The organism is Methylobacterium sp. DB0501, from assembly GCF_011043735.1.
GTDB lineage: Bacteria > Pseudomonadota > Alphaproteobacteria > Rhizobiales > Beijerinckiaceae > Methylobacterium > Methylobacterium alsaeris.
Genome location: NZ_JAAKGV010000010.1, coordinates 1 through 56,487 on the forward strand (window position 1 = coordinate 1; position 56,487 = coordinate 56,487).

The following is a 56,487-nucleotide window of genomic DNA, read 5'->3' on the forward strand; positions in this document are numbered from 1 at the left end:
CCCACATCTTCCGGCGCACGCTGGAGACGACCGGCGCCGAGCTCGACGCCCGCAGCCAGGCCGCGGCCGAGCTGCTCCGCCGGGCCACGACCGCGACGACCGGCGAGTTCGGCGCGCGGGCGGAGGAGGCCGCGGAGGTGCTGCGCCGCGCCGCCGAGACGGTGACGGGTGCGGTGGGGATCCGCACCGCCGAGAGCGTGGAAGCGTTCCGGCAGGGGGCCGAGGAGGCGTCGGGGGCGCTGCAGGCGCGTCTCTCCGAGGCGGCCCTGTCCTTCGCCCGGGTGGCGGAGGAGGCGGCGGGCGTGATCGGCGTGCGGGCCGGCGAGGCCGATGCGGCGCTGCACGGAGCCGTTGTGGGTCTGGCGGGCCGGGCCGAGGAGGCGGCGATCGCCATCGGCCGCGCCGCCGAGACCGCGACCGGCGCCCTCGATGCCCGCACGCTGGCGGCGGCTTCGGCCTTCGCCAAGGCGGCCGACGAGGCCGGACGCCTCGTTGCCGCCCGCACGGACGCAACCGACGCAACCTTGCGCGGCGCGGTCGAGCATCTGACGCGCCAGGCGGAGGACGTGTCGGCGGCCCTCGCGCTCGCCGCCGAGAGCGCCGCCGGCGCCCTCGACACCCGTCTCGCCGAGGTCGGGGCCGCCTTCGACGGCCATGGCCGCGCGCTGACCGACCTGATCGGCCGGCACGCCGACGAGACCCATACCCGCCTCGCCGCTGTCGGCCGCGACATCGTCGTGGCGGTGGCGAGCCAGAGCGCGCGGGTCAACGACGCCCTGGAGAAGACCGGTACGGCGCTGGCCGGGGCGGCCGAAACCGGCGGTCGCGCCATCGACGAGGCCGTGACGACCCGCCTCGCGGCGCTCCAGGAGACGATCGCCCGCGGCGACATCCTGGCCGACCGGATCTCGCGCGACACCCATCACCTCACCGAGACCGTCTCCGGCCGGCTGGAGGAGATGGACCGCCTCATCACGGTCCAGGGCCGTGCCGTCGCCGAGACCATCGCCGAGCGCACCCGCGAGGCCCGCGAGGCCGTCGAGGCGCAGCTGGGCGCGCTCGAGGACCGCTCGGCCAAGCGCACCGCCGAGATCGGCGCCACCTTCAACACCATGGTGGCCCATGTCGACCAGCATATCGGTGCCCGCGCCACGGCGCTGAACGAAGCCCTGATCGTGCGGGCCGGCGAGATGGCCCGGGTGATGGCCGAGGGCGGCCGCGAGGTCGCCCAGGCCCTCGACGGGCGCGCCGACGAGCTCGCCCGCGCGATCACGGCCCGCAGCCAGGCGATGAGCGATGCGCTCACCGCGCGGGTCGGCGAGATCGGCGACGAGCTCGGCCGCCGCACCGAGGAGCTGACCCGCAGCCTCGATGCCGGCGCCGCCCGCTTCGACGAACGGGTCATCGCCCGCCTCGAGGGCCTGGCCCAGGCCCTCGACGAGCGCGGCCGCATCGTCGACGAGACCTTCGGCGTCAAGGCCGAGGAGGCCCTGCGCCTGATCGAGACCCGCACCCGCGGCCTCGACGAGGAGCTGGGCGCCCGCACCCGCGAGCTGGTCGCCTTCGTGGAGACCCATAGCGGAGAGGCCGGCCGCGACCTCGCCGCCCAGGCCGACGCGATCCGCGCCGCCTTCGACGGCCGCAGCGAGGCCCTGGCGCGTCTCGTCGACGAGCGCGTCAGCGCCATGGCCCAGGAGATCGACGAGCGCGGCCGGGCGATGTTCGGCACGCTCGCCGGCCGCATGACCGAGCTGGCGCGCCTGTTCGATCGCGGCGGCACGGCGCTGACCGAACTCCTCGGCAAGCGCGGCGACGCGGTGCTCGGCGCTCTTCGCGCCACGATCGAGGAGGCCGACCGGGTCCTCGCCGAAGGCTCGGGCCGCCTCGAGGCGGTGGTCGGCGACCGCGCGACGGCGCTCGCCACCCTCTTCGACGAGCGCGAGGCCCATGCCGAGCGCCTGCTCGGCGAACGTCAGGCCCATGCCGAGTTCCTGCTCGGCGAGCGCCAGAACGAAGTCGAGCGCCTGCTCGGCGAACGTCAGAGCGAGGTCGAGCGCCTGCTCGGTGAGCGCCGGGTCCAGGTCGAGCGCCTGCTCGGCGAGCGTCAGGCGGAGGCCGAGCGCCTGTTCGCCGAGCGCCTGCAGGCCTTCGGCCGCCGGCTCGACGAGCAGGTCACGACCCTGCGCGACCTGCTCGACGACCGGACCGGCGCCATCGGCGACGCGCTGGAGGAGCGCACCGGCACCCTGCGCGGCGTGCTGGCCGAAGGCGGCGATAGCCTCGACGCCACCCTGGACGAGCGCGTCGGCCGCGCGATCGTCACCCTCGATGCCCGCACCCGCGTCCTCTCGGAGCTGTTCGACGACCGCCTCGCCGCCCTCGACCATCTGGTCGAGAGCCGCGGCGCCGCCTTCGCCGAGGCCGTCGAGGCCCGGGCCCAGGCGATCGCCGGGCTCATCGACGCCCGCGCCGACGGCTTCGTCCGGGCGGCCGAGGCCGGGGGCCAGGGTCTGGCCGGCCGCCTCGACGCGGCCCTGCGCGATCTCGACGGCCTGATCGCCGACCGCGCCCGGTCGCTGGAGACCAGTCTCGATCGGCGCGGCGAGGCGATGGCGGGCCTGATCGCGGCCCGGGGCGAGGAGGCCGCGGGCCTGCTCGAAACCCGAGTCGCGACCCTCGGCGACGCCGTGTCGCGCAGCGCCGAGGCGGTGTCCGGCCTCCTCTCCGAGCGCCAGGCCGGCCTCGGCGAGGCCCTCGACGGGCACCGGACGGCGCTCGCCCAGACCCTCACCGAGCGCGTCGAGGTCCTGGCGTCCCTGCTGCGCGAGCGCGAGGAGGCGATCGCCGGCACGATCGAGCAGGGCGGCGGCAACCTGGTGCGCCTGATCGACGGCCGCCAGCGGGCGCTCGCCGAGCTGACCGGCGCCGGCGATACCCTGGCCCGCCGGGTCCAGGAGCGCATCGACGTGCTCGCCGCCACCATCCGCAGCGGCGGCGACGCGCTGGCGGGCCTGCTCGACTCGCGCAACAGCGACCTCGCCGAGACCTTCGACGGCCGCGGCACGGCGCTCGCCGCTCTCCTCGACGCCCGGGTGGCCGAGCTGTCGACCGCGCTCGAGCGCAGCCGCGCCGCCCTCGACGCGGTGCTCGGTGGGCAGGTCGAGGCCTTCGGCGAGCGGCTCGATGCCGGCGGCGCGGCGGTGGCCGAGCGCCTGCGGGAGAGCGTCCAGATCCTCGACGGCACCGTCGAGGAGCGCGCCGCGTCCTTCGGCGCCCTGGTCGACGCCAAGGCGGCGGAGCTGGCCGCCCTGATGCAGGCCCGCACCGAGGCCCTGTCCGGCAGCGTCGACGAGCGCAGCGCCGCCTTCACCGCCCGGATCGACGGCCGCATGCGCGCCTTCGCGGCCCTGGTGGCGGCCCGCGGCGAGGCCCTGGCCGACGCCTTCGACGACCGCAGCGACGCCTACGCGGCCCTCGTCGATGCCCGCACGGCGGCCCTCACCGCGGCGCTCGACGAGCGGGTGGCGAGCCTGCACGGCGCCATGGACGAGCGCTCGGCGGCTCTCGCCGCCGCGGTGGACGAGCGCAGCGCCCAGCTCAGCTCGGGCTTCGACCGCCGCGCGGCGGCCTTCGCGGCGCTGATCGACCAGCGCAGCGCGACCCTGACCCGGGCGCTCGCCGAGACCGCCCGCGACCTGACCCAGACCATCGACGGGCGCGGCAACGAGCTGAATCGCGGCCTCGCCGAGCGGGTCGAGACCCTGCGCCAGATCGTCGACCAGCGCGGCGGGGCCTTGGGCGAGCGGCTCGAGGCGACCACCGCCTCGCTGCAGCGGACCCTGGAACAGCGCGGCGGCGCCCTGGTGGCGGCGCTGGCGGCCAGCGGCGAGACGGTCGAGGGCCTCGACCGCCAGGTGGCGCAGCTGCGCGGCCTGGTCGAGGGCCCCGGCAGCGAGCTGGTGGCGGTGCTCGCCCAGCGCAGCGAGGCGCTGGAGCGGGCGGTGACCGAGGGGATGGGCGGCGCCGTCGCGGCTCTGGGCGAACGCGCCGAGACGCTGGCGGCCCTGTCCTCCGAGGCGGCCGAGACCCTGCGCCGCGCGGCAGACCAGGGCACGGCCCGGGCCGTCGAGGCCCTGGCCCAGGTCAACCAGCGCCTCGGCGGCGAACTCGGCGGCCTGATCGGCCGCATCGAGGAGGCGTGCGGCGCCCTTCAGGACCTCATCGGCAAGTCCGGCGAGAACCTGTCGGCGATCGAGGGCGGGCTCTCCGGCCGGGTGCAGGACATCCAGGCGGCGCTCGCCGAGATCGCCGCCGAGACGGGCAAGGCCTCGGACCGGGTCGCCGAGCAGGTCGGCGCGCTCCAGGGCGCGGCGACCGGGGCGCTCCGCCAGGCGGCGGGGCTCGCCGCGACGCTCGACGCCCGCGGCAAGGCGCTCACCGAGACCGCGCGCCAGCATATCGGCGACCTGACGGCGGCTGCCGGCGCGCTGGAGGGCGCCGAGGGCCGGGTCACCGCCTCGCTCGGCGAGCGCCAGGCCGAGATCGACGCCCTGCTCGGCAGCATCGACGCCCGCTCGGCGGCGCTTGCCGCCGCGACGGAGGGCGTCGGCGCCCGGGTCGAGGCGACGCTCAAGACCATCGAGGCCCGCACCCAGGCGCTAGGCCGCGAGATCGAGACCAGCGCCCGCCAGGCCGGCAGCGCCGTGACGGAGGCGTTCGAGCGCCTGCGCTCCGGCACCGGCCAGGAGGGCGAGCGGGCGGCCGAATCGGTCCGCCAGGCGGTGGCCGGCGCCTCGGGCGAGCTGCGCGACGCCTTCGGCGATGCCGCCGAGCGCTTCCAGGGCACGGTGGACGCCATGCGCGGCATGGCAACCGAGATTCGCCGGACCCTGGAGGAGATCCGCGGCGATCTGCAGCGCGGCGTGGTCAGCATCCCGCAGGAGGCGCAGGACGCCACCGGCGAGATGCGCCGGGTGGTGGCCGAGCAGATCAAGGCGCTGAACGAGCTCTCGTCCTTGGTCCAGCGCTCACCCCGCTCGGTCGATGTCGCGCAACCCTCGGCGCAGCCCCGCGTTGCGGAAGCCGGGCGGCCTGCCGCGGCGGTCTCCGGCCCCGTCGCCTCGAAGCCGCAGGCTCCGGCTCCGGCTCCGGTCGCGCCTGCGCCGGCGACACCGGCTGCGGCGGTGAAGCCGGCGGCTCAAGCTCCCAAGCCGGCGGGCCAAGGCCCCAAGCCGGCGGGCCAAGGCCCCAAGCCGGCGATCCAGGCCCCGAAGCCCGCGGCCCAGCCCGCGACGCATGCCGCAACGCAGGCCGCCGAGGGAGCAGCCCCGGCTCGCCCGGCCCAGGGCCCGTCCCGTCCGGCGACGCCGCAGGCGGCGGCCCGTGCGGCCGCCCCCACCGGCGGGAACAGGTCGGCCGGGTCCGGCGGCTGGCTCTCCGACCTCCTCACCCGCGCCTCGCAGGAGGACGAGGACGAGGGGCCGGTGAGCGGTCAGGCCAAGGCCGGTCAGGGGAACGCCGGCGACGGGAAGGCCGGCGAAGGGAAGGGCGGCTCTGCCGAGCCGGCCTCCGACCGGGCCGGTGCGGCGGCGATCGACACGATCTCGAGCAACATCGCCCGGATGATCGAGCACGCCGCCGCCGTGGACCTGTGGGAGCGCTACCGTCGCGGCGAGGCGAACCTGTTCACCCGCCGCCTCTATACGGCGGAAGGGCAGCAGACCTTCGACGAGATCCGCCGCCGCTACCGCGCCGAGCCGGATTTCCGCCGGACCGTCGACCACTACGTGCGGGAATTCGAGCGCCTGCTCGGTGAGGTATCCCGCGCCGACAAGGACCCGCGCCGGGCCAACGCCTACCTCACCTCGGAGAGCGGCAAGGTCTACACGATGCTGGCCCATGCCAGCGGGCGGTTCGAGGGCGCGTAAGCCCCCCGCACCCGCACCGGCCGAAAGAAGGCCCCCTCCGGATCAGGGAGGGGGCCTTTTTCGTCGAGACGGGCCGTCCGGTTCGACGATTCCAGCGTGTGACGCAGAGTTAACGTCGATCTTGCGTTGCATTACAGGCTTTTCATGGTCCCGATGCGCAACGTCGCGGGGGCAGCCACGTTCTTCGACCATCAGATGACCGGATCGCGGGCCCGGCACCATCGCCCGCCGGGAGATCCTGCCTGCACGGCGATCCTTCCCATCGAGCGAGGACATGTCATGAGCGTCCCATCCCGCCTCCCCTCCCTGGCCCTGGCCGGCCTCCTGGTCCTCGCGGCGTGGCCGGCCGCCGCGGACGGCCTTGCCTGCCCCGGCAACGGAAAGGGGGCACCGGACGGACCGCTGTTCGAGGCCATCGCCAAGCCGGGGGCGGCGGCCGGCTCGAACCAGGCGCTGCGCGGTGCGGTCCAGCGCCTGCGAGCCGAGGGCCTGTCGAACGGCGCGATCCTCGACCACGCCGTCGCGTCGTATTGCCCGCTCATCGACCGCGACCCGAGCCTGACCCTGCCGGAGAAGCGATCGGCCCTGCGCAACTTCGCGGCGCAGATCACGACCCTCGTCTACGACCCGGCCCAGGACGCGACGCGCATCCTGGTCACCGTCCCGGTCACGACAGCCCTGTCCGACCAGATCGACGCGGCGGCGGCCAAGGCCAAGGTGGGCCGCGACGCCTGGATCGTGCGGACGCTGGAGACGGGGGTCGGCGGACGCTGAGAAACGCTCTCCCCTGCCCCGGACGAGCGAAGCGAGAGGAGATTCGGGGAAACGGGAGGATTGCGCCGGAATGTCGGCTCACACGAACGTCGTGCGTGGTGGCTCGCGATCGGACACGCCTTCAGAGCAGCCCCAGCGACGCCAGCTCCCGCCGCATCGCCTCCGGCATCGCCGCGAGGTCGCCGGCGGCGGCGCGGGAGATGTCGCGGGGGGCGTCCGCGGCCGCGAGGTAGCGCCAGCCCTGGAACGGCCGGCACGGCCGGGGCTCCACCGGCGTGACCTCCGGGTCGAGGACGAGGCGGCAGCGGCCGACACCCTCGCCGTCGGTGAAGGGGCGGATCGCCAGGACCGGCTGGCGGCAGGCGATCTGGCCGCGGATGACCCAGTAGAGCGAGCCCGCGCCGGCAATCTCGTCGCCGCGCTTGGGCACCATGCGGGTGACGTGAGCCTGCTCGTGCGGGCGTCCCTGGCGCACGGCCTCGGCCCGGCGGGCGGCGATCCACTCCTCGAGATCGGCGATGGACTCGCAGCCGACGCAGAGCTTGAGGAGGTGCAGGGTCATCGCGGCCGAGTTGTGAGATCAAGGCGGGGCGCGGGTCCCTGCAGGACGAACGTGGCGCCGCGAGGGCGGATCCCGCCCGCGCGAGCCTCAGGTGAACCGGGCGAGCTTCTCGCCGAGGGCGAGTTCGTCGATCTCCGCGAAGGCGTCCTCCAGCGCCACCGCGTCGTCGACCGGCGCCGGCGGCTCGTCGCGGACCGGCAAGAAGGCGATGTCGTCGGCGAGGTTGCCGGGCAGGCCGGGCTCGACGAGGCGCAGCCGCGGCGCCGCCGGCTCCTCGGCATCCGCCCGTCCGCCGCCCTGCCCCGTTGCCACGATCTGGTCGACGTCGTCCTGATCGAGAGCGGTCTGCGGCATGGCGGCCCGGTCGACCTCCGGTGCCGGTGGGTCGTCCTCGCTGGCCCAGATCTCGATCATCGCGGTCAGGCGCTGCTCGAGGTAGCGCAGGGTGTTGACGATGCGGCTGGTGCGCTGTGCCGTCAGGTCCTGGAACGAGCAGGCGGTGTAGATCTGGGTCGCGTTCTGGTCGAGGCGGTCGCAGACCTGGCTGTCGGCGCCGGTCTCGCGCAGGGTCCAGGCCACCTCCTGCACCTCCTCGGCGGCCTGCAGGATGTCGGAGGTGGCGCGCTCCGTGGTGCGGACGATGCCGTCCAGGGCCTCCGAGGCGGCGCAGAGGCGGCTCTGGTCCTGGTCGGGCGCGTGGATCGCCGCGATCTCGGACTTGGTCCGGCTGATCGCCTTGGCCATCTCGATCAGGTCGAAGCGCAGGCGTTCCATCCCGACCGGCGTGCGGTCGCCGACGACGGCATTCTCGAGCCGGCCGATCGCCTGCAGCAGCACGTCGGTATCCGCGGTGCGGTTGCGCTTGGCATACTCACCGAGGAACCAGCGCCCCCGCGCCGTCTCCAGCATCGCGCCCTCGATGACGTCGTATTCTTCCCGCGGCATGGGGAGCGAAGGGGTCCCGGCCATCTCACCTGCCCTATGATGGCCGCCGACGGAACGCTTCGGCGGCACCGCCCGCGAGGGCCGATCGTGGATAAGCCTTGACATCCCGGCGTTAACGGCGGCTTACGCACGGTCCGCCGAGGGCGGCTGATTCGAGGGGCCGATTCGCTCGCGCCCGAGGCATCCCGTGTCATCCTCTCCGCCCTCCCCCCGCGACGGCCTGCGCCTCGCCCTCCTCTACGCGGCGGTCTTCGCCGGAATCGGCGTGGCGATGCCGTTCCTGCCGCTGTGGCTCGCCGGGCTGGGTCTCGGACCGGAGCTGATCGGGGCGCTGGTCGCCCTGCCGATCCTGGTCCGGATCGTGGCGACCGCACCCCTCGTCGGCCTGATCGACCGGGGCGTTCCGCCCCGCACGCTGATGGTCGCCGGCAGCCTCGGCCTCGCGGCGACCTACGCCCTGATGCCCCTGGCCGCCTCCCTCTCCTGGCCGTTGCTCGCCGGGCTGATCGCCCTCAACGCCGTCGCCGGCGCCGCGCTGGTGCCCTGCCTCGATTACCAGAGCCTCGCCGCGGTGCGGCGCCGTCCGGACCTGGATTATGCCCGGATCCGGCTGGGCGGCTCCCTCGGCTTCCTGGCCGCCACCCTGCTCGGCGGCTGGCTCCTCGGCTTCGTCGGCACCGGCGGCATCCCGGGCTTCCTCGCGGGGCTCGAGCTCGCCTCGGCCTGCGGCGCCGCCCTGCTGCTGCGCCGGGAGGCCGCGGCTGCGCCGCGCCGCCGCGAGCCCGGCCGGGTGCGCCTGCCCGCCGCCCTCTGGCTCGCCATCGCGGCCGGCGCGGCGATCCAGGCCAGCCACGCCGCCGTCTACGCCTTCGGGTCGATCCACTGGGGCAGCCTCGGCCTGTCGCCCGCCGAGACCGGAATCGCCTGGGGCGTCGGCGTCGTCGCCGAGATCGGGTTCTTCGCGGTGGCCGGGCGCATCGCCTGGTTGCGGGACGCGCCGTTCCGCCTGCTCGCGCTCGGCGCCGTCGCGGCCCTCCTGCGCTGGGCCGGGCTCCTCGCGGCGTCGGGTCTTCCGGCCCTGGTGCTGCCGCTCCAGGCGCTGCACGGCCTGACCTTCGGGGCGACGCAGCTCGGCGCCATGGCGGCCCTGTCGCGCCTCGCCCCCGAGGGCGGGCGCGGCGCCGCCCAGGGCACCTACGCGGCTTGCGCCTCCCTCGCCTCGGCCTCCGCCACCCTGGCGAGCGGCGCCGCCTACCGGGCCGGCGGCGGGCCTCTCGCCTTCGGGCTGATGCTGCCGGTGGCGGGTCTCGGCCTCGCCCTGACGCTGGCGGCCGCGAGGGCCTCCCGGACGGGGGCGGTCGCTCGACGCTGAGTTGCGGACGGCGCCGGTTGGTTTGCGAATTGTTAGCAGGCCGGGCTATAGGACCGACCCGAGGGGATCGAGTGGCGAACCAGGGAGGCCGGCCCGTGCCGACCGCACCCATCACGCGGGGGGGCGATCCGGCCCACGCCGCGGTCGAGCGCGTCCGCGACGGTCTCGCCGCGCGCCTTACCGGATTCTGGACCGCCGATCAGGCCCCCGCCGTCGAGGCCGCGGCCGCCGAGATCCTGTCGGCTGCCGGCGGTCTTCCCCTGGTCATCGACATCTCGGGGCTGGCCCGCCTCGACACGCTGGGCGCCTGGGTGCTGGAGCGCACCCGCGCCGCGCTCGGGCCCGGCACGACCTATGCGGGCGCCTCCCCCGAGCACCTGATCCTCCTGCGCGAGGTCGCCTATCGCGAGGCCGCCCCGGTCCCGCGCCGCCGGCGCTTCCATCCGCTCGATCCGGTCGCGGGCCTGGGAGCGGGAATGCGCAGCCTCGGGCGCGAGGGGCTGTCCGGCCTCGCCTTCCTGGGCGAGGTGGTGGCGGGCTGCCTGCGGGTGCTCGCACGGCCGCGCAGCTTCCGCGGCCCGGCACTCATCAACCAGATCGAGCAGATCGCCCTGCGCGGCGCGCCGATCATCATGCTTATCTCGTTCCTGGTCGGCTGCATCGTCACCCAGCAGGGCATCATCCAGCTCCAGCGCTTCGGCGCCCAGAGCTACGTCGTCAACATGATCGGCATCCTGTCGCTGCGCGAGCTCGGGGTGCTGCTCACCTCGATCATGGTGGCGGGGCGCTCCGGCTCGGCCTTCACGGCCGAGATCGGCTCGATGCGGATGCGCGAGGAGGTCGATGCGCTGCGCGTCATGGGGCTGGACCCGATCGAGATCCTGATCGTGCCCCGCATCCTCGCCCTGATGCTGGCCCTGCCGCTGCTGGCGTTCCTCGCCGACCTCGCGGCGCTCGCCGGCGGCGCGCTGACCTCGCTCGTCTATGGCGGGATGTCGCTCGAGGCCTTCGCGTTCCGGCTCCAGAACGCGATCGGCTTTCGCCACGTCGCGATCGGCCTGATCAAGGCGCCGTTCATGGCGCTGATCATCGGCATCATCGCCTCGGTCGAGGGGTTCATGGTCGAGGGCTCGGCCGAATCGCTCGGCCGCCACGTCACCGCCTCAGTCGTCAAGTCTATCTTCATGGTCATCGTCCTCGATGGGCTCTTCGCGGTGTTCTTCGCAGCCATCGACTTCTGAGCGAGGCGAGAGCGGTCCTTGCCCACTTCCAGCCCCACCCGTCCGGCCGGCCCGGAATCCGACGCGATCATCCGCGTGCGCGACCTCGTGGTCGCCTTCGGCGAGCGCACGGTGCTCAAGGGCCTCAACCTGGACATCCGGCGAGGTGAGATCCTCGGCTTCGTCGGGCCCTCGGGCCAGGGCAAGTCGGTGCTCACCCGCACCCTGCTCGGCCTGGTGCCGAAGCGCTCCGGCACGATCGAGGTGTTCGGCGAGGACGTCGACCGCCTGACGCTGGCCCGGCGCCGGGTGATCGAGCGGCGCTGGGGCGTGCTGTTCCAGCAGGGCGCCCTGTTCTCGGCGCTCACCGTCAAGCAGAACATCCAGGTGCCGATGCGCGAGCACCTGAACCTCTCCGAGCGCCTGCTCGACGAATTCGCCCGGCTCAAGATCGAGATGGTCGGGCTCAAGCCCGACGCCGCCGACAAGCTGCCCTCCGAGCTGTCCGGCGGCATGATCAAGCGCGCGGCCCTCGCCCGGGCGCTCGCCCTCGATCCCGAGGTGCTGTTCCTCGACGAGCCGACCTCCGGCCTCGACCCGATCGGCGCCGGGGAGTTCGACGAGCTGGTGGCGACCCTCCAGCGCACCCTCGGGCTGACGGTCTTCATGGTCACCCACGACCTCGACAGCCTCTATACCGCCTGCGACCGCATCGCGGCCCTGGGCGACGGCCAGATCATCGCCCAGGGGCCGATCGACGCCATGCTGGCCTCGGACCATCCGTGGCTGCGCTCCTACTTCCACGGCAAGCGTGCCCGCTCGATCGTGGTGCCCGAGGTCTCATCCCGCGGAATCGTGGAGGGCGTCGCCTGATGTGCGGTCCCGCACCCGCCGGCCTCGCCGCCCCGCTTAAGCTCGACAGCTCAGGCCATGCCGTGACGGCCCCGCCCTTCGCCCCGCACGAGCACGGAAACCGGTAAAGGCATGGAAACCCGCGCCAACAACGTCCTGATCGGCGCCTTCACGCTGGCGGTGATCGCGCTCGCCTTCGGCTTCGCGTTCTGGCTGCGCGGCTCTTCGTCGAACCAGGCCCGGATGCCGGTGCGCATCGTGTTCTCGGGCGGCGTCGGCGGCCTCGCCAAGGGGGCGGTCGTCACCTTCAACGGCATCCGGGTCGGCGAGGCGACCGATGTGCGGCTGCTGCCGCAGGATCCGCGCCGGGTGACCGCCATCATCGAGGTCGCCCGCGGCACGCCGTTGCGCGCCGACACCCGCGCCCGCCTCGACATGACGATGCTGACCGGCGTCGCCTCGATCGCGCTCGTCGGCGGCAGCGCCGACGCCGCACCGCTGGCCCCGACCAACAACGATCCGATCCCCACCATCTTCGCCGACGCCTCCGACATCCAGGACCTGATGGCGGCGGCCCGCACCATCGCGCAGCGTGCCGACGACATGCTGCAGCGGCTCGACCGGGTGGTCGCCGGCAACGAGGGCGCGATCAACCGGACGCTCGCCAATGTCGAGCGCTTCTCCAAGACCCTGGGCGACAGCGCGCCGGCCCTCGACGCGCTCACCAAGGCGGTGGACGGCCGCAAGCTCGCGAGCCTGATCGACAACGCCGACAAGTTCTCGGCCGCCCTCGCCGCCGCCTCGCCCGACGTCCAGGCCGGCCTGCACGACGCCCGGGCGCTGGCGAGCAAGCTCAACGCCTCCGCCGACCGGCTCGACGCAGTGCTGAAGGGGGCCGAGGGCTTCCTCGGCTCGGCCTCGGGCGATGCCGGCAAGAGCACCTTCGCGGAGGTGCGCGACGCCGCGATCTCGATCCGCGAGGCGGGCCGCGCCTTCCGGACGATGTCGGAGAACCTCGACAAGCGCACCGCCACCCTGACCTCGAGCGTCAGCCGCCTCAGCGGCGCAGGCCGGCGCGAGGTCCAGACCCTCTCGACCGACGGCCAGCGCACCCTCAACAGCCTCAACAATGCCGTGCGCAACATCGAGCGCGACCCGTCCCAGGTGATCTTCGGCGGCAAGCCGTCGTTGCCGGAATACAACGGTCGCTGACCATGTTGCCGCGCAGCCTCGCCGCGGTTGCACCCGCGCGCCCGGCGGGGCGTTGTCGTCGCATGTCCGGTCAAGCTTCGGGGCGCGCGTCCCGGCCCGTTTCCGTTCCGCCCGCCTTCGGTATTCCCGCCGCCATGCGTCTCACGGCTTCCTCCCCGCGTCTGGCTCCCGGCCTCGTTCCCGGTCTTCTGGCGGCCGGGCTGGCCCTGCTCCTCGGCGCCTGCGGCAGCGGCGCGGTGCCGACGACCTTCGACCTCACCGCCCTGCCGGGAGCCGCCCGCAGCGGCGCGGCGCGGCGCTCGATCGTGGTGGCGGAGCCGGTCGGGCTGCAGCCCTTCGAGGCCGACCGGATCATCGTGCGCGAGCCCGGCGGCGCGGTCTCCTATCTCGGCGGCGGCCAATGGGCCGACCGGTTGCCCCGCCTCGTCCAGACCCGGGTGATCCAGAGCCTCGAGAACGCCAACCGCCTGAAGTCGGTGAGCCGGCCCGGCGACAAGGTCGCGGCCGACACGATACTGATCACCGAATTGCGCGCCTTCGACATCAATGCCGGCACCCGCGAGGCGGTGGTCGACCTCTCGGCCAAGCTGGTCCAGGAGAGCAGCGGTACGGTGGTCGCCGCCAAGGTGTTCCAGGCCCGGGTGCCGGTGGCGGCGGTGAACGCCCCGGTGGCGGCGAACGGCCTCGACCGGGCGCTGTCGCTGGTGCTGGCGGATCTGGTGCGGTGGATCAACGCCGGGGGGTGAGGGTCTCGCCCTTCACCCAAGGAGCGGAGCCGGATGCCGACATGAAGATTATGGCCGTATCCGTATCCGGGGTCGCGGAGGCTCAGCCCGGTTGAGCGCAGCGTTCCGCCGCAAGCCGCAGGGCGCGGCCTATGTCCGCCGCCTCGATCGATCCGCTCCGGGCCGCGTTGACGCCGCAGCGCCGGGCTTTGCTGCGTGTCCCGGTCTGCCGGGAGCCGTGCGCGATCTCGGATTTCGCCGATCGAACCGGCCGCCACGCCTGGGACCTCCGGGGCGCCTGACGGCGCCGCCCCGTCATTCCATCACCGCAGCCTTCATGATCACCACCATGATGGCGCGCCCTGTAGTCTCGCTGACGCAGCGCACGGTGTGCGGCCGGTCGCAGCGATAGCGCAGCGTCTCGCCGGCCCGGGCCCGCTGTACCGCGCCGGCCACGTCGATCTCGAACTCGCCCTCGGTGACCGACAGGCACTCGACCGAGCCGCGCTGGTGGGCATCGGAATCGAGGACGCCGCCGGGATCGGCCGAGAGGTCGTACCATTGCAGCCACTCGACGGTCTTGATCCAGCCGATGATCGCGAGCCGCATCCGGCCGTCGTCGGAGACCAGGATCGGCGTGTCGGCCCGGGAGGACTTCTCGATGAACGGCTCTTCGTCGCCGGTGGCGAGCACCCGCTCGATCGACACGTCGAGGGCCTGGCTCAGGCGCCAGATCGTCGCCAGGGTCGGGTTGGTCTCGTTGCGCTCAATCTGGCTGATGATCGACTTCGCGACGCCGGACTGCTCGGCCAGTTCCGAGAGCGACAGGTTGTAGGCCTTGCGCAGGCGCTGGATGGTCTTGCCGAGCTGCCCCGACAGCACCTGCGCCCCGGTCAACAGGTCCTTGCCGCGCTCACGCCCCCGCTCGACGCCCATCGCCCGCCCTTGAACCCCGCTGATCGCCGCCGGGCGTTCCGCATTCCGAACGCCCGTACGCTCCATCAAACGCAATCGGGGAAGGCGCGCAAGGGTTCATGCGGCCGCGCGGGCCGATTCCGGTGGGATGACGGGTCAGTTCCACCAGGCGTGGAAATGGTGCACCGGGCCGTTGCCATGGCCGATCCGGATCCTGTCCGACGCGGCGAGGGCCGCGCTCAGATAGGCCTTGGCGGCGCGCGCGGCCTCCGGCAGGGGCAACCCGCGGGCAAGCCCGGCCGCCAGGGCCGCCGACAGGGTGCATCCGGTGCCGTGGGTGTTGCGGGTCTCGATCCGCGGGCCGGTGAGGCGCAGGACCGAATCGCCCGGCCCGACCAGGAGGTCGACGCTCTCGGGACCGGCGGCGTGGCCGCCCTTCATCAGCACCGCGGCCGGGCCGAGCGCCAGGAGGCGCCGGCCCTGATCGAGCATCGCCGCCTCGGTCCCGGCGATCCCCTCCCCCAGCAGCACCGCGGCCTCCGGCAGGTTCGGGGTCAGCACGGAGGCGTGGGGCAGGAGCTTGGCGCGAAGGGCCTCGACGGCGTCGTCGGCGAGCAGCCGGTCGCCGCTCGTCGCCACCATCACCGGATCGAGCACCCGGGGCAGGCCGGCGGCGTGGCGGGCGAGCGCCTCGGCCACGGCCGCGATCGTCGGGATGCGGGAGAGCATCCCGATCTTCACCGCCTTCACGTCGAGGTCGGTGAACACGCTCTCGATCTGGCGGGCGACGAAGTCCGGCTCCACGTCGTGGATCGCCTGCACGCCCCGGGTGTTCTGGGCGGTGAGCGCCGTGATCACGCTGGCGCCGTAGACGCCGAGCGCCGAGAAGGTCTTGAGATCGGCCTGGATGCCGGCACCACCGCCAGAATCCGAGCCCGCGACCGTGACGGCGATCATGTCCGATCTCCGATCGTGCAAGGCCCGATCATTCTTGGTCTTTCGATCGTGCAAGGCCCGATCATGCGGCGCCCCGTGCCGCGAGCGCCCCGTCGATCACCCCGCGCAGGTCGCGCGCCCGTGCCTCGACGTCGCGGCCGGTGCCGAACAGGGCCGAGATCAGCGCGATCCCGTCGGCGCCCGCGCCGATCGTCGCGGCCGCGTTGCTGCGGTCGATCCCGGCGATCGCCCCGACCGGCAGGCCGGCGCCGCGGGCGAGGCGCGCCCGGAATACGATGCGGTTGAGCCCGTCGAGCCCGACCGGCGGGTCCGGGTTGTTCTTGCTGGTGGTGGAAAACACCCCGCCGATGCAGGCGTAATCGACCGGCAGGCGGTAGAGTTCGTCGGCCTGGGCGGCGTTCTTGACGGTGAGCCCGACGATCGCGCCGCGGCCGAGCAGGCGCCGCGCATCGGCCGGGTGCAGGTCCTCCTGGCCGAGATGCACGCCGTCGAGCCCGGCGGCGAGAGCCAGGTCGACCCGGTCGTTCATCAGGAGCGGCACGCCGCTGCCCTGGAGCGCCGCGTGGATCCGGAGCAGCCGCGCCACGGTCTCGCGGGCATTGGCAATGGTCTTCTCGCGGTACTGCAGCAGGGTGCAACCGCCCGCGACCGCCTCCGCCGCCATCCGGGCAAGGTGCTCGGCGTCCCCGCCGCAGACCCCGACATCGAGGAGGCCGTAGAGCCGCAGATCGACCGGCACGGTCGTGTGCCCGCCCTCAGAGGTCACGGGCGGGCTCCCGCGCGTCGCGGATGGGGCATGCGGGCATGGGGCGCTTCCCTGCTGGGCCGGGGGGCCGGTAGACGATCCCCCCGGAGTAAGGGCGAGCGCGCCGGGGCGTCAACGGTGACGCGTCAGCCCGCCCGCGCCCCGCCCGCCGCCGCTTCCCGCGCCCGCTCGAGCACGAGCCGCCGCTCGCGCCACACCACGAACACGCCCGCCGCCGCGACGATGCCGCCGCCGACCGCGATCGAGGCGGTGGGGAGCTGGCCGAACACGAACCACCCGATCAGCACTGACCACAGCATGGTGGTGTACTCGAAGGGCGCGACCAGCGAGGCGTCGCCGTGGCGGTAGCTCTCCGTGAGCAGGATCTGCCCGATGCCGCCGAGCACGCCGACGACCAGGAACAGGGCGAGGTCGCCCCAGCCCGGCATCCGCCAGCCGAGCGCCAGGGTCGCGAGGCCGAGCAGCGAGGTGAACAGGAAGAAGTACAGCACGATGGCGCCGGTGCGCTCGGTGCCGGTGAGCTTGCGGACCTGGATGGTCGCGGCCGCCGAGCAGCCCGCCGCCAGGATCGCGAACAGCGCGCCCGTGGCGCCGTCGCCGCCCGCGCCGCCGAATTCGAGGTGGGGGGCGAGCGTGATCAGCACGCCGAGGAAGCCGACGCTGACCCCGGCCCAGCGATAGGCCTGGACCTTCTCGCGCAGCACGATCGCCGCCAGCACCACGACGAGGAGCGGCGAGGCGTAGCCGATCGCCACCGCGTCCGAGAGCGGCAGGAAGGACAGGCCGGCGAAGCCCGCAAACATGCCGCAGGCGCCGATGATGCTGCGCAGCATGTGGCCCTTGAGGTTCTGCGTGCGCACGGCATCGATCACGCCGCCCTGCCAGCGCAGCCAGAGCAGCAGCGGCGCGATGGCGATGAAGGAGCGGAAGAACACGATCTCGCCGGTGGGGAACCGGTCGGCCAGGGTCTTCACGCCGGCGGACATCAGCGTGAAGGCGAGGGCCGAGAGCACCTTGAGCCCGATCCCGAGATAGGGCCGCGCGGCGGCACGGCCCGACGCGCCAGATCCGGTGACCGACCGGCCGGGGACGACGAGGGGGGCTGCCATGGGCGGGGCGCTTTTCTCAGGCGAAGCGGGGGAGATGCGCGGCCGCGGGACACGCGGCGGGGCGGTCTGTCAGAACCACGAATCGGCACGGCCGAGGTAGAGGGCCGCCCGGGCGGCTGATCTGCGCAATCCGCATGGTGGATGTTAAGTCTTCGCGAAGGAATCCGGGCCTGCCTCCCCGGCAGAGGCTCCCCGGTCCGTCCCGCGTCATCAAAGTGATACGCGAATAGGGTTTGGCTGGCGCGAGACGCCGCCAAGGAGAGTGCACGTGGCCGAGGACGCCGACGCGCTTCGCGTGCGAACCCTGTTCCTCTCGGATATCCATCTCGGGACCAAGGGGTGCCAGGCCGATCTGTTGCTCGACTTCCTGCGGGAAGTGGATGCCGACGAGATCTACCTCGTCGGCGACATCGTCGACGGCTGGAAGCTGCGCTCGGGCTGGTACTGGCCGCAATCGCACAACGACGTGGTGCAGAAGCTCCTGCGCAAGGTGCGAAAGGGCTCGCGGCTCGTCTACGTGCCGGGCAACCACGACGAGTTCCTGCGCGACTTCCTCGACATGCATTTCGGCGGCATCGAGATCCAGGATCAGGTGCTGCACGAGGCGGCGGACGGGAAGCGCTACCTCGTCATCCACGGCGACCAGTTCGACCTCGTGGTGCGCCACGCCCGCTGGCTGGCGCTCCTCGGCGACGGCGCCTACACGGCGGCGCTCTTCGTCAACACCCATCTCAACTGGGTGCGCCGCCGCCTCGGCCTGACCTACTGGTCGCTCTCGGCCTGGGCCAAGCTGAAGGTCAAGAACGCCGTCAACTTCATCGGCCGCTTCGAGGAATTCCTGATCGCCGAGGCGCGGCGGGCCGAGGCCGACGGGGTGATCTGCGGCCATATCCACCACGCGGCGAGCCGGATGGTGGGCGACATGCACTACCTCAATACCGGCGACTGGGTCGAATCCTGCACCGCGGTGGTCGAGCATTACGACGGCACGATGGAAGTGATCCGTTTCGCCGAGTGGACGCGCGCCAACGCGGAGGCGGCGCAGCCGCTGGCCGCCCGCCCGCGTCCGGTCGCCCCGGTCGAGGAGCTGGCGCCCGCCGCCCGCACCCTGCCGGACCACCCGGCCGCGACGGCCAGGGCGGTCGCGTGAGGCTCCTCGTCGCGACCGACGCCTGGCATCCGCAGGTCAACGGGGTCGTCCGCTCGCTGGAGCACATGGTCGCCGCGGGGCGCCGGGGCGGCCACGACCCGGTGATGCTGACGCCCCTCGACTTCGCCAGCGTGCCGCTGCCGGGCTATCCCGAGATCCGGCTGTCGCTGGTGACCGCCCGCGGCGTCGCGGCCCGGTTCCCGGCGCTCGATCCCACCCACGTCCATATCGCCACCGAGGGGCCGATCGGGCTCGCCACCCGCCGGGTCTGCCTGGCGCAGGGGCGCCCCTTCACCACCAGCTACCACACCCGCTTCCCCGAATACCTCGCCGCCCGCCTGCCGGTGCCGGAACGCTGGAGCTACGCTTGGCTGCGCCGCTTCCACGGCGCCGCGAGCGGGACGATGGTGAGCACGCCCTCCCTGGAGCGCGACCTCGCCGCCCGCGGCTTTTCCCGGCTGATGCGCTGGACCCGCGGCGTCGATACCGACCTCTTCCGCCCCCGTGACGGCGAACCGCTCCCTGCCGCGCTCGCCGGGCTGCCCCGCCCGTTCTTCCTGTTCGTCGGACGGCTCGCGGTGGAGAAGAACGTCGAGGCGTTCCTCCGTCTCGACCTGCCCGGCACCAAGCTCGTCGTCGGCGACGGCCCGGACCGGGCGCGCCTCGCCGCCCTCGCTCCCGCAGCGCACTTCCTCGGCACGCTCACCGGGGAGGCCCTGGCCCGGGTCTACGCGGCGAGCGACGTTTTCGTCTTCCCGAGCCTGACCGACACCTTCGGCATCGTGCTGCTCGAGGCGCTGGCGAGTGGCCTGGCCGTCGCGGCCTATCCCGTGACCGGCCCCCTCGACGTGATCGGCGGCACGAGCGTCGGAATCCTCGATCACGACCTCGGCGCGGCCGCCCGCGCGGCGCTGGCGATCCCGCGCGAGGCCTGCCGCGCCGAGGCCCTGCGCTACACCTGGGCGGCGAGCGCCGACCAGTTCTACGGCAACATCGAGCGTGCGCATGCGGAGGGCGGGCCGGCACGGCGCGGGCGCCGGCTCGGCCTGCTGCGGGCGCTGCCGGGCGAGGCGGCGGCGCCGCTGCCGGGGGTGGGCGAGGGCTGAACGAGCCGCCCCTGGGCGCTTTGGCCTCAGGCGAACAGATCCACGACCTGGAACCCCCTCCCCGCCAGCCGCTCGCTCAGGATCCGCCGATGGCAGCGCTCCGGGTCACGCTCGAAGCAGAGCAGGCAGGTCGGTCCCGCTTCCGCCAGCGCCGCCAGCTCGTCGAGAGCGGCTTGGCCTGCGCCGGTCTCCAGCACCTCCTCGCAGTAGATCCGCCGCATCAGTCCGGCATCGTGGGCGCGGGCCGCCTCGCGGCCGGCCTTCGGCGTGCCGAGGCTGCGCAGATGCGTGTAGCCGATGCCGGCCTCGATCAGGCCGGCGGCGAGCGCGCTCTTCGAGAAGCCGCGCTTGCGCGAGGCCGCCACCGCCCTCACATCGGCGAGCCTCGCCACGCCGGCATCGCGCAGGGCGGCGGTGAAGCGCTCGGTATCGGCGCCTTCGTACCCGATGGTAAACAGAACCTTGGCCATGCGCCATCCCGACAAATCTCAAGCCTGGCCGAGGCTTATGCCTGATGGCCGAGGTCCGGGCGAGGCTCGGAGAGGCTCTATGTGGCTTTCACGCCACGCGTTTCGGAATTCCATTCAGATCCCGTCAAGCTTCCATTAACCGGCCCCACCGCATCGAATAGCCATAGTGTTCCGCGTCAAGTCAGGTCGCGCCCCGATGCCGATGGAGTCGATGATCCCCTCCGCCCCGTGGTCCTCCATCGCGTCGCATGGCCTTCGCTGGGGCAAGCGCGTGCTGGCGGCGGCGAGCCTCGCCGCGCTCGCGGCCTGCGCCGGCGCCGATTTCTATCCGACCAAGGGCGACGTGAAGCCCCATCCGGGCGTCGCCCGGGCCAAGAACCACCCGATCCAGGGCATCGACGTCTCGAAGTGGCAGGGTCCGATCGACTGGACCTCGGTCAAGGGCGCCGGCACCCAGTTCGCCTACATCAAGGCGACCGAGGGCGGCGACCACGTCGACGAGCGCTTCCGCGAGAACTGGGACGGCGCCGGCCGGGCCGGGGTGCCGAGGGGCGCCTACCACTTCGTGTTCTGGTGCCGCTCGGCCAAGGACCAGATGGACTGGTTCAAGCGCAACGTCCCCAACGACCCGACCGCCCTCCCCCCGGTCCTCGACGTCGAGTGGAACGGCCATTCGCAGCTCTGCCCGAAGAAGCTGCCGAAGGCCCAGGCCCTCGCCATGACCGAGTACATGCTGCGGGAGATGGAGATCTATACCGGCAAGCGGCCGATCATCTATACCGACATCACCTTCCATAAGGACGTGCTGGAAGGCGAGCTGCCGGATTACCCGCATTGGGTCCGCTCCACCGCCGCCGAGCCCGAGCAGCGCTACGCCAACCGCGACTGGATGCTGTGGCAGTTCACCTCGACCGGGCGGGTGCCGGGCGTGCGCGGCGACGTCGACCGCAACGCCTTCTACGGCACCAAGGCCGAATGGGCTTCGTTCCTGGCGACCGACTGCGACCCGCGGCATCACCGCCGGCTCTCTGAGGCCGGATTGTGCACGGACAAGTGACGCAGGATTGAAGAAGACGAAGAAGCCCGGCCCGCGACAAGCGGCCGGGCTTCTGTTCTATGTTCCGAAAACTCTGGCAAGCAGACCGACATCCTCGTGTCGTCCCGGGGCGGGGCTTGCCGAGAACCCGGGATCCATAACCGCCGGCAGTGCAGGATCTGGCGGTACACGCTCCGCATGATCCCGGATCGCCAGCGTTCATGGATCCCGGGTTCCGCTTTCGCGGCCCCGGGACGACGCAGAGTGTGGAAGGGGCCGCGGTCTGTTCGACGAACAATCGTCCAACATGCCCCTCCCCCCTTAGCCGTTGCGGAACGTGTAGCTGTAGCCGTTCAGCGCCGGCGCGCCGCCGAGATGGGCGTAGAGGACCTTCGAGCCCTTCGGGAAGAAGCCCTTCTGCACGAGGTCGATCATCCCCTGCATCGACTTGCCCTCGTAGACCGGGTCGGTGATCATCGCCTCGAGCCGGGCCGCGAGGCGGATCGCCTCCACCGTCTCCTTCGAGGGCACGCCGTAGACCGGGTAGGCGTAGTCTTCCTTCAGCACCACGTCGTCGGCGACGATCTCGCCGGCCCCCACCAGGGCGGCGGTGTTCCGCGCGATCTCGAGCACCTGCGCCTTGGTCTGGGCCGGGGTGCAGGAGGCGTCGATGCCGATGACGTTGCGGGCCCGGCCGTCGGGCTTGAAGCCGACCAGCATGCCGGCATGGGTCGAGCCGGTGACGGTGCAGACCACGATGTAGTCGAAGTGGAGGCCCATCTCGGCCTCCTGGCGACGCACCTCCTCGGCGAAGCCGACATAGCCGAGACCGCCGAACTTGTGCACCGAGGCGCCGGCCGGGATCGCATAGGGCTTGCCGCCCTTGGCCTTCACGTCCTCGATCGCCTGCTTCCAGCTGTCGCGGATGCCGATGTCGAAGCCCTCGTCCACCAGCTGCGATTCGGCGCCCATGATCCGCGTCAGCATGATGTTGCCGACCCGGTCGTAGACCGCATCCTCGTGCGGCACCCAGGCTTCCTGGATCACCCGGCACTTCATGCCGATCTTGGCCGCCACCGCCGCCACCATGCGGGTATGGTTCGACTGCACGCCGCCGATCGACACCAGGGTGTCGGCCCCCGAGGCGATCGCGTCCGGCACGATGTATTCGAGCTTGCGCAGCTTGTTGCCGCCATAGGCGAGGCCCGAATTGCAGTCGTCGCGCTTGGCGTAGATCTGCACGTCGCCGCCGAGATGCGCGGTCAGCCGCGGCAGGTGCTCGATCGGGGTCGGGCCGAAGGTCAGGGGGTAGCGCTCGAACTGCGACAGCATCGAAGGAATCATCGCCGGAATCCCGCGTGAAAGACCGTTCCAGGCTAGCAAGCTCGCGACGAAAGGTGCTCTCGAATTTGTGCGATGTTTGATGCGAGAGGGCGCCGTCATCACGGCATGGTGCTAAGATCCGTCACAAGCGACCACCATCGTGGAAGGATCTTTCATGCCCGCCGGGCTCGACCGCATCGACCTGAAAATTCTCCGGCTCCTGCAAGGGGATGGCCGGATCGGCAATGCGGAGCTGGCCAAGCGCGTCAATACCAGCCCGGCGACCTGCCACCGCCGCACCCAGCGGCTGTTCGACGAAGGGTATCTCCGCGGCGTGCGCGGCGTGGTGGCGCCGGACAAGGTCGGGCGCGGCTCGCTGGTCCTGGTCGGCGTGGTGCTCGACCGCTCGACGCCGGAGAGCTTCTCCGCCTTCGAGGCGGCGGCGCTCGCCATGCCGATGCTGCTCGACTGCCACCTCGTCGCCGGCGACTTCGACTACATTCTCAAGATCCGCGTCTCGGACATGGCCGACTTCAACCGCATGCACAGCGAGATCCTGATCGCCCTGCCGGGGGTGCGCCAGACCCGGACCTTCTTCGTCATGAAGGAGGTGATCGACAACGCACCGCTCAGCTTGTGAGATCGCGGCGGTTGCCGGTGTACGCAGTTTGTTCTAGTCATCCTTCGAGACTTTCCGGAGCCCAGGCCCGGGAGCCCGGTCTGGTTATCCGTACGATTGGCCCCATCTGGTCCTCCATACGGTCGACAGGGTTCTCGGCATCGCGGGCTCCCGGCCGGTCACCGGTCCCACCAAGCCTGGCGGCGCCTTTTTCGGCGGCGGCCCGGAGCCTTCCTGCATGGCCTCTCTCGACAAGCTCTTCGACGGTTCCGCGGAGGGCCGCGTGATCGCGGTGCGGGGTGCCCGCGAGCACAACCTGAAGAACGTCGACCTGACGATTCCGCGCGACAAGCTGGTGGTGTTCACCGGCCTGTCCGGCTCCGGCAAGTCGTCGCTCGCCTTCGACACCATCTATGCCGAGGGGCAGCGCCGCTACGTCGAATCGCTCTCGGCCTATGCGCGCCAGTTCCTCGAGATGATGTCGAAGCCCGACGTCGACCAGATCGACGGGCTGTCGCCGGCGATCTCGATCGAGCAGAAGACCACCTCGAAGAACCCGCGCTCGACGGTCGGCACCGTCACGGAGATCTACGACTACATGCGCCTGCTCTGGGCGCGGGTCGGGATTCCGTATTCCCCGGCCACCGGCCTGCCGATCGAGAGCCAGACCGTCAGCCAGATGGTCGACCGGGTGCTGGCGCTCCCCGAGAAGACCCGGCTCTACCTGCTCGCCCCCGTGGTGCGCGGCCGCAAGGGCGAGTACCGCAAGGAGATCGCCGAGTTCCAGAAGAAGGGCTTTCAGCGCCTGCGCATCGACGGCGAGTACTACGCCATCGACGACGCGCCGAAGCTCGACAAGAAGCTGAAGCACGACATTGACGTGGTGGTGGACCGGATCGTGGTGCGGGCCGACATGGCCTCTAGGCTGGCCGATTCGTTCGAGACCGCCCTGGAGCTCGCCGACGGCATCGCGGTGGTGACCTTCGCCGATATCCCCGAAGAGGGCGAGGCGCCGGAGCCGATCACCTTCTCGTCGCGCTTCGCCTGCCCGGTCTCCGGCTTCACGATTCCCGAGATCGAGCCCCGGCTGTTCTCGTTCAACAACCCGTTCGGGGCCTGCCCGACCTGCGGCGGCATCGGCCACGAGATGCGGATCGACCCGACGCTGGTCATCGCCGACGAGGCCTTGAGCCTGTCGCGCGGCGCCGTCGCGCCGTGGGCGAAATCGACTTCGCCCTATTACGGCCAGACCCTCGAGGCGCTGGCGAAGCACTATCGCTTCCGCACCGACACGCCCTGGGCCAAGCTCACCGCGGCCGCGCGCCAGGTGGTGCTCTACGGCTCGGACGGCGACGAGGTCCGCTTCGCCTACAATGACGGGCTGCGCGCCTATGAGGTCTCCAAGCCGTTCGAGGGCGTGATCCCGAACCTGGAGCGGCGCTACAAGGAGACCGACAGCGACACGGCGCGCGAAGACATCGGCCGCTTCATGGCCGAGACGCCGTGCTCGGCCTGCGGCGGCAAGCGGCTGAAGCCGGAGGCGCTGGCGGTGAAGATCGCCGGCTCCGATATCGGCGACGCCACGGTACTGTCGGTGCGCGACGCCCACCGCTGGTTCGGCGAGCTGCCCGAGCACCTGACGCAGAAGCAGAACGAGATCGCGGCCCGCATCCTGAAGGAGATCCGCGACCGTCTGACCTTCCTGGTCGATGTCGGCCTCGAGTACCTCACGCTCGCCCGCGGCTCGGGCTCGCTGTCGGGCGGCGAGAGCCAGCGCATCCGGCTGGCCTCGCAGATCGGCTCGGGCCTCACCGGGGTTCTGTACGTCCTCGACGAGCCGTCGATCGGCCTGCACCAGCGCGACAACGAGCGCCTGCTCGGCACGCTCAAGCGCCTGCGCGACCTCGGCAACTCGGTCATCGTCGTCGAGCACGACGAGGACGCGATCCTGCAGGCGGATTACGTCGTCGATGTCGGTCCCGGTGCCGGCATCCATGGCGGGCAGATCGTGGCGCAAGGCTCGCCGAAGGAATTGCTGGCCGACCCGAACTCGCTCACCGCGAAGTACCTCACCGGCGCCCTCTCGGTGCGCGTGCCGAAGAGCCGGCGCAAGGCCAAGAAGATCCCGGCCGCCACGAAGGGGGAGACGCCCGAGCCGCAGATGCTCCGCCTCGTCGGCGCCCGTGGCAACAACCTGAAGGACGTGACCGCGGCGATCCCGCTCGGCACCTTCACCTGCATCACCGGGGTGTCGGGCGGCGGCAAGTCGACCCTGGTCGTCGACACGCTCTACAAGGCGGTGGCGCGCAAGCTCAACGGGGCGCTCGAGCATCCGGCTCCCCACGACCGCATCGAGGGGCTGGAGCACCTCGACAAGGTCATCGACATCGACCAGTCGCCGATCGGCCGTACCCCGCGCTCGAACCCCGCCACCTATATCGGCGCCTTCACGCCGATCCGCGACTGGTTCGCCGGTCTGCCCGAGGCCAAGGCCCGCGGCTACCAGCCGGGCCGGTTCTCGTTCAACGTCAAGGGCGGGCGCTGCGAGGCCTGCTCGGGCGACGGCGTCATCAAGATCGAGATGCACTTCCTGCCCGACGTCTACGTTACCTGCGACGTCTGCAAGGGCAAGCGCTACGACCGCGAGACCCTGGAGGTGAAGTACCGCGAGCGCTCGATCGCCGACGTGCTCGACATGACGGTGGAGGAGGCGGCCGAGCTGTTCAAGGCGGTGCCGGCGATCCGCGAGAAGCTCGAGACCCTGGCCCGGGTCGGCCTCGGCTACGTCCGGGTCGGCCAGCAGGCCACCACCCTCTCGGGCGGCGAGGCGCAGCGCGTGAAGCTGTCCAAGGAGCTGTCGAAGCGCGCCACCGGCCGCACCCTCTACATCCTCGACGAGCCGACCACCGGCCTGCACTTCCACGACGTCGCCAAGCTGATGGAGGTGCTGCACGAGCTGGTCGATCAGGGCAACAGCGTCGTGGTGATCGAGCACAACCTCGAGGTCATCAAGACTGCCGACTGGGTGATCGACATGGGGCCGGAGGGCGGCGACGGCGGCGGCACCATCGTGGCGGAAGGGACGCCGGAGGACATCGCCGCCTCCGGGGCGAGCCATACCGGCAGGTTCCTGCGCGAGGTCCTGGCCCGCCGCCCCGCGGCCAAGGTGCCGACCAAGCCAGCCACCCGGCCGGCCCGCCCCGGCAAGAATGCGGCGAGCAAGCAGGCGGCCGAGTAGTTTTCATCGCGAAACGCCGGCCAAAACCCCCGCGAAGCTTGACCGCACGACGGCAAAAGCCGCTTGTGCGGTGCATCAAGCCGGCTTTTATCGGCATTTTTGCGAGCTGTACCACCAAAGTACAAAGCGGCGTCCGCGTGACGAAAATGCGTCATTTGCGCAACGCCCGTGCATGGTCTGCCGTCCGGCTGAGCAAAGCGCTGGCAATCCGGCCGCGTTTGGAAGACCATCCTCCCTGTTCAGACTGTGTCGTCGGGCGGGGGCCAGGCGCGTTCCAGTCCGGTCGCCGCGCACGACGACGGCGCGCCGACCGGGCCGCCGAATGTGCGCAATCCTGCCCTGGGTACGCTAGGGAAGGAAATCTCATGGGCAAGTATTGGCTGGCCGCGGGGGCGGCTGCCCTGTCGCTGTGCGCATCCGCGACAGCGTCGTATGCACAGACCACGACGGTTCCGGGCGAGCAGGTCGGTCTCGCGATCGGCGCGCCGCTGCCGGAAGGCATCTACGCGATCAACACCTTCACCTATCGCAGCCCCGACGGCCCGAATCTCACCTCGACCGACACCGCGGTCAACGTCCCGGTCCTGGTCTGGTCGACCCCGTGGAAGGTGCTAGGCGCCCGCATTGAGGCGGTGGTCGCCCCGCCGACCGTGTTCACCTTCTCCCGCGCCCCCGGCGGCCGCGATACCAGCATCAATGTCGGCACCTTCGTCGGCGGCATCTTCGCCTGGGATCTCGGCAACAATGTCGGCGTCAGCTACCTGGCCGGCGTCTATCTCAACGAGCTGAATGCCGGCCGCGGCGGCGGCTTGCCGATCCTGGCTTCGAACACCTACCGCCAGGGCTTCGGCATCAGCTATACCGGCGACGGCTGGAACATCACCGCCAACCTCACCTACAACTTCTATGACACGCCGGCCCGTTTCGCCGGCCGCAACGGCATCCCGGGCTTCTACGGCAGCCAGTTCCCGACCGACGCCCTCAATCTCGACCTGACCGCGACCAAGAAGTTCGGCAAGTTCGAGATCGGCGCCATCGGCTACGGCACCGCCAACCTGCCGAACCGCAGCCAGCTCGCCTTCGGCGCGCCCTGCAACGGCAACTTCACCTCCTGCGGCACGGTGGTGGGCGGCGGCGGCGGGCGCTTCGCCCTCGGCGGCCTCGTCGGCTACGATTTCGGCAAGTTCTCGGTCCAGGCCTGGGTCGCCCGCGACGTCGCCACCTCGGCCCGCCAGATCTCGCCGGTCACCGGCCTGGCGACCAACCGCGAGGCCTACTCGACCGAGGGCTGGTTCCGCGTCATCGCCCCGCTCTACACCGTCGCGGCGGCACCCGAGCCGGTTCCGGTTCCCCTCGTGCGCAAGTACTGAGCGCACGGCACTTTTCGAGACCTGACCCCTCGCGCCCGGCTCCTCGAGTCGGGCGCTTTTGTTTGCCGGTCGGGTCGGTTTGCAACGATCGCTCGGCCTCGGGCCGCCGCGCCTGTCGGGCCCGCCTCAGCGACCTATAACGGAGCGAGCGGGCGGGGCCGACGACCCCGCCGGACGAGACGAGGCACGGGGCGCGCAGCCCCGGCAGGAGACCATCATGGCGGCGCCCGGCGACTGGAAGATCCCCTCTGCGGTGCAGCCCCGCCCGACCGCCTATTCCTACGACCTCGACCAGACGCTGACCGCGGTGGTCGCCCTGTCGTCGCGGGTGCCCGACGGCGCCTACACCGCCGAGATCCTCGGGACCGAGCGGGCCGGCAACGGCGTCGTCATCGGTGAGGACGGGCTGGTCCTCACCATCGGCTACCTCATCACCGAGGCCGAGAGCGTCTGGCTCACCGCCCATGACGGGCGCACCGTGCAGGGCCATGTCGTCGGCTACGACGCCGCCACCGGCTTCGGGCTGGTCCAGGCGCTCGGCCGCCTCGACCTGCCGCACCTGCCCCTGGGCAGCGCCGACGGCTTGCGGGTCGGCGACCGGCTGGTCATGGCGGGCGCCGGCGGCCGCTCCCGCGCCGTCGCCGCCGAGGTGGTGGCCCGTCAGGAATTCGCCGGCTACTGGGAATACCTCCTCGACGACGCGATCTTCACCGCGCCGTCGCACCCGCATTGGGGCGGCGCGGCCCTGATCGGCCCGGCCGGCGAACTCACCGGCATCGGCTCGCTGCAATTGCAGCAGGGCGGGCGCGACAACCGCCCCATCAACATGGCGGTGCCGATCGACCTTCTGAAGCCGATCCTCCACGACCTGACCACCCTCGGGCGGGTGGCGGGCCCGCCCCGGCCCTGGCTCGGCCTCTACGCCACCGAGATGGACGACCAGGTGGTGGTGATGGGGCTCTCGCCCCGCTCCCCGGCCGAGATCGCCGACCTGCGCGCCGGCGACATCCTGATGGCGGTGGGCGAGACCGAGGTCGGCGACCTCGCCGGCTTCCTGCGCGCCGTCTGGGCGCTGGGACCGGCCGGCGTCACCGTGCCGTTGACCGTGCACCGCGACGGGCGGACCCTGAGCATCCCGGTGGTCTCGGCGGACCGGTCGCGGTTCCTGGTGGCGCCGCGGCTGCACTGAGGGGCGGCCCGCAGGCCTGCGCGGCGGGCATCCCTTCGCTCACGGTCGGCCTCCCACCTTCGCCCGCGGGCTCGCCGCACCGGCAACAAGGTCGTCGCGGCCTCTCCCCTCCGGCGGGAAGAGGGGATTTTCCGCGCTTCGATCGTCCCCGCACAGCCCAGTCTCCGGCTCGGCAAGGTCCAGACCCGTTCGTCGCGCCGATGCCTCCCACGGCCGTCCCGCGCCCCGCACCACGAAGGCCATTCCATCGTGAGGCCTCCCGGGCGCCCGTCGGCCGGCGCCGAACCCGCTTCTCACCGCATTGCACACTGAGTCGCCACCGGCTGCCGCATCCTTGCGCTCACCCCTTCGGCGCACGCCCCGGCCCCCTCCGGCAGCGCTACCGTTCGCGTGTGCAGCATAGTGCCTAAAGGCCCGGAATTCCTGCGATTCATGCGCCAGAGTGCTGCCAAATCGGCGGGCACAGGGGTTTCTTGACGATTCCCTGCGCGCTGCATGTGAATCGTGCATGGCTGGCTTACGCGACCTCGTCTCCCTCAGAGGCAGGCAGTTCCCATATGGTGCGTTGCAACAGAGACAGGCAGCCGGTGCCGAAACGGTTCGCACCGCCTGCCCGTCCAGAGGTCAAATCCGATGTTCGTCTCCCTCCTCCTCAGCAAGATCCGCTCCTACCTCCGCTACCGTGAGACCGTGCACGAGCTGTCGCGTCTGTCCGACCGCGAGCTCGACGATCTTGGCATCAGCCGCTTCGAGATCCAGGGCATCGCCCGCTCGGTCGCGTAAGCGCCAACCAGCGTACCCAGTACCCGCGTACCGAGTATCCAAGTCGATCGAAGGCCGCCCCGGCCGTTAATCGTCTCGCGCGCCCGCCCCTTCCGGCGGGCGTTCGCTCGTCTGCACCACCGCATCGCCACCATGGTGTTGCATCGGCGGTGCCCGATCCGATATGCCGCGTCATGTCCGGATCAGACCCCATTCACGTCGTCGGCGGCGGCCTCGCCGGTTCCGAAGCGGCCTGGCAGATCGCCGAGGCCGGCCTGCCCGTGGTGCTGCACGAGATGCGGCCCCTGCGCGGGACCGAGGCGCACCAGACGCAGGACCTCGCCGAACTCGTCTGCTCGAACTCGTTCCGCTCCGACGATGCGGAGCAGAACGCCGTCGGGCTGCTGCACCAGGAGATGCGCCGCCTCGGCTCGCTCATCATGCGCTGCGGCGACGGCAACCAGGTGCCGGCCGGCGGCGCCCTCGCCGTCGACCGCGAAGGGTTCGCCCGAGCGGTCACGGCGGCGCTCGAAGTCCATCCGAACGTCGCCATCGTCCGCGAGGAGATCGACGGCCTGCCGCCGGCCTCCTGGGACAGCGTGATCCTGGCGACCGGCCCGCTCACCGCGCCCGGCCTCGCCGAGGGTATCCGCGGTCTCACCGGCGCCGAATCGCTCGCCTTCTTCGACGCCATCGCGCCGATCGTGCACCGCGACTCGATCGACATGGGCAAGGCGTGGTTCCAGTCCCGCTACGACAAGGTGGGCCCTGGCGGGACGGGCGCGGACTACATCAACTGCCCCCTCGACCGCGAGCAATACGCCGCCTTCATCACGGCACTGGTCGAGGGCGAAAAGACCTCGTTTAAGGAATGGGAGGCCTCGACCCCCTATTTCGACGGCTGCCTGCCGATCGAGGTGATGGCCGAGCGCGGCCCCGAGACCCTGCGCCACGGGCCGATGAAGCCGTTCGGCCTGACCAACCCGCACAACCCGACGGTGAAGGCCTATGCCATCGTCCAGCTGCGCCAGGACAACGCGCTCGGCACGCTCTACAACATGGTCGGGTTCCAGACGAAGCTGCGCCACGCTGAGCAGGTGCGGGTCTTCCGCACCATCCCGGGCCTGGAGAACGCGGAGTTCGCCCGCCTCGGCGGCCTGCACCGCAACACCTATCTCGACAGCCCGCGCCTTCTCGACGCGACCTTGCGCTTGAAGGCCGCGCCGCGCCTGCGCTTCGCCGGCCAGATCACCGGCTGCGAGGGCTACGTCGAGAGCGCCGCGATCGGCCTGATGGCCGGCCGCTTCGCCGCGGCCGAGCGTCAGGGCCGCACGCTCGAACCACTGCCGGTCACGACGGCGCTCGGAGCCCTCATCGGCCATATTACCGGCGGACACGTCTCGGCCGAGGATGCCGGCACGCCACGCTCGTTCCAGCCGATGAACGTCAATTTCGGGCTGTTCCCGCCCCTCGACCGGGCGCCCAAGGCCCCCGACGGCAAGCGCCTGCGCGGCGCCGAGAAGGCACAGGCGAAGAAGCGGGCGATGACCGACCGGGCTCGGGCGGATCTCGGGACGTGGCTCGGCGAGGAGCCGGCGCCGCTGCCGGCGGCGGCGGAGTAGCGTCGGGCGGCTCCGCCAGGGGGCAGGTGCCCCTCATACCCTCCGTGTCGTCCCGGGGTTCGACGAAGTCGCGAACCCGGGATCCATAACCGCCGACGGTGCAGGACGAGGCCAGCGGCGTTCCGCTTCGCCCTTCGAGGCCGGCGTTGACGGATCCCGGTTTCCGCTGCGCGGCACCGGGATGGCGTTGGAGGGTTCTGAAAGGAAGTGGAGAACTACTTGACCGACCGCGCCGCCCGCCACAGCCGCCAGATCCGGCGCCAGTTCGGCACGTCGATCACGCTCGCCAGCGGCTCGTAGCCCGACCGCTCCATCTGCGCGAGATAGGCTTCGACCAGGGCGACCGGCAGGAAGGCGGGGGCGGCCACGCTGGCGATGCTCGCCCGCTCGGCCGCGTAGGCGGCCAGATGACGCCGCACGAGCGCCCGCATGTCGGCGCAGGCGCCGCGCAGCCCCGGACCACCGCGCCCGGCCACGATGTCCTCGCGGGTGACGCCGTGGGCCGCGAGCACGTCCGCCGGCAGGTAGACCTGGCCGCTGCGCGCGTGCCACGGCAGAGCGCGCAGCAGGCCGGTCACCGCGTAGGCGACGCCGGCATGGCCCGCGGCGGCGGCCCCCCCGGGCTCCGAGCCGTTTGCCAGGATCAGGCTGCCGAGGCGGATCAGGCAGGAGGCGGTCTCGCCGCAATAGCCCTCCAGGTCGCGGGTCGAGGGCATCGGGTCGTCGTAGAGATCGAAGACCCGGGCGTCGATCAGGTCGACGAGGGGCTGGCGCGGCAGGCGCGCCCTCACCAGCGTGTCGTCGAGGGCGGCGGCCACGGGATGGGCGCGGACGTCGCCCCGCGCCTCGCCCTGGAGCGCGTCGCGCCACCATTGCAGGCGGAGTTCCCCCGGCATCGGGCTCGACACGGCCTCGCGCACCCGCGCCACCTCCAGGCTGAAGGCGGCGAGCGCGTGGAAATGCGGACGCTTGTCGGCCGGGGCGTAGAGGCTGGCATACCAGCGGTCGGGGTCGCCGGCCCGCACCAGGTCTTCGCAATGCGCGTAGGCCCAGGCCGGGTCCCGCGTCTCGGCCTCGCTCATCGGCTGCTCACGCTCGCTTACGGCACCGCGACCAGGGCGGCGGCGACCTTGCGGTTCTCGGCCATCAGGATGTTGTAGGTGCGCGCCGCCGCGCCGGTCTGCATCACGTCGAGGCCGATGCCGGCGGCCTTGAGGTGATGACGCAAGGCGTCGGGCACGAACACGATGTCGGCCCCGGTGCCCAGCAGCAGCAGGTCGACGGCAGACGCTTCGGCGAGGAGCGGGCTCAAGGTCTCCGGCGTGATGCCGTCCGGGGCGGTCACGTCCCAGGCCCTGACGCCGGACGGCAGCACCAGGATCGAGCCCCGATGCGACATCTCGGCGAAGCGGAAACCGCCGCCGCCATAGGCGTCGATCGGGTACCGGCCCGGGACGAAGCCGTCGTGCAGTCGCCCCGATGGATGCTCCCCCGCCACTACTCGGCCGCCTGCGGCAGGGCCGAGGGGTCGCGTACCTGCGTCCGGGTGCCGCCGGCCTGCAGGCCGATATAGATCAGGAACGGGGTCGAGACGAAGATCGCCGAATAGGTGCAGATCACCACGCCGGCGAGCATCACCACCGAGAAGCCCTTGATCGCCTCGCCGCCGAACAGCACCAGGGCGAGCAGCGACAGGGCGGTCGACATCGCGGTCATCACGGTGCGCGACATGGTCGAGTTGATCGACAGGTTGAGCAGCTGCTCGGTCGGCATGGTCTTGTAGCGCCGCATCAGCTCGCGGGTACGGTCGAACACCACCACGGTCTCGTTCAGCGAGTAGCCGACGATGGTCAGGATCGCCGCGATCGAGGTCATGTTGAACTCGATCCGGGTGATCACGAACAGCCCGACCGTGATGACGATGTCGTGCAGGGTGCCGACGATCGCGCCGAGCGCCAGCTCGCGCTCGAACCGGAACCACAGGTAGAGCAGCACCGCCACGACCGACAGCACGACGCCGATCGTGCCCGACTGGACCAATTCACCGGAGACGCGCGGACCGACGGTCTCGACGCGGTCGAAGGCGTAATCCTTGTCGAAAGCGGCGTGCGCCTTCTGCATCACCAGGGTCTGCCCGGTCTCGCCGCCGGCCTGGAGCGGGAAGCGGACCGAGATCGAGCCCTGGCCGAGTTCCTGCACCTCGGTCTCGCCGAAGCCGAAATCGTTGGCGGTGTGGCGCACCGCGCCGACATCGGAGGTGACGCCGGGCTTCGGCCGCAGCTCGACCAGGGTGCCGCCCTTGAAGTCGATGCCGAAATTCAGCCCGATCTGCAGGAACAGCACCACCGTGGCGACCGAGATGAAGGCCGAGAGCGGGAAGCTGAAGCGCCGCAGGCGCATGAAGTCGAAGTGGGATTCGTCGGGCCAGAGGCGAAGGAGGCGCATCGTCGGTCTCGGAAGGGTGTGTCGGCGCGCCCGCTCGGAGCGCAGCTCCGGGCGGCCGCGAGGGCCGCCCGTCGAAGGCGATCAGATCGGCAGGGTATCAGATCGGCAGGGTCTTGGGCCGCAGGCGCTGGTACCACAGGGCGATCATCATCCGGGTCAGGGTCACGGCGGTGATGACCGTGGTCATGATGCCGAGGATGAAGACGACCGCGAAGCCGCGCACCGGTCCCGAGCCCATGAAGAACAGGATCACCGCGGCGATCGCCATGGTGGAGTTGGAATCCACGATGGTCGCGAAGGCCCGGTCGAAGCCCGCTTGCAGCGCCGAGGGGATCGAGCGCCCGGCCCGTACCTCTTCCCGCACGCGCTCGTAGATCAGCACGTTGGAATCGACCGCGGTACCGATGGTGAGCACGATGCCGGCGATGCCCGGCAGCGTCATCGTGGCCTCCAGCACCGACATCAGGCCGAGGATCAGGCCGACATGGACCAGCAGCGCGATGTTGGCGAAGAGGCCGAACACGCCGTAGGCCGCGAACATCAGCACGACGACGAGGATCGTCGCCACGATGGTGGCGTGCTTGCCGGCCTCGATCGAGTCGCGGCCGAGGCCCGGGCCGACGGTCCGGCGCTCGATCACGGTCAGCTTGGCCGGCAGGGCGCCGGCGCGCAGCAGGATCGACAGGTCGTTGGCCTGCTGCACCGTGAACCGGCCGGAGATCTGGCCCTGGCCGCCGGTGATCGGCTGCAGGATGCGGGGCGCCGACACGACCTCGTTGTCGAGGACGATCGCCATGGCGCGGCCGACATTCTCGCTCGTCGCCTGGCCGAAGCGCTGGGCGCCGCGCAGGTTGAACTTGAAGTTGACGATCGGCTCGTTCGACTTCTGGTCGAAGCCCGGCTGGGCGTCGGTCAGGTCGGCGCCGTCGGCCATCACCCGGCGCTCCACCGGCACCTTCTGGCCGTTGGCGTCCTTCGACGGCAGCATGTCGACGTCGCCGGCCGGGCTGTCGGCGAGCAGGCGGAACTCGAGCTTCGCGGTCTTGCCGAGCTGCTCCTCCAGGCGGGCCGGATCCTGGAGGCCCGGCACCTGGACCAGGATGCGGTCGGCGCCCTGCTGCTGGATCGACGGCTCGGTGGTGCCGCCGAGATCGACGCGGCGGCGCACCACCTCGATGGCCTGCTGCACCGCCCGGCGCACCCGGGCGTTGAAGCCCGCATCGGTGAAGGTGAGCTGGATCAGGCCGTTGGGCTCCTCGCGCACGTCGAGGGTGCGGGCCCCGGTCTGGCCGAGGGTGGCGTCGGTGACGGGCTGCGACAGCGCCTGCAGCTTCGGCAGCGCCTTGGCGCGGGCGGCGGCATCGCCGATCCGCAGCTGCACGCCGCGCGGCAGCAGCTGGATGCCGCCATCGGCCTGCACGCCGGCCTCGCGCAGGGCCTGGCGCACGTCGTCGCGCAACCCTTGCGCCATGGTGCGGGCGAGGTCGTTGCGGTCGACCTCCAGCACGATCTGCGAGCCGCCCTGGAGGTCGAGGCCGAGCACGATGGCACGGGTCGGCACGATCCAGGTCGGGAACCAGGACGGCAGCGAGGCGATGAAGTCCTTGCGCTGCTGGGCCGAGAAGAAGCTCGGCACGGCGAGCGTCAGGCCGATGAGGATCACGGCGAGCGTCGCGACGGCCTTCGTGGTGGAAATACGGAGCATCCGCGGCGTCCCAACCGGTCTCGAATTGTGTGTCAGATAGGGCGGCCCGGATGTGTCGTCCGGGCCTCACCCTGCGTCAAGCTCGGCTCAGGCGGCCTTGACCGGCTCGCCCTTGGCCCGGACCTCGGCGATCATGGTGCGCACGACCTTGACCTGGACGTTGGGGGCGATCTCGACCTCGATTTCCGGGGCCTCGGTCACCTTGGCGACCCGGCCGACGATGCCGCCGGTGGTCACCACCGTGTCGCCGCGGCGCACGTTCTTGACCATGTCCTGATGCTCCTTGGCACGGCGCTGCTGCGGGCGCAGGATCAGGAAGTACATGATCACGAAGATCAGGATGAAGGGGACGACCTGCACGAGGATGTCCGTGCCGCCGGTCGCCCCGGCTCCCTGCGCGAAGGCGGGCGTGATCACTCTCGAGGTCTCCCGAAACAAGACGAAAACGGGCCGGGCGGGTCCCCGCCGGCCTTGCAAAAGCGCGCGGACTATAGCCACGGACGACTCGAAAGCAACGGCGGGGAATGGCCCTCCCCCGCTCGATCCCGGCGGGTTTTCGTCCGCGGGGGCTTGGGATTAAGAGGCGCCACCCGCACGTCCGCCCCTGCGCAGGAGCCCGTTTCCCCGCGATGACCGCCCCGACCCGCCCGAGCCTCGCCGATTCCGACCTCCTCCCGGTGCTGCTGCGCATCGCCGCGGCCCTGGAGCGCAGCGCCCCGCCGGCGATCCCTTCCCCCGATTTCGCCGCGGCCGATGCCTTCGTGTGGCAGCCCGAGGGGCGTCTGCAGCCGGTGCCGCGGGTCAACCGGGTCGAGATGGATCTTCTGCGCGGCATCGACCGGATGCGCGACATCCTGTTCGACAACACGGAGCGCTTCGCCCGCGGCCTGCCGGCCAACAACGCGCTGCTGTGGGGCGCCCGCGGCATGGGCAAGTCGTCGCTGGTCAAGGCCGTGCACGCCGAGATCAACGCCCGCGGGCTCGAGCGGCCGCTGAAGCTCGTCGAGATCCACCGCGAGGACATCGAGGGCCTGCCCGCCCTGATGGGGTGGCTGCGCCCCGATCCGCACCGCTTCGTGGTGTTCTGCGACGACCTGTCGTTCGATGCCGAGGACACCTCGTACAAGTCGCTGAAGGCGGCGCTCGACGGCGGCATCGAGGGCCGGCCCGACAACGTGCTGTTCTACGCCACCTCGAACCGCCGCCACCTGCTCGCCCGCGACATGATGGAGAACGAGCGCTCGACGGCGATCAACCCGGGCGAGGCGGTGGAGGAGAAGGTCTCGCTCTCCGACCGGTTCGGCCTCTGGCTCGGCTTCCACAAGTGCAGCCAGGACGAGTACCTGGCGATGATCGACGCCTACGTCGCCCGCTACGGCCTCATCGTCGAGCCGGAGCGGCTGCGGGCCGAGGCGCTCGAATGGTCGACCACCCGCGGGGCCCGGTCCGGGCGCACGGCGTTCCAGTACATCCAGGATCTGGCCGGGCGCCTGGGGCAGCGGCTGGATTAGCGCCGTGCGGGTGCCCTCGACCCTGTCACCCATCGTGTCATCCCGGGGCTCGACGAAGTCGCGAACCCGGGATCCATGATCGCCGACGTTGGAGGATAAAGCGGAATGCTGTCCGCTCTCTTCGGCATCCTCAGAGATTATGGATCCCGGGCTCCGCTTCGCGGCCCCGGGACGACGATGAAGGGTTTCACTGAGCTTGGCGAGAAGGTCGCGTACTTGCCGACGCGAAAAAGGCGGGGCGCTCCCGCGCCCCGCCTCCCCTCGTCCGATCTCCCGGGTCTCAGTTGCTCGCCAGGTGCGGCATCGGGTCGACCGGGGTCGCGCCCTTGCGGATCTCGAAGTGCAGCTGCGGCGAGGTGACGTTGCCCGACGCGCCGGACTTGGCGATGGTCTGCCCGCGCTTCACCTTCTCGCCCGGCCGCACGTCGATCTCGCCGTTATGGGCGTAGGCCGAGACGTAGCCGTTGGCGTGTCGCACCAGGACCAGCTTGCCGTAGCCCTTCACGTCGCTGCCGGCATAGGCCACGGTGCCCTCCTCGGCGGCCTTGACCGGCGTGCCCTCGGGCACCGCGATGTTGATGCCCTCGTTGCCGGCCGAGCCGTAGCCGTTGATCACCCGGCCGCGGGCCGGCCAGCGGAAGCTCGATTGCGGGTCCGGCGCGGGTGCCGCGGGAGCGACGGCCGGAGCGGGCGCCGGCTCGGGCGCCTTCTCGGGCAGCGCCGCAACCTTCACCGGCTTGATCGGCTCGGGCTTCACCTCCGCGACCTTCTTCACCTCGGGCTTCGGCGCCTCGGCCTGCTTCGGCTCCGGCTTCCTGGGCTCGGGCTTGGCATGCTCGGCCTTCTTGGGCTCGGGCTTGGCCTCGGCCTTGATCTCGATCTTCCGCGGCTCCGGCTTGACGACCTCGGCGACCTTCTTCGGCTCGGGCTTCGCCTTCTCGGCGACCTTCGGCTCGGGCTTGCTGTGCTCGGCCTTGGCGTGCTCGGCCCTGGCAGTCTCGGCTTTCTTGGGCTCGGGCTTCGCTGCGGCTTTCGGCTCGGCCTTTTGGGGCTTGGCCGCGACCGGCTCGTCCCGGTCGTCGTCCTGCTGGCGCGCGGCCACCTTGGCGACGGCCTTCGGCTCGGGCCGCTGCGGCTTGGCGGCGACCCGCTCCTCCTCCTCGCGCGGCTCGGGCTTGCGCGGCGTGAGCTTGGCGGCGCGCTCGGCCGCGGCGGGCACCACCGGCTTCGCCTCGGCTTGGCCGGGGCGGGTATGGGGCTTGCGGGCCGGCTCCGGCTCGGGCTCCCGGCGCGCGGGCTCGGGCCGCGGCGCGACCTCGGCGACCCGGCGCACCGGCTCCGGGGCGCGGGTCTCGGTCGTCTGAACCCGCGGCGCCGGAGCCGCCGGCACCGCCCGGGCGCTCATCGCCGGCACGCCGCCGGCATGGTAGACCGGGATTACGACCTGGCGGCCGGGGGTGATCTGCGCGGCGCTCGACAGGCCGTTGGCCTGGAGGATCGCGGCGGCGGGGACGCCGAACCGGGTCGACATCTGGTTCAGGCTGTCGTTGGCGCCGACCGTGATGGTGGTGCCGCCCGAGGCCGACCAGCCGGCCGGGCCGCCGGTGACCGGAGCCGCGGCCGCGACGCGGGGCGTCGCGACCGGCGCGGCCGCCTGGCGTCTCGACAGCGGCGCGGCGGCCAGGGGCGCCGACAGGGGGCGCGACTGGATCGGCGCCGAGCGGATCGGCGCGGCGACCGCGTCACCCTCCGGCAGGCTGCCGGTGGCGCCCGGCTCCCCGCTCGCGCTCGATGAGAACGGGTTCGAGAACGGGTCGAGCCGCACCGCATCGGTGCTGCAGGCCGCCGAAGCGCCCCCGATCAGCCCGATGAGGGCGAAGCGCGACAGCGTCCGCATCCCCTTGCCTGCCACGCGATCCCGCATCGACGCACCCGTACATCCACGCAACCCTATGGATCGGATTCAAAGCGGATTCAGGTTAAGCTTCCGTTGCGGGGCGGCGTCGCGGCTTCACCGTGACGGTCGGATTCGGAGAGTCGGGCGAGCCGGATCGACCGGAGGCGTCAGAGTATGGCCGCCAGGCCCGGCGTCAGCGGGGCGAGGCGCAGGGGCGTCTCGCGCACCTGGCGCCACGGGCCGTCGGCCTCCTGCGCGATGGCGACGAGGCGGGGCCCCGCCGGGGTGCCGAGTGCCCCGACGAGGCGGCCGCCGGGCTTGAGGCGCTCGATCAGCGCCGGCGGCACGTCCCGCAGGCTGCCGTTGACCAGGATGCGGTCGAACTCGCCCGTCTCCTCCGGCGGGGCGCAGCCGTCGGCGAGGCCGACCATTGCGGCGCCGAAGCCGAGCGCGTCGAGGCGCGAGCGGGCGTTGCGGGCGAGCGTCGCGTAGCGCTCCAGGCTGACCACCTCGGCGGCTCCCAAGCGCAGCAGCAGGGCGGTGGCGTAGCCCGACCCGGTGCCGACCTCCAGCACCCGCGCCCCCTGGCAGTTGAGCGCCGCCAGCATCGTGGCGATCACGCTCGGCGCCGTCATGGTCTGGCCGCAGGGCAGCGGCAGGGCGATGTCTCGGCGCGCGAGATCCCGGAAGGCGAGCGGCGCGAAGGCCTCCCGCGGCACCCGCTCCATGGCGCCGAGCACCGCGGCGTCGCGCACGCCGCGGGCGCGCAGGCCCAGCACGAAGGCCGCGGTCTCGACCGCGCCGGACGCCTCCCCGGCGCCCTCCGGTCCGGAGGCGTCCGGCTCGCCGTCTTCGGTCACGCGAAGGCACTCATGCGAAGGCACTCATGTGAAGGCCTGGGCGAAGCGCGTCAGGGTCGGCTCGTCGGTGAGGTCGAGGCGCAGGGGGGTGATCGAGATGCAGCCGTCGGCGATCGCCTTCAGGTCGGTGCCGTGGCCCGGCTCGAACCGCGCCTTGGCGAAGGCGAGCCAGAAATACGGGTTGCCGCGCCCGTCGACCCGTTCGTCGATCGAGAGCAGCGCCTGGTTGCGCACGCCTTGCGCCGCCACGGCGATGCCCTTGACGTCCTCGGGCTCGCAATCCGGGAAGTTGACGTTGACCAGGATGCCGGGCTCGATCCCGACCTCAAGGATGCGCCGGACCACCTTGGCGCCATGATGGGCGGCATTGTGCCACTTCACGTTGGCGCGCCCGCCGATGCCGTAGGCCTGGCTCAGCGCGATCGCCCTCACGCCGAGGATCGTCGCCTCCATGGCGCCCGCGATGGTGCCCGAATAGGTCACGTCCTCGGCGACGTTCTGGCCGCGGTTGACGCCCGAGAGCACGAGGTCGGGCCCGTGATCCTTCAGGATGTGCCGGATGCCCATGATGATGCAGTCGGAGGGCGTGCCCTTCACCGCATAGCGCTTCTCGCCGGCCTGGCGCAGGCGCAGGGGATCGTTGAGCGACAGCGAGTGCGACACGCCGCTCTGGTCGGTCTCCGGCGCCACGACCCAGACGTCGTCCGAGAGTTCCCGGGCGATCTCTTCCAGGCAGCGCAGGCCCGGCGCGTGAATGCCGTCGTCGTTGGTGACGAGAATGCGCATCAGCGCTGTCCTTCGTTTCGGGTGAGTCCACCCATGCCTTCGATGCGGGTGAGCCCGCCCATATAAGGCGCGAGGGCCGACGGCACCGTGATGCTGCCGTCGGGGTTCTGGTAGTTCTCCATGACGGCGATCAGCGCGCGGCCGACCGCCACGCCCGAGCCGTTGAGGGTGTGGACGTAGTTCACGCCCTTGCCCTCCTTCGGGCGGTAGCGCGCCTCCATCCGGCGGGCCTGGAAGTCGCCGCAGACCGAGCAGGACGAGATCTCGCGATAGGTCTTCTGGCCCGGGAGCCATGCCTCGATGTCGTAGGTCTTGGCCGAGGCGAAGCCCATGTCGCCGGTGCAGAGCGTGACGACCCGGAACGGGATGTCGAGGCGCTTCAGCACGGCCTCGGCGCAGGCCAGCATCCGCTCGTGCTCCTCGGCCGAGCGCTCGGGGGCGGTGATCGAGACGAGTTCCACCTTGCTGAACTGGTGCTGGCGCAGCATGCCGCGGGTGTCGCGCCCCGCCGCCCCGGCCTCGGCCCGGAAACAGGGGGTGAGCGCGGTGAAGCGCAAGGGCAGCTCGTCCTCGGAGAGGATCGATTCCCGCACGAGGTTGGTGAGCGGGACCTCCGCCGTCGGGATCAGCCAGCGGTTCGGTGCGCCGCTCTCCTGGGCGATCTCGGGCGAGCCCTGGATCGCCGCGAACTGGTCGTCGCGGAACTTCGGCAGCTGGGCCGTGCCGAACATCGCCTCGTCGCGCACGAGCAAGGGCGGCACCACCTCGGTATAGCCGTGCTCGGCGGTGTGCAGGTCGAGCATGAACTGGCCGAGCGCGCGTTCGAGCCGGGCGATCTGGCCCTTCAGCACCACGAAGCGCGAGCCGGACAGCTTCGAGGCGGTCTCGAAATCCATCAGGCCCATGGCCTCGCCGAGCTCGAAATGCTGGCGACCCTCTTGGGCGAGGCCCCGTCCCTCGAACCGGCTCTTCTCGACGTTGTCGTGCTCGTCGCGGCCTTCCGGCACGTCCGGGTTCGGGATGTTGGGGATCGCCGACAATCGTTCGGCCAGCGCCTTGGCCGCAGCGTCGGCGGCGGCGTCGAGGGACGGCGCGTCCTCCTTCAGTCGGGCGACCTCGGCCATCAGTTCCTGGGCCCGGGCCTCGTCCTTCGCCTTCTTGGCCGCGCCGATCTCCTTCGACAGGGCGTTGCGCCGCTCCTGCGCGCCCTGCGCCGCCGAGATCGCGGCCTTGCGCTCGTCGTCGAGGGCGATCAGCTGCGCGGCGAGCGGCTCCAGCCCGCGGCTCGTCAGGCCCTTGTCGAAGGCGGCCGGGTTGTCGCGGATGGCCCGGATATCGTGCATGGCGCGGTCCGAATCGTTTTTCTCGAGAAGCCGGAGAATCCGGCCGGTGACGCCAGGACGCTTTGCAGCATCGGCCCTGCGGCGACAAGGGAGGAGCGCAAGTCCCACGCGGGGCCTTCGCCGCTCGAACCGCCCCGCTTGCAGCCGCCCGCCCCGACGTGAGAAGAGCCCGGCGCGCTGGGTGCGGCACGCCGCCTCCGGCCCGAACTTTGCAGAACTGGTCAACGCATGAATATCTTCGCCGCCTTCGAGGCCCGCATCGGCGAGGCGCTCGAGACGCTCACCCGCGCCGGCACCCTGCCGGAGGGGCTGGATCGCGCCCGCGTGGTGGTCGAGCCGCCGCGCGACCCGAGCCACGGCGACCTCGCCACCAACGCCGCCCTGGTGCTGGCGAAGGAAGCGCGCACCAATCCGAAGGCCCTGGCCGAGGCCCTGGCCGCCGACCTGCGCCAGGATCCCCGCGTCACCGAGGCGAGCGTCGCCGGGCCGGGCTTCATCAACCTGCGGCTCGATCCGGCGATCTATGGCGAGGTGGTGCGGGCGGCGCTCCGCGACGGCGATTCCTACGGCCGCGGCGCGAAGGTCCCGGGCGGGGTCAATGTCGAGTACGTCTCGGCCAACCCGACCGGGCCGATGCATGTCGGCCACGGCCGCGGCGCGGTGTTCGGCGACGCGCTGGCCAACCTCCTGGCCGCGGCCGGCCGCGACGTGACGCGCGAATACTACATCAACGATGCCGGCGCCCAGGTCGACGTCCTCGCCCGCTCGGCCTTCCTGCGCTACCGCGAGGCGCTCGGCGAGACGGTGACGATCCCGGACGGCCTCTATCCGGGCGACTACCTCGTGCCCGTCGGCGCGGCACTGAAGGAGGAGTACGGCGACGCCCTTCTCGCCAAGCCCGAATCCGAGTGGCTGCCGCTGGTGCGCGACTTCGCCATCGACCGGATGATGGACCGGATCCGCGAGGACCTGGCGGCCATCGGTATCCACCACGACGTGTTCTTCTCCGAGCGCACCCTCCAGGACGGCGGCAACGGGGGCGCCGTCGCGGCGCTGATCGCCGACCTGCGTGCCAAGGGCCTCGTCTACGAGGGCCGGCTGCCGCCGCCCAAGGGCCAGCTGCCGGAGGATTGGGAGGACCGCGAGCAGACCCTGTTCCGCGCCACCGCCTTCGGGGACGACATCGACCGGCCGCTGCTGAAGTCGGACGGCAGCTTCACCTACTTCGCCTCCGACATCGCCTATCACCGCTCCAAGGTCGAGCGCGGCGCCGTCGAGCTCATCGACGTGCTCGGCGCCGACCATGGCGGCTACGTCAAGCGGATGCAGGCGGCCGTGAAGGCGGTCTCGGACGGGCGTGCGGCGCTCGACGTCAAGCTGTGCCAGCTGGTGCGCCTGCTGCGCGGCGGCGAGCCGGTGAAGATGTCGAAGCGGGCGGGCGAGTTCGTCACCCTGCGCGAGGTGATCGACGAGGTCGGGCGCGACCCCGTGCGGTTCATGATGCTCTACCGCAAGAACGACGCGACGCTCGATTTCGACCTCGCGAAGGTGGTGGAGCAGTCGAAGGACAACCCGGTCTTCTACGTCCAGTACGCCCATGCCCGGGCGGCCTCGGTGTTCCGCCAGGCCCGCGAGGCGTTCCCCGATCTCGACCTGTCGCCGGCCGCCCTCGCCGGGGCCGACCTGTCGGGCCTGACCGATCCGGGCGAGATCGAGATGATGCGCCTGATCGCCCAGGTGCCCCGGGTGATCGAGGCGGCGGCCGCCGCCCACGAGCCGCACCGCGTCGCGTTCCACCTCTACGAGCTCGCCAGCGCGTTCCATAGTTTCTGGAACAAGGGCAAAGACTTGCCGCAATTACGGTTTGTTAATCAAACCGACAGAAAGTCCACCGAGGCGAGGCTGGCCCTCGTCGCTGCCCTCAAGGGCGTGGTCGCGTCCAATCTCGGGATCCTCGGCGTCGGCGCGCCCGACGAGATGCGCTGAGGCATCGCGTCGGGATTCGGAGCGACCGGACGCCGCGGGACGCCCCTCGGGCATGCCGCGGCGGGACGTGAGCGTGGGATCTGACGGCCGCCCTCCCCATATCCGGGGCGAGGCGGCCGGTTTCGCCGAGCCGGCCCTTCAGTGCGGTGAGGTGACGCGAGGGCGAACAGGATGGTGCTGCCATGACGACGAATGCTTCCCGGGTTCCCGTCGACTACGACGCCTACGAGCAGGATCGGCAGCCGACCCCCGTCCGGCAGGATCAGGCGCGTCACGATCAAGCGCGCCCCTTGGCACCGCGGCCCGATCCCCTCGCGGAGCTCGCCCGCATCGTCGGCCAGGACGATCCGTTCCGCGCCCTGCTCGAAGCCAAGGAAGCCAAGGAGGCGAGCCGCGCCGCCGAGCCGCCGCGCGGCGGGCGGGTCGAGCCGGTCATGCCGAGCTACGGCGACGCGCAGGCCGCACATTCCGGTCTCTCCGCCGGTCTCTCCGCCGACTTCTCCGCCAGCCGTCAGGAGCCGACGATGGGTGTGCCGAACCAGCCCCCGTCCCACACGCCGGAATCCGCCTTCAACCAGTATCTCGCCGCGGTCGAGCGCGAGACCGTCTCCGAGCCGGCCGGTGCCGCGCCCGACGCGGAGCCCGCGCCGATGGCCGAGCCGCGGCCCCGGGGCCGCCGGCGCATCGCCCTCGTCGGCACGGCGCTCGGCATCGTCGCGGCCTCGATCGGCGGCGCGCTGACCTGGAAAGCCTTCCATCACGGCCGCTCGGGCGCGCCGATCCTGGTGATGGCCGATCAGGCCCCGCTCAAGGTGGCGCCGCAGAATGCCGGCGGCGTCGAGATCCCGGACCAGAACAAGCAGATCTACGAGCGCGGCACCATCGCCAAGGACGGGCAGATCCGCATCGTCAACCGCGAGGAGCAGCCCCTCGACGTCAAGCAGGCGGCCCGCTCGCTCGCCGCCGAGGCCGGCTCCTCCGCCTCCCCCGCCGTGCCGGGCAACGCGCTGACCGAATCCCTCGGCGAGCCGCGCAAGGTGCGCACCGTCTCCGTCCGGCCCGAGCCGTCGCCGGCCGAGGCCCAGCGCGCCGCCCAAGCCGCGACTCAAGCCGCCGCCCAGCAGCAGGCGGCCCAGCAGGCCCCGGCCTCGCCGATCCCGACCATGACCCTGCCGACCGAGGCGACCGGCTCGACCCCGGCGCCGGTCACGCCGCGCGGACCGCGGGTCGTCCCGACCGCGCCGGCCCCGCAGCAGGCCGCGAGCCCCGCCGCCGAGACCCCGGCCCCGGTGGCCGAGACGCCGCGGCAGAAGCCGGTGCAGCGCGTCGCCTCCGCCGAGCCGCCGGTCACCACCCAGGCGGTGCCGACGCCCCAGGCGCCGGTCGGGGGCTTCTCGGTCCAGCTCTCGGTGCGCGCCACCGAGAAGGAGGCCGAGGTCGCGTTCCGCCAGGCGCAGGAGCGCTATGGCGCCATCCTCGGCGGCCAGTCGCCGCTGATCCGCCAGGCCGAGGTCAACGGCAAGTCGATCTATCGCGTCCGCGTCGGGCCGATGTCGAAGGAGGGCGCCGACGGCCTGTGCGGCAAGCTCAAGGCCTCGGGCGCCGCCTGCTTCGTCGCCAAGAACTGACGACAAGAACGGCCCCGACGAAACCACGGCACCGGATCCGACGACGACCCGGTTCCGGCCGCGATTCCGCCTCATGAATCCCGCCGGCTGTGGCGCTTCGCCGACAGCCGCGGGTGGACGAGTCGCCTAGAATCCCGATCTTTCCCACCCGTGAATTCCGCCTTTCGGCGCTCGCTCGAGCGCCGGGCGGGAGCGCGCGACCATCCCGACTCCTCCAACCGACGAGAGCCGCCGTCGATGACACTCGCCCTGATCCTCGGCTGCGCCGGACCGACCTTGAGCCCCGAGGAGGCTGCCTTCTTCCGCGACGCGCAACCCTGGGGCTTCATCCTGTTCAAGCGCAACGTCGAGTCTCCCGAGCAGGTCAGCGCCCTGACGGCGTCCCTACGCGAGACCGTCGGCCGCGCCGACGCGCCGGTCCTGATCGACCAGGAGGGCGGCCGGGTGCAGCGCATGGCGCGGCCGCACTGGCACGCCTATCCGTCCGGCCGGGCCTATTTCCGCGCCGGCGGCCCCGAGGGCGGGCCGGCGCTCGCCGGGCTCGGCGCCCGCCTGATGGCCTACGATCTCGCCCAGGTCGGCATCAACGTCGATTGCGCCCCCGTCCTCGACGTACCGGTGCCGGGCGCCCACGACGTCATCGGCGACCGCGCCTACGGCACCGAGCCGGGCGTGGTCGCGGCCTTCGGGCGCGCGGTGGCCGAGGGCCTGATGGCCGGCGGCGTCCTGCCGGTGATGAAGCACGTGCCCGGTCACGGCCGCGCCGGCGCCGACAGCCACCACGCCCTGCCGGTCGTCGAGGCGAGCCTCGCCGAGCTGGAGGCGCACGATTTCCAGCCGTTCCGTGCGTTGGCCGACCTGCCGATGGCGATGTCGGCCCACGTGGTCTTCCGCGCCCTCGATCCGGAGAACCCGGCCACCACCTCGGCGACGGTGATCCGCGAGATCGTGCGCGGCCGCATCGGGTTCGACGGCTTGCTGATGACCGACGACCTGTCGATGAACGCGCTGTCGGGCAGCTTCCGGGATCGCGCCGCCGCCGCCTTCCGGGCCGGTTGCGACGTCGGCCTGCATTGCAACGGCGTCCGGGCCGAGATGGAGGAGGTCGTCGCCGCGGCGCCCGCCCTCGCCGGTGAATCCCTGCGCCGCGCCGGGGCGGCCCTCGCCCGGTTGAGCCCGGTCCCGGCGGCCTTCGATCCGGCCGAGGCCCGTGCCCGCCTCGATGCCGGGCTCGCCGCCGCGGCCTGAGGAGCGATTCGACCCTCGGATCAGGACTGACACCCTCCTGGTCGTTCCAGGCCTGCCGAGCGGGGACCGGAACGACGCGGAGAATGTTGATTCCGTTCAGGAAAGCCGGCAAGTCTGAGATGGCGGACGACTTCGCCGACGGTTCGTCGGAGGTTGCCGACTCGGCCTTCGTGGTCGATGTCGACGGGTTCGAGGGCCCCCTCGACCTGCTGCTGGAACTCGCCCGGCGCCAGAAGGTCGACCTCGCCCGGATCTCGATCCTGGCGCTCGTCGAGCAGTACCTCGCCTTCATCGAGGAGGCGCGCCGCCTGCGCCTCGAACTGGCGGCGGATTACCTGGTGATGGCGGCCTGGCTCGCCTACCTGAAGTCGCGCCTGCTGCTGCCGGCCCCGCCTCGCGGCCCCGAGCCCGCCGCCGGGGACCTCGCCGAGGCGCTGGCCCTGCGCCTGCGTCGTCTCGAGGCGATCCGCGCCGCCGCCGCGATGCTGTCCGGGCGGGACCAGCTCGGGCGCGACGTGTTCGCCCGCGGGGCCGCCCTCCCCGAACCGGCCGCGGCCACGCCCGCCGGCCCCTTCGCCGTCACCCTGCACGACCTGATCGCGGCCTATGCCCGCCAGCGCCAGGAGCGGGCGCGGGCCTCCGTCACCCTGCCGCCGCGCAGCGTCTGGTCGCTGGTCGATGCCCGCGCCGCCCTGGAACGGCTGATCGGCCCGCGGGACGACTGGACCGACCTCGATTCCTACCTCGCCCAATACCTCGCCGACCCGAAGCGCCGCGCCACCGTGCGGGCCTCCTCGCTCTCGGCGGTGCTCGAACTCGCCCGCGAGGGCCAGATCCTGCTGCGCCAGGACCGGCCCTTCGCGCCGATCCAGATCCGTGCCACCGGGCCCTGAGTCGTGGCGAAGGCCCCCCGCAGCCCCGCATCCCGCCCGGTCGAGACCGGCCCCGCCCCGTCCGCGGCGGCGCGCCTCGCCGAGGCGCTGATCTTCTCGGCGCCCGCTCCCCTCGGCCAGGCCGACCTTGCCGCGCGTCTCCCGCCCGGCACCGACGTGCCGGCGGTCCTGGCCGAGATCGCCCGCGCCTACGCCGCCCGCGGCATCACGCTCGTCAGGAGCGCCGGCGGCTACGCCTTCCGGACCGCGCCCGATCTCGCGCCGACCTTGCGCGGAGCCGCGCCGGAGCCGCGCAAGCTGTCGCGGGCGGCGCTCGAGACGCTCGCCATCGTCGCCTACCATCAGCCGGTGACCCGGGCCGAGATCGAGGAGATCCGCGGCGTCACCACCTCGAAGGGTTCCCTCGACCTGCTGCTCGAGACCGGCTGGGTGCGCCTGCGCGGCCGCCGCCGCACGCCCGGGCGGCCGGTGACCTACGGCACGACCCCGGCCTTCCTCGACCATTTCGGCCTCGACGCCGTCTCGGACCTGCCGGGCCTCGACGAGTTGAAGGGACTCGGCCTGATCGAGGGAAAGCTGCCTGCCGGCTTCCGGGTGCCGCAGCCGGGGGACGGTGCGGAGGCCGACGAGGATCCCATCGAGGATCCGTTGGAGCCCGGCGACGCCGCGACCGACTGAAATCCCGGGTGGCGCCTCCGGCCAAGCCCGAGGAAACGCTTGTTTTCGCCTCCCGCCGTCCTTACGTTCCGGCCGCAACACGAGCGCTCCGTCCGCCATCCGGCGACGATGAGCGAGCGGGATCAGAGGTTTGGGGCGTCGGCGACGCCCCGTGAGTGTGCCGCGGCGACGCTGTCGCTGCGCAGGAGAGAACCATGGGCGGCGCGAGTATCTGGCACTGGATCGTCGTCGGCGTGATCGTCATGCTGCTGTTCGGGCGCGGCAAGGTGTCCGAGCTGATGGGCGATGTCGCCAAGGGCATCAAGGCGTTCAAGAAGGGCATGGCCGACGAGGATCAGGCCCCGACCACGACGGCGCAGGTTCCGCATAATCCGGTCACCTCGGTCCAGGTGGCGCCTCCGGCGGCCCCGGTCCAGCCGGTCCAGCAGCCGGTTCACGTGCCGACCGCCCAGATGCCGCCGGTCACCGCGACCGAGCCGGTGCGCCCGGTCCCGTCTCACGGCGAGCCGCTGACGAGCGCCGACCGCAAGGTCGTCTGAGCCGCTCCGCCCGGCGTCCGGCCCCGAGGTCCGGCGCCGGACGACAGCGGACGCGGCCGTGCCGGCCGAACGCCACACGACACTCCTCGGGAACCTGCTCGGCGATGACTGGCGCCGGCGCCAAGGCGTGGTAGACAGCCCGCGCGAGGCGCCCGACCGAGTGCGCCGCGCGAGCAGCAGGGCCGTCACGCCATGTTCGATATGAGTTGGGGCGAGGTGATGCTGATCGGCGGCGTCGCGCTCGTCGTCATCGGCCCCAAGGACCTGCCCAAGGCCCTGCGTACCGTCGGCCAGGTCACCGCCCGGCTCAAGCGCATGGCCGGCGAGTTCCAGAGCCAGTTCAGCGAGGCGATGCGCGAGGCGGAGCTCGACGAGGTCCGCCGCGAGGTCGAGGGCATCAACCGCAGCGTCGCCTCGGCGACGACGACCGGCTTCAACCCGGTCCAGACCCTCCGCAACGAGATCAAGGGCGCCGTCGACGGGGTGCCGAAGCCCGCAACCCAGGCGATGCCGGGGCAGGAGTTTCCGGGACATGAGATGACGGGGACGGATCCCCTGGCATCCTCGGCGGAACAACACTCCGTGACGCTGCCGGACCCGGTTCACGCACCGGTCGATCCGGCTGCGCCGCCGGCCTATGCGCTCCCCGAGCCCGCCGAGAAGCCCACGATCTCGGCGCTGGCCGCCGCGACCGCGCAGCTCAAGGCCGACGCCGCGCGCTCGGCCCCCCATGAGACCGTCTCCCACGACACCGCCAGCACGGGCCCGACCGCATGATCACCGAGGCCGATGAAGCCGAGATCGAGGCCTCGCGCGCACCCCTGATCGAGCACCTGATCGAGCTGCGCTCGCGGCTGATCAAATCGCTGCTCGCCTTCGGGGTGATGTTCTTCGTCTGCTTCTTCTTCTCGCAGCACATCTACAACCTGCTGGTCCACCCCTATGTCAGCGTCGTCGGGGCGGACAAGGCGCGGCTGATCGCGACCCACTTCCTCGAGCAGGTCTTCACCAATATCAAGCTGAGCGTGTTCGGCGCCGGCTTCCTGTCCTTCCCGGTGGTCGCCACCCAGCTCTACGCCTTCGTGGCGCCGGGCCTGTACCGCAACGAGCGCCGGGCCTTCCTGCCTTACCTCGTCGCCACGCCGGTCTTCTTCGTGCTCGGCGCCCTCGTCGTCTACTTCCTGGCGATGCCGCTGCTGATCAAGTTCTCGGTCAGCCTGCAGCAGATCGGCCAGCCCGGCGAGGCCACGATCGAGCTGCTGCCGAAGGTGGACGAGTATCTCTCGCTCATCATGACGCTGATCTTCGCCTTCGGGATCGCGTTCCAGCTGCCGGTCATCTTGACCCTGCTGGGCCAGATCGGGGTGATCGACTCGAAGTTCCTGCGCGAGCGCCGGCGCTACGCCATCGTGATGGTCTTCGTCGCGGCGGCCGTGCTGACGCCACCGGACGTGATCAGCCAGCTCTCGCTGGCGGTGCCGATGCTGCTCCTCTACGAGGCCTCGGTGTTCTCGGTCCGCGCGATGGAGAGGCGCCGCGAACGGGCACGGGCGGCGGAAGAGGCGGCGGGGGAGTAGGGCTTCGCCCTCCCCTGCGCTCCCCGCCGGGATCGTCGACCCCCTTCGCGTCGTTCCGGCCGCCGCTGCGCGGCCGGAACGACGCGGAGCGAGGCATCACGCGTCGAGCAGGATCCCCTCCTCGGCGCGCGCGCCCTCGCCCAACTCCCCATTCATCCGCGCCGCCAGGTCGAAGAACCGCCGCCGCACCTCCGCCGCGTAGGGGTTCTCGCGCTCGATCGCGTGGTAGACCTCCGGCGCGTCGTGCCGGACCATGCCGACGGCCTGCATCACTAGGTCGAAGCTGCGGGTCGTCATCCGCGTCGGCAGCGGCTCCATCGCCACCAGCACCTTGGCGATGAGGTGAGTCAGGCCCTGCACCGCCGCCGCCTCGCGGTCATGCGCCTCCGGCGTCGTCAGGATCACCGTGAGCCCGAGAACGCGGCGCAGGACGGCGCCGACCCGGCCGGCGCGGTTGCCCCGCACCGGGCAGACGGCGATCTTGAGGCCGCGCAATCCGTCGCGCGCGCTCTGCGGCCCGAACAGCGGGTGGGTGGCGACGATGTCCACATCCGCCGGCAGGCCGGCCCGCATGATCGCGGCCGGCCGCACCTTCACCGAGCCGACGTCGAGGACGAGGGCGCCCGCCCGCAGGTGCGGGACGATCGCGCGCACCACCTCGGCGAGGCCCGAGACCGGGGTCGCCAGGATCACCACCGGGCAGGCGGCGGCCTCGGCGAGGGTGCAGGGCGCGACGCCCGCCGCCGCGAAGGCCGCCTCCGTCACGAACGGATCGTGGATGCGCAGGGAGACATGCGGCGCCAGATGCTCGGCGACGAGGCGACCGAAGGCGCCGAAGCCGATCAGGCCGATCGGGGAATGGGGGAAGGACGGCACGAAGGGACCTCGGTCTGGGGCGAGGTCGGCGGGCCCTGGATCCTGGAAGCCTCAACCGCCGACACGTCGCAGCGGTTGAGAGATGACGAGCACTCCGCCGCTTAAGGGAGCGGCGCGTAATAAAGTCCGGCGAGGAGGGTGCTGGTCATGGCCGAGCCTCTACGCCCCTGCGGTCGTCCGCGTCAACCGGAACCCGTCGTCAGAACTCGATCCCCTCCTGCGCCTTCACGCCCGCGGAGAAGTGGTGCTTCACCAGGGTCATCTCGGTGACGAGATCGGCCGCCGCGACCAGCTCCGGCTTGGCGTTGCGGCCGGTCACCACGACGGTCAGGTCCGGCCGGCGCCGGCTCAAGTGCTCCACCACCTCCGTCAGCGGCAGGTAGTCGTAGCGCAGCGCGATGTTGAGCTCGTCGAGGATCAGCAGGCGGATGCCCGGATCGGCCATCAGCGCCTCGGTCTTCGCCCAGGCCGCCCTCCCCGCCGCCACGTCGCGGTCGCGATCCTGGGTCTCCCAGGTGAAGCCCTCCCCCATCGTGTGCCACTCGACCTGATCGGCGAAACGCGCGACGGCGAGGCGCTCGCCGGTCTCCCAGGCGCCCTTGATGTACTGCACGACGCCGACCCGCCAGCCGCGGCCGAGCGCCCGCAGCATCAGCCCGAAGGCCGCCGTCGACTTGCCCTTGCCGGGGCCGGTATGGACGATGAGCAGACCCTTCTCGATCGTCTTCCCCGCCACCTCGGCGTCCTGCACCGCCTTGCGCTTCTCCATCTTGGCGCGGTGGCGCGCCGCCTCGTCGTCGCTCATGCCGGGCCTCTCATGCGGAATCTCCCTTCAGGATCATCGGTAGGCCGGCCACCACCAGCACCACCCGGTCGGCGATCGCGCCCAGGCGCTGGTGCAGGCGGCCGGCCTCGTCGCGGAAGCGCCGGGCGAGGGCGTTCTCCGGCACGATGCCGAACCCGACCTCGTTCGAGACGAGCACCAGCGGCCCGGCCGCAGCGGAGCAGGCCGCGATCAGCGCCTCGACCTCGGCCGGCAGGTCGGCCGCCTCGTCCAGCATCGCGTTGGTCAGCCACAGGGTCAGGCAATCGACCAGCACCGGCCGCCCGGGCGGCGCCTGCCGGATCACGCCCGCCAGGTCCCGCGGCGCATCCACCGTTTCCCAGGGAAAGGCGCGGCGGGCGCGGTGCTGGGCGATGCGCTCGCGCATCTCGTCGTCCCAGGCCTGCGCCGTCGCGACGTAGAGCCAGGGACCGGGCAAGGCCTCGATCAGCCCTTCCGCGTAACGGCTCTTGCCCGAGCGGGCACCGCCCAGCACCAGGGTCAGGTGCGGAGTGGCGCGATTCGGATCCGGCACGCTCGTGTCCTCTCGCGAAATCCCCGGGGCTAGATCGCGGTACGAAATCTCGGGAGCGGAGGTGTCGCGGGTGGCGGCGCCGATTGCAAGCCCGTCCCCGACCCGCTAGGGTCAAGGGGACGGTGCCTCGGCAACGAGGTGAAAAGGGAACGCGGGAGCCGGGATCGTCTCGGCGTGCCGCGGCTGCCCCCGCAACTGTGAGCGGTCGCACACGGTCCGCCATCGGCCACTGGAGCGCATCCGGGAAGGCGGTGGACCGGCTAAGAGACCGCGAGCCAGGAGACCTGCCGTCCCCCCTTTCTCTCGACGCCGCCGGTGGGGCGGCAGGAGTTCGTCATGGTCTCGATTACCCGGTCCCTCTCTCCCGCCCTCGTCGGCGAGCGCCTGAGCGCCGTCCTCCTGGCGGCCACCGTCGGCATCGGCCTGCTGTTCGTCTCCGGCTTCGCGCCCGTGGTCGCCCTGCACAACGCCGCGCACGACTGGCGCCACGCCCACAATTTTCCCTGCCACTGAGCAAGGCTTGACCGTAACGGGCCGCGCGGCCTGCGCCCCGACCGGGCGCGGGCCCGCGGCCCTTTGGTCGTGCAGGTGATCCTCCGATGACGAAACGTCTGCTCGCCGCGGCCCTGGTCGCCGGCTTCCTGGCCGCATGCGTGGCCTCCGTGCTGCAATTCGCCCTGACCTCGCCGCTGATCCTGGCGGCGGAGAAGTACGAGACGGCCGAGACCGTGGCCCCCGCGGTTCATGCCTTCTCCGGCCACGCCTTCGCCAACCCGCTGATCGTGCTGGCCCATTCCGGTCATGGCGCTGCGGGTCACGACCATGGCGGCGAGCCGCAATGGCAGCCGGCCCCCGGCCTGCCGCGCCTCGCCTTCACGGCGCTCGCCACCCTGGTGAGCGGCGTCGGCTACGCACTGCTGCTCGGCGCCGTGCTGGTCGCGGCCGGCCGGGAGGTGACGCCCGGCGAAGCGCTGAAGTTCGGCGTCGGCGGCTTCCTCGCCGCCAGCCTGGCGCCGGCGATCGGGCTGCCGCCGGAACTGCCGGGCGTGGCCGCGGCGGCGCTCGAATCGCGCCAGCTCTGGTGGGTGGCCACCGCCCTGGCGACGGCCTCCGGCCTCTACCTGCTGGCGATCCGCCGCGGCCCGGTGGCGATCGCGCTCGGCCTCGCCCTCATCGTCGCGCCCCACCTCTGGGGCGCCCCGCACGGGCCGGAGGACATCTCCGCCATGCCGCCGGTCTACGCGGCGCAGTTCGCCGCCCGGTCGCTCGCGATCGGGTTCGCGTTCTGGGCGGTGCTCGGCCTCGCCTTCGGCTGGGCCTGGGGTACCGTCGCGGGCAAGCAGGACATCGCCTCCGGGCGGCGAAGCGGGGTGCCCGCGTGAGCGAGCCCATGCCTCCCGATACGTGCATCCTCTACGTCTGCACCACCTGCCGCGACGCCGCCGACCCGGCCGAGGGTCCTCGCGCCGGCGCCCGCCTGCACGACGCGCTGAGCGCGGCGCTCGCCGCCCGGCCCGGCGCCGCCATCCGCATCGAGCCGGTGGAGTGCCTGTCGGTCTGCAAGCGCCCCTGCACGGTCGCGGTCGCGAGCCCCGGCCGCTGGACCTACGTCTACGGCGACCTCGATCCGGCGGTCTCCGCCGACGTCATCCTCGACGGCATCGGCCTCTATGCCGGAACGTCGGACGGCATCGTGCCCTGGCGCGAGCGTCCGCAAGAGTTCCGCAAGGGCGTCGTCGCCCGCATCCCTCCCGCGCCGGTTGTCCCATGACCATCCTCAACAAGATCCCCTGCACCATCGTCACCGGCTTCCTCGGGGCCGGCAAGACGACGCTGGTGCGCCACGCCATCGAGCACAACGACGGCCGGCGCCTCGCCATCATCGTCAACGAGTTCGGCGATGTCGGCTTCGACGGGTCGCTGCTCGCCGAGTGCGGCATCCCGGGCTGCGACGCCGACGCGGTGGTGGAACTGCCGAACGGCTGCATCTGCTGCACCGTCGCCGACGATTTCGTGCCGGCGCTCAACAAGCTCCTCGACCGGCCCGAGCCACCGGAGCACATCCTGATCGAGACCTCCGGCCTCGCCCTGCCGAAGCCGCTGGTCCAGGCCTTCAACTGGCCGGCGATCCGCTCGCGGGTCACGGTGGACGGCGTGGTGGCGGTGGTGGACGGTCCGGCGGTGGCCTCCGGCGCCTTCGCGGACGATCCGGAGGCGCTGGCCAAGCAACGCGCGGCCGATGCCAGCGTCGATCACGAGAACCCCCTGGAGGAGGTGTTCGAGGACCAGCTCCTCTGCGCCGACCTCGTGGTCATGAACAAGGCCGACCTCCTCGACGAGGGCGAGCGCGCCCGGGTCCGGGCCGAGGTCGAGGCGCACCTGCCCCGCGCCGTCAAGCTCGTCGAGACCAGCCACGGCGCCCTCGATCCCCGCATCCTGCTCGGCCTCAACGCCGCCGCCGAGGACGACCTCACCTCCCGCCCGTCGCACCACGAGACCGAGGAGGACCACGACCACGACGATTTCGAGAGCGTCGCGATCCCGGTGAAGGCCGCGGGCTCGCCCGAGGACCTGGCCGCCCGGGTGGCGAAGGCCGCTGACGTCGCGGGCGTGCTGCGGATCAAGGGCTTCTGCGCCGTCGCCGACAAGCCGATGCGCCTCGTCGTCCAGGGCGTCGGCCGCCGCGTCGCCCACCATTACGACCGCCCCTGGCGCCCGGCCGAGCACCGCGACGGGACCCTGGTGGTGATCGGGCTCACCGGCTTCGACAAGGAGGCGGTGGCGGCGGCGCTGAAGGGGTGAGGGGAATGTCCCGCCTCGGATCGTGAGCCTACTCCTCTCCCCGCCCGTGGGGAGGGGAGAAACCCGCGCTTTACTTTCGGAGCGGCGTCTTCGAGGCCATATCCAAGGGGTCGAAGCGGCCCCGAACGACGGAAACACCAGCCCGGGAGGGCATCGCATGGTGGAGCCCGCGCCGCGGTGCAGGAGCGTGCAGGAGTGCCTCGCCTCGCAGGAGCGCCTGGACGAGTGCTACGAGCTGCTCGGCGGGGTGCCGGTCCGCGTGATGGCCGGCGCCCGCAACGTTCATGACGACATCGTGGTCGACCTCGTCGCCGAGTTCCACACCCGCCTGCGCGGCACGCCGTGCCGGCCCGTCACCGGCGACGGCAGCGTCGAGACCCTGCCGGGGCAGATCCGCCGCCCCGATCTCGGCGTCGATGGCGGGTCTCGCGATCCGAACGGGCCGACGGCAGCTGAGCCGCGTCCGGTCGTCGAGGTGCTGTCGCCCTCGACCCGCGACTTCGATGCTTTCGAGAAGCTCGAGGACGACAAGGCGGTCGCCCGCCTCGCGGCGATCCTGCCGATCGAGCCGAACGCCCCCGAGATCGTCCTGTGGCGGCGGGATGCCGACGGCGCATGGCAGCGCCGCCTCGTCGCCGGGCTCGACCGGACGATCGACCTCCCCGAACGCGACATCAGCCCGGCGCCGGCCGACGTCTATGACGGCGTCGCCTTCCCACCGCGGCCGCGCCTGATCTCCGGAACCTGAGGGCCGATGCATCTCCTGCGCATCGATACGGTGTCCCTCGACGAGGGCGAGGCGGCGGTCGATCTGGGCCAGGCGCCCGGCGACGTCGTGGCCCTGTCCTTCACCGATTCCGACCTCGCCGGGCTCGCCGGCGCCCAGAGCGCGATGCCGGCCGACTGGCCGAGCCTGCGCCTCGCCAAGCTCGCGCAGCTGCGCCACCCGCTCTCGGTCGATCTCTATGCCGATGCGGTGATCGCCCGCGCCCGCTTCGTGCTGGTGCGCTGCCTCGGCGGGCTCGATTACTGGCGCTACGGCGTCGAGCGGCTGGCCGAGACCTGCCGGGCGCGGCAGATCCCGCTCGCGGTCCTGCCGGGGGACGACCGGCCGGATCCGCGCCTCGACGCCGT

50 protein-coding genes, 1 pseudogene and 1 riboswitch (1 of these 52 only partly in view) are annotated in these 56,487 nt (G+C 71.9%); of the genes and pseudogenes, 31 read left to right on the forward strand and 20 right to left on the reverse strand.

Going from position 1 to position 56,487, the window contains the following annotated elements:
• Together G4G93_RS15830 and G4G93_RS15835 are read left to right on the forward strand one after the other, a co-directional pair.
• A pseudogene (locus G4G93_RS15830) lies at positions 1-5,927 on the forward strand (hypothetical protein); the annotation flags it as partial.
• Positions 5,928-6,206: 279 nt separating this feature from the next.
• Positions 6,207-6,701, forward strand: coding sequence for a hypothetical protein (locus G4G93_RS15835; RefSeq protein ID WP_165085423.1), 495 nt, complete (start codon positions 6,207-6,209; stop codon positions 6,699-6,701).
• Between the two features lie 121 nt (positions 6,702-6,822).
• Here the strand turns inward: G4G93_RS15835 and G4G93_RS15840 are convergent, their stop codons facing one another.
• A complete protein-coding gene (locus G4G93_RS15840; RefSeq protein WP_165085424.1) occupies positions 6,823-7,263 on the reverse strand; it encodes a DUF1489 family protein in 441 nt (146 codons plus the stop codon).
• Positions 7,264-7,350: 87 nt separating this feature from the next.
• Positions 7,351-8,208, reverse strand: a complete 858-nt coding sequence (locus G4G93_RS15845) for a protein phosphatase CheZ (protein ID WP_246736807.1) — start codon at positions 8,206-8,208, stop codon at positions 7,351-7,353.
• A 187-nt stretch (positions 8,209-8,395) separates the two neighbouring features.
• On the opposite strand from G4G93_RS15845, the gene G4G93_RS15850 reads away from it, so the two are divergent.
• The 5 genes from G4G93_RS15850 to G4G93_RS15870 all read left to right on the forward strand — a co-directional run bounded on the left by G4G93_RS15850 (position 8,396) and on the right by G4G93_RS15870 (position 13,610).
• A complete protein-coding gene (locus G4G93_RS15850) occupies positions 8,396-9,580 on the forward strand; it encodes an MFS transporter (protein ID WP_165085427.1) in 1,185 nt (394 codons plus the stop codon).
• Between the two features lie 95 nt (positions 9,581-9,675).
• Positions 9,676-10,821, forward strand: a complete 1,146-nt coding sequence (locus G4G93_RS15855; protein WP_312892030.1) for an ABC transporter permease — start codon at positions 9,676-9,678, stop codon at positions 10,819-10,821.
• A gap of 18 nt (positions 10,822-10,839) precedes the next feature.
• Complete coding sequence (locus G4G93_RS15860; protein ID WP_206289811.1) at positions 10,840-11,673, forward strand: ABC transporter ATP-binding protein; 834 nt, start codon at positions 10,840-10,842, stop codon at positions 11,671-11,673.
• 111 nt (positions 11,674-11,784) lie between these two features.
• Positions 11,785-12,864 carry an MlaD family protein gene (locus G4G93_RS15865; protein ID WP_165085429.1) on the forward strand — a complete coding sequence of 360 codons (1,080 nt, stop codon included), beginning with the start codon at positions 11,785-11,787 and terminating at the stop codon, positions 12,862-12,864.
• 134 nt (positions 12,865-12,998) lie between these two features.
• Positions 12,999-13,610 (forward strand): ABC-type transport auxiliary lipoprotein family protein, encoded by a 612-nt coding sequence (locus G4G93_RS15870; RefSeq protein ID WP_165085430.1) that lies wholly within the window; start codon positions 12,999-13,001, stop codon positions 13,608-13,610.
• 294 nt (positions 13,611-13,904) lie between these two features.
• Here G4G93_RS15870 and G4G93_RS15875 read toward each other — a convergent pair whose 3' ends face one another.
• From G4G93_RS15875 to G4G93_RS15890, 4 genes are all read right to left on the reverse strand, one after another.
• Positions 13,905-14,525: a helix-turn-helix domain-containing protein gene (locus G4G93_RS15875; protein ID WP_165085432.1), complete on the reverse strand. Its 621-nt coding sequence runs from the start codon at positions 14,523-14,525 to the stop codon at positions 13,905-13,907.
• Positions 14,526-14,660: 135 nt separating this feature from the next.
• Positions 14,661-15,461 carry a bifunctional hydroxymethylpyrimidine kinase/phosphomethylpyrimidine kinase gene (thiD, locus tag G4G93_RS15880; RefSeq protein WP_165085433.1) on the reverse strand — a complete coding sequence of 267 codons (801 nt, stop codon included), beginning with the start codon at positions 15,459-15,461 and terminating at the stop codon, positions 14,661-14,663.
• A gap of 61 nt (positions 15,462-15,522) precedes the next feature.
• Positions 15,523-16,227, reverse strand: coding sequence for a thiamine phosphate synthase (gene thiE, locus G4G93_RS15885; RefSeq protein WP_165085435.1), 705 nt, complete (start codon positions 16,225-16,227; stop codon positions 15,523-15,525).
• Between the two features lie 125 nt (positions 16,228-16,352).
• Positions 16,353-17,336 (reverse strand): DMT family transporter, encoded by a 984-nt coding sequence (locus G4G93_RS15890; RefSeq protein ID WP_165085437.1) that lies wholly within the window; start codon positions 17,334-17,336, stop codon positions 16,353-16,355.
• 268 nt (positions 17,337-17,604) lie between these two features.
• Between G4G93_RS15890 and G4G93_RS15895 the strand changes: the two genes are divergently transcribed.
• Complete coding sequence (locus G4G93_RS15895; RefSeq protein ID WP_165085438.1) at positions 17,605-18,486, forward strand: UDP-2,3-diacylglucosamine diphosphatase; 882 nt, start codon at positions 17,605-17,607, stop codon at positions 18,484-18,486.
• Positions 18,483-19,592: a glycosyltransferase family 4 protein gene (locus G4G93_RS15900; protein WP_165085440.1), complete on the forward strand. Its 1,110-nt coding sequence runs from the start codon at positions 18,483-18,485 to the stop codon at positions 19,590-19,592. The genes G4G93_RS15895 and G4G93_RS15900 overlap by 4 nt, the downstream gene beginning before the upstream one ends.
• Positions 19,593-19,618: 26 nt before the next feature.
• Here the strand turns inward: G4G93_RS15900 and G4G93_RS15905 are convergent, their stop codons facing one another.
• Positions 19,619-20,062, reverse strand: coding sequence for a DUF488 family protein (locus G4G93_RS15905; RefSeq protein ID WP_165085442.1), 444 nt, complete (start codon positions 20,060-20,062; stop codon positions 19,619-19,621).
• Between the two features lie 211 nt (positions 20,063-20,273).
• Between G4G93_RS15905 and G4G93_RS15910 the strand changes: the two genes are divergently transcribed.
• A complete protein-coding gene (locus tag G4G93_RS15910) occupies positions 20,274-21,119 on the forward strand; it encodes a GH25 family lysozyme (RefSeq protein ID WP_395410682.1) in 846 nt (281 codons plus the stop codon).
• Positions 21,120-21,419: 300 nt separating this feature from the next.
• On the opposite strand, the gene G4G93_RS15915 is transcribed toward G4G93_RS15910, so the two are convergent.
• Entirely contained in the window at positions 21,420-22,430 is a 1,011-nt protein-coding gene (locus G4G93_RS15915; protein ID WP_165085713.1) for a 1-aminocyclopropane-1-carboxylate deaminase, read from the reverse strand.
• Between the two features lie 166 nt (positions 22,431-22,596).
• Between G4G93_RS15915 and G4G93_RS15920 the strand changes: the two genes are divergently transcribed.
• From G4G93_RS15920 to trmFO, 6 genes are all read left to right on the forward strand, one after another.
• Positions 22,597-23,061 carry an Lrp/AsnC family transcriptional regulator gene (locus G4G93_RS15920; RefSeq protein WP_165085445.1) on the forward strand — a complete coding sequence of 155 codons (465 nt, stop codon included), beginning with the start codon at positions 22,597-22,599 and terminating at the stop codon, positions 23,059-23,061.
• 217 nt (positions 23,062-23,278) lie between these two features.
• Positions 23,279-26,278, forward strand: a complete 3,000-nt coding sequence (gene uvrA / locus G4G93_RS15925; RefSeq protein ID WP_246736808.1) for an excinuclease ABC subunit UvrA — start codon at positions 23,279-23,281, stop codon at positions 26,276-26,278.
• A gap of 365 nt (positions 26,279-26,643) precedes the next feature.
• On the forward strand, positions 26,644-27,648 hold the full coding sequence (locus G4G93_RS15930; protein WP_165085446.1) for a transporter: 1,005 nt from the start codon (positions 26,644-26,646) through the stop codon (positions 27,646-27,648).
• A gap of 217 nt (positions 27,649-27,865) precedes the next feature.
• Positions 27,866-28,837: a S1C family serine protease gene (locus tag G4G93_RS15935; protein WP_165085447.1), complete on the forward strand. Its 972-nt coding sequence runs from the start codon at positions 27,866-27,868 to the stop codon at positions 28,835-28,837.
• A 633-nt stretch (positions 28,838-29,470) separates the two neighbouring features.
• Positions 29,471-29,620, forward strand: a complete 150-nt coding sequence (locus G4G93_RS15940; protein WP_082167528.1) for a DUF1127 domain-containing protein — start codon at positions 29,471-29,473, stop codon at positions 29,618-29,620.
• A gap of 173 nt (positions 29,621-29,793) precedes the next feature.
• Entirely contained in the window at positions 29,794-31,221 is a 1,428-nt protein-coding gene (trmFO, locus tag G4G93_RS15945; RefSeq protein WP_165085449.1) for a methylenetetrahydrofolate--tRNA-(uracil(54)-C(5))-methyltransferase (FADH(2)-oxidizing) TrmFO, read from the forward strand.
• 215 nt (positions 31,222-31,436) lie between these two features.
• On the opposite strand, the gene G4G93_RS15950 is transcribed toward trmFO, so the two are convergent.
• From G4G93_RS15950 to yajC, 5 genes are all read right to left on the reverse strand, one after another.
• Complete coding sequence (locus tag G4G93_RS15950; RefSeq protein ID WP_165085450.1) at positions 31,437-32,303, reverse strand: phytoene/squalene synthase family protein; 867 nt, start codon at positions 32,301-32,303, stop codon at positions 31,437-31,439.
• Between the two features lie 17 nt (positions 32,304-32,320).
• Positions 32,321-32,719, reverse strand: coding sequence for an MTH938/NDUFAF3 family protein (locus tag G4G93_RS15955; protein WP_165085452.1), 399 nt, complete (start codon positions 32,717-32,719; stop codon positions 32,321-32,323).
• Positions 32,719-33,666, reverse strand: coding sequence for a protein translocase subunit SecF (gene secF, locus G4G93_RS15960; RefSeq protein ID WP_165085454.1), 948 nt, complete (start codon positions 33,664-33,666; stop codon positions 32,719-32,721). The genes G4G93_RS15955 and secF overlap by 1 nt, the downstream gene beginning before the upstream one ends.
• A gap of 97 nt (positions 33,667-33,763) precedes the next feature.
• Positions 33,764-35,371, reverse strand: coding sequence for a protein translocase subunit SecD (secD, locus tag G4G93_RS15965; RefSeq protein ID WP_165085455.1), 1,608 nt, complete (start codon positions 35,369-35,371; stop codon positions 33,764-33,766).
• Positions 35,372-35,458: 87 nt separating this feature from the next.
• Positions 35,459-35,788, reverse strand: a complete 330-nt coding sequence (yajC, locus tag G4G93_RS15970) for a preprotein translocase subunit YajC (protein ID WP_048454004.1) — start codon at positions 35,786-35,788, stop codon at positions 35,459-35,461.
• Positions 35,789-36,000: 212 nt separating this feature from the next.
• On the opposite strand from yajC, the gene G4G93_RS15975 reads away from it, so the two are divergent.
• Positions 36,001-36,882 (forward strand): ATP-binding protein, encoded by an 882-nt coding sequence (locus G4G93_RS15975; protein ID WP_165085457.1) that lies wholly within the window; start codon positions 36,001-36,003, stop codon positions 36,880-36,882.
• A gap of 280 nt (positions 36,883-37,162) precedes the next feature.
• On the opposite strand, the gene G4G93_RS15980 is transcribed toward G4G93_RS15975, so the two are convergent.
• From G4G93_RS15980 to serS, 4 genes are all read right to left on the reverse strand, one after another.
• Entirely contained in the window at positions 37,163-38,806 is a 1,644-nt protein-coding gene (locus tag G4G93_RS15980; RefSeq protein ID WP_165085459.1) for a peptidoglycan DD-metalloendopeptidase family protein, read from the reverse strand.
• Between the two features lie 140 nt (positions 38,807-38,946).
• The gene (locus G4G93_RS15985; protein ID WP_165085460.1) at positions 38,947-39,639 is read right to left on the reverse strand and encodes a methyltransferase domain-containing protein; all 693 of its coding nucleotides are present in this window, start codon (positions 39,637-39,639) and stop codon (positions 38,947-38,949) included.
• Between the two features lie 24 nt (positions 39,640-39,663).
• A complete protein-coding gene (gene surE / locus G4G93_RS15990) occupies positions 39,664-40,425 on the reverse strand; it encodes a 5'/3'-nucleotidase SurE (RefSeq protein WP_165085462.1) in 762 nt (253 codons plus the stop codon).
• Positions 40,425-41,768 carry a serine--tRNA ligase gene (serS, locus tag G4G93_RS15995; protein WP_165085463.1) on the reverse strand — a complete coding sequence of 448 codons (1,344 nt, stop codon included), beginning with the start codon at positions 41,766-41,768 and terminating at the stop codon, positions 40,425-40,427. The genes surE and serS overlap by 1 nt, the downstream gene beginning before the upstream one ends.
• A 228-nt stretch (positions 41,769-41,996) precedes the next feature.
• On the opposite strand from serS, the gene argS reads away from it, so the two are divergent.
• From argS to tatC, 8 genes are all read left to right on the forward strand, one after another.
• A complete protein-coding gene (gene argS, locus G4G93_RS16000; protein ID WP_165085465.1) occupies positions 41,997-43,754 on the forward strand; it encodes an arginine--tRNA ligase in 1,758 nt (585 codons plus the stop codon).
• Between the two features lie 182 nt (positions 43,755-43,936).
• Positions 43,937-45,382, forward strand: a complete 1,446-nt coding sequence (locus G4G93_RS16005) for an SPOR domain-containing protein (protein ID WP_165085467.1) — start codon at positions 43,937-43,939, stop codon at positions 45,380-45,382.
• A 237-nt stretch (positions 45,383-45,619) separates the two neighbouring features.
• Positions 45,620-46,630, forward strand: coding sequence for a beta-N-acetylhexosaminidase (gene nagZ / locus G4G93_RS16010; RefSeq protein WP_165085468.1), 1,011 nt, complete (start codon positions 45,620-45,622; stop codon positions 46,628-46,630).
• Positions 46,631-46,749: 119 nt separating this feature from the next.
• A complete protein-coding gene (locus G4G93_RS16015; RefSeq protein ID WP_165085715.1) occupies positions 46,750-47,523 on the forward strand; it encodes a ScpA family protein in 774 nt (257 codons plus the stop codon).
• A 3-nt stretch (positions 47,524-47,526) separates the two neighbouring features.
• On the forward strand, positions 47,527-48,201 hold the full coding sequence (gene scpB / locus G4G93_RS16020) for an SMC-Scp complex subunit ScpB (protein WP_165085470.1): 675 nt from the start codon (positions 47,527-47,529) through the stop codon (positions 48,199-48,201).
• A 194-nt stretch (positions 48,202-48,395) separates the two neighbouring features.
• Positions 48,396-48,740 (forward strand): twin-arginine translocase TatA/TatE family subunit, encoded by a 345-nt coding sequence (locus G4G93_RS16025; protein ID WP_165085472.1) that lies wholly within the window; start codon positions 48,396-48,398, stop codon positions 48,738-48,740.
• Positions 48,741-48,932: 192 nt separating this feature from the next.
• Positions 48,933-49,517, forward strand: coding sequence for a Sec-independent protein translocase protein TatB (gene tatB, locus G4G93_RS16030; RefSeq protein WP_165085473.1), 585 nt, complete (start codon positions 48,933-48,935; stop codon positions 49,515-49,517).
• A complete protein-coding gene (tatC, locus tag G4G93_RS16035; RefSeq protein ID WP_165085475.1) occupies positions 49,514-50,317 on the forward strand; it encodes a twin-arginine translocase subunit TatC in 804 nt (267 codons plus the stop codon). Before tatB ends, tatC begins: the two co-directional genes overlap by 4 nt.
• Positions 50,318-50,413: 96 nt before the next feature.
• Here the strand turns inward: tatC and G4G93_RS16040 are convergent, their stop codons facing one another.
• The 3 genes from G4G93_RS16040 to cobU all read right to left on the reverse strand — a co-directional run bounded on the left by G4G93_RS16040 (position 50,414) and on the right by cobU (position 52,551).
• Entirely contained in the window at positions 50,414-51,193 is a 780-nt protein-coding gene (locus G4G93_RS16040; protein WP_165085476.1) for a prephenate dehydrogenase, read from the reverse strand.
• 199 nt (positions 51,194-51,392) lie between these two features.
• Positions 51,393-51,998 (reverse strand): cob(I)yrinic acid a,c-diamide adenosyltransferase, encoded by a 606-nt coding sequence (gene cobO, locus G4G93_RS16045; protein ID WP_165085478.1) that lies wholly within the window; start codon positions 51,996-51,998, stop codon positions 51,393-51,395.
• A 10-nt stretch (positions 51,999-52,008) separates the two neighbouring features.
• Positions 52,009-52,551, reverse strand: coding sequence for a bifunctional adenosylcobinamide kinase/adenosylcobinamide-phosphate guanylyltransferase (cobU, locus tag G4G93_RS16050; RefSeq protein WP_395410667.1), 543 nt, complete (start codon positions 52,549-52,551; stop codon positions 52,009-52,011).
• Between the two features lie 103 nt (positions 52,552-52,654).
• Positions 52,655-52,858: riboswitch (cobalamin riboswitch) on the forward strand.
• 29 nt (positions 52,859-52,887) lie between these two features.
• Here cobU and G4G93_RS16055 point away from each other — a divergent pair.
• From G4G93_RS16055 to cobN, 6 genes are all read left to right on the forward strand, one after another.
• Positions 52,888-53,064: a CbtB domain-containing protein gene (locus G4G93_RS16055; protein ID WP_165085480.1), complete on the forward strand. Its 177-nt coding sequence runs from the start codon at positions 52,888-52,890 to the stop codon at positions 53,062-53,064.
• 86 nt (positions 53,065-53,150) lie between these two features.
• On the forward strand, positions 53,151-53,933 hold the full coding sequence (locus G4G93_RS16060) for a CbtA family protein (RefSeq protein WP_165085481.1): 783 nt from the start codon (positions 53,151-53,153) through the stop codon (positions 53,931-53,933).
• Positions 53,934-53,941: 8 nt separating this feature from the next.
• Positions 53,942-54,322 (forward strand): DUF1636 domain-containing protein, encoded by a 381-nt coding sequence (locus G4G93_RS16065; protein WP_165085483.1) that lies wholly within the window; start codon positions 53,942-53,944, stop codon positions 54,320-54,322.
• Positions 54,319-55,353, forward strand: coding sequence for a cobalamin biosynthesis protein CobW (gene cobW, locus G4G93_RS16070; RefSeq protein WP_165085485.1), 1,035 nt, complete (start codon positions 54,319-54,321; stop codon positions 55,351-55,353). The genes G4G93_RS16065 and cobW overlap by 4 nt, the downstream gene beginning before the upstream one ends.
• A gap of 157 nt (positions 55,354-55,510) precedes the next feature.
• Entirely contained in the window at positions 55,511-56,101 is a 591-nt protein-coding gene (locus tag G4G93_RS16075; protein ID WP_165085486.1) for a Uma2 family endonuclease, read from the forward strand.
• 6 nt (positions 56,102-56,107) lie between these two features.
• Positions 56,108-56,487: the 5' portion of a cobaltochelatase subunit CobN gene (gene cobN / locus G4G93_RS16080; protein WP_165085487.1), read on the forward strand. Its footprint extends 2,887 nt past the window's final position; 380 of the gene's 3,267 nt are visible here — the first part of the coding sequence; the start codon lies at positions 56,108-56,110; its stop codon lies beyond the right edge, outside the window.

Excerpts from the sequence above, each read along its gene's own strand:
- G4G93_RS15835 (WP_165085423.1), top strand. The coding sequence starts at position 6,207 with ATGAGCGTCCCATCCCGCCTCCCCTCCCTGGCCCTGGCCGGCCTCCTG.
- G4G93_RS15840 (WP_165085424.1), bottom strand. The coding sequence starts at position 7,263 with ATGACCCTGCACCTCCTCAAGCTCTGCGTCGGCTGCGAGTCCATCGCC.
- G4G93_RS15845 (WP_246736807.1), bottom strand. The coding sequence starts at position 8,208 with ATGCCGCGGGAAGAATACGACGTCATCGAGGGCGCGATGCTGGAGACG.
- G4G93_RS15865 (WP_165085429.1), top strand. The coding sequence starts at position 11,785 with ATGGAAACCCGCGCCAACAACGTCCTGATCGGCGCCTTCACGCTGGCG.
- G4G93_RS15870 (WP_165085430.1), top strand. The coding sequence starts at position 12,999 with ATGCGTCTCACGGCTTCCTCCCCGCGTCTGGCTCCCGGCCTCGTTCCC.
- G4G93_RS15875 (WP_165085432.1), bottom strand. The coding sequence starts at position 14,525 with ATGGGCGTCGAGCGGGGGCGTGAGCGCGGCAAGGACCTGTTGACCGGG.
- thiD (WP_165085433.1), bottom strand. The coding sequence starts at position 15,461 with ATGATCGCCGTCACGGTCGCGGGCTCGGATTCTGGCGGTGGTGCCGGC.
- G4G93_RS15890 (WP_165085437.1), bottom strand. The coding sequence starts at position 17,336 with ATGGCAGCCCCCCTCGTCGTCCCCGGCCGGTCGGTCACCGGATCTGGC.
- G4G93_RS15905 (WP_165085442.1), bottom strand. The coding sequence starts at position 20,062 with ATGGCCAAGGTTCTGTTTACCATCGGGTACGAAGGCGCCGATACCGAG.
- G4G93_RS15910 (WP_395410682.1), top strand. The coding sequence starts at position 20,274 with ATGATCCCCTCCGCCCCGTGGTCCTCCATCGCGTCGCATGGCCTTCGC.
- G4G93_RS15915 (WP_165085713.1), bottom strand. The coding sequence starts at position 22,430 with ATGCTGTCGCAGTTCGAGCGCTACCCCCTGACCTTCGGCCCGACCCCG.
- G4G93_RS15920 (WP_165085445.1), top strand. The coding sequence starts at position 22,597 with ATGCCCGCCGGGCTCGACCGCATCGACCTGAAAATTCTCCGGCTCCTG.
- uvrA (WP_246736808.1), top strand. The coding sequence starts at position 23,279 with ATGGCCTCTCTCGACAAGCTCTTCGACGGTTCCGCGGAGGGCCGCGTG.
- G4G93_RS15930 (WP_165085446.1), top strand. The coding sequence starts at position 26,644 with ATGGGCAAGTATTGGCTGGCCGCGGGGGCGGCTGCCCTGTCGCTGTGC.
- G4G93_RS15935 (WP_165085447.1), top strand. The coding sequence starts at position 27,866 with ATGGCGGCGCCCGGCGACTGGAAGATCCCCTCTGCGGTGCAGCCCCGC.
- G4G93_RS15940 (WP_082167528.1), top strand. The coding sequence starts at position 29,471 with ATGTTCGTCTCCCTCCTCCTCAGCAAGATCCGCTCCTACCTCCGCTAC.
- trmFO (WP_165085449.1), top strand. The coding sequence starts at position 29,794 with ATGTCCGGATCAGACCCCATTCACGTCGTCGGCGGCGGCCTCGCCGGT.
- G4G93_RS15950 (WP_165085450.1), bottom strand. The coding sequence starts at position 32,303 with ATGAGCGAGGCCGAGACGCGGGACCCGGCCTGGGCCTACGCGCATTGC.
- secF (WP_165085454.1), bottom strand. The coding sequence starts at position 33,666 with ATGCGCCTCCTTCGCCTCTGGCCCGACGAATCCCACTTCGACTTCATG.
- secD (WP_165085455.1), bottom strand. The coding sequence starts at position 35,371 with ATGCTCCGTATTTCCACCACGAAGGCCGTCGCGACGCTCGCCGTGATC.
- G4G93_RS15975 (WP_165085457.1), top strand. The coding sequence starts at position 36,001 with ATGACCGCCCCGACCCGCCCGAGCCTCGCCGATTCCGACCTCCTCCCG.
- G4G93_RS15980 (WP_165085459.1), bottom strand. The coding sequence starts at position 38,806 with ATGCGGGATCGCGTGGCAGGCAAGGGGATGCGGACGCTGTCGCGCTTC.
- surE (WP_165085462.1), bottom strand. The coding sequence starts at position 40,425 with ATGCGCATTCTCGTCACCAACGACGACGGCATTCACGCGCCGGGCCTG.
- serS (WP_165085463.1), bottom strand. The coding sequence starts at position 41,768 with ATGCACGATATCCGGGCCATCCGCGACAACCCGGCCGCCTTCGACAAG.
- argS (WP_165085465.1), top strand. The coding sequence starts at position 41,997 with ATGAATATCTTCGCCGCCTTCGAGGCCCGCATCGGCGAGGCGCTCGAG.
- G4G93_RS16005 (WP_165085467.1), top strand. The coding sequence starts at position 43,937 with ATGACGACGAATGCTTCCCGGGTTCCCGTCGACTACGACGCCTACGAG.
- nagZ (WP_165085468.1), top strand. The coding sequence starts at position 45,620 with ATGACACTCGCCCTGATCCTCGGCTGCGCCGGACCGACCTTGAGCCCC.
- G4G93_RS16015 (WP_165085715.1), top strand. The coding sequence starts at position 46,750 with ATGGCGGACGACTTCGCCGACGGTTCGTCGGAGGTTGCCGACTCGGCC.
- G4G93_RS16025 (WP_165085472.1), top strand. The coding sequence starts at position 48,396 with ATGGGCGGCGCGAGTATCTGGCACTGGATCGTCGTCGGCGTGATCGTC.
- tatB (WP_165085473.1), top strand. The coding sequence starts at position 48,933 with ATGTTCGATATGAGTTGGGGCGAGGTGATGCTGATCGGCGGCGTCGCG.
- tatC (WP_165085475.1), top strand. The coding sequence starts at position 49,514 with ATGATCACCGAGGCCGATGAAGCCGAGATCGAGGCCTCGCGCGCACCC.
- cobO (WP_165085478.1), bottom strand. The coding sequence starts at position 51,998 with ATGAGCGACGACGAGGCGGCGCGCCACCGCGCCAAGATGGAGAAGCGC.
- G4G93_RS16055 (WP_165085480.1), top strand. The coding sequence starts at position 52,888 with ATGGTCTCGATTACCCGGTCCCTCTCTCCCGCCCTCGTCGGCGAGCGC.
- G4G93_RS16060 (WP_165085481.1), top strand. The coding sequence starts at position 53,151 with ATGACGAAACGTCTGCTCGCCGCGGCCCTGGTCGCCGGCTTCCTGGCC.
- G4G93_RS16065 (WP_165085483.1), top strand. The coding sequence starts at position 53,942 with ATGCCTCCCGATACGTGCATCCTCTACGTCTGCACCACCTGCCGCGAC.
- cobW (WP_165085485.1), top strand. The coding sequence starts at position 54,319 with ATGACCATCCTCAACAAGATCCCCTGCACCATCGTCACCGGCTTCCTC.
- G4G93_RS16075 (WP_165085486.1), top strand. The coding sequence starts at position 55,511 with ATGGTGGAGCCCGCGCCGCGGTGCAGGAGCGTGCAGGAGTGCCTCGCC.